The organism is Actinoplanes sp. NPDC051851 (assembly GCF_040681165.1).
GTDB lineage: Bacteria > Actinomycetota > Actinomycetes > Mycobacteriales > Micromonosporaceae > Actinoplanes.
In genome coordinates this window covers 1-57,671 of the sequence record NZ_JBFAYF010000001.1, presented here as the reverse complement: position 1 = coordinate 57,671, position 57,671 = coordinate 1, and the positions used below count along the sequence as shown (strand labels likewise).

Annotated in this window: 47 protein-coding genes and 1 pseudogene; 30 read left to right on the top strand and 18 right to left on the bottom strand. The window is 71.3% G+C overall.

Annotation, left to right across the window (positions count from 1 at the left end; all coding sequences use genetic code 11):
- Positions 1 to 234: 234 nt before the first annotated feature.
- The 3 genes from AB0M08_RS00240 to AB0M08_RS00230 all read right to left on the bottom strand — a co-directional run bounded on the left by AB0M08_RS00240 (position 235) and on the right by AB0M08_RS00230 (position 4,493).
- Entirely contained in the window at positions 235 to 2,238 is a 2,004-nt protein-coding gene (locus tag AB0M08_RS00240; RefSeq protein ID WP_364485930.1) for a biotin carboxylase N-terminal domain-containing protein, read from the bottom strand.
- Positions 2,239 to 2,249: 11 nt separating this feature from the next.
- Positions 2,250 to 3,653: a carboxyl transferase domain-containing protein gene (locus tag AB0M08_RS00235; protein WP_364485927.1), complete on the bottom strand. Its 1,404-nt coding sequence runs from the start codon at positions 3,651 to 3,653 to the stop codon at positions 2,250 to 2,252.
- Positions 3,654 to 3,815: 162 nt separating this feature from the next.
- Positions 3,816 to 4,493 (bottom strand): Crp/Fnr family transcriptional regulator, encoded by a 678-nt coding sequence (locus AB0M08_RS00230; protein WP_014447921.1) that lies wholly within the window; start codon positions 4,491 to 4,493, stop codon positions 3,816 to 3,818.
- A 205-nt stretch (positions 4,494 to 4,698) separates the two neighbouring features.
- Between AB0M08_RS00230 and AB0M08_RS00225 the strand changes: the two genes are divergently transcribed.
- The 5 genes and pseudogenes from AB0M08_RS00225 (at position 4,699) to AB0M08_RS00205 (ending at position 9,307) form a co-directional block, all read left to right on the top strand.
- Positions 4,699 to 5,868, top strand: a complete 1,170-nt coding sequence (locus tag AB0M08_RS00225; RefSeq protein ID WP_364485925.1) for a CapA family protein — start codon at positions 4,699 to 4,701, stop codon at positions 5,866 to 5,868.
- A 34-nt stretch (positions 5,869 to 5,902) separates the two neighbouring features.
- Positions 5,903 to 6,673 (top strand): annotated as a pseudogene (gene nth / locus AB0M08_RS00220) (endonuclease III); the annotation flags it as partial.
- Between the two features lie 116 nt (positions 6,674 to 6,789).
- Positions 6,790 to 7,341: a TlpA disulfide reductase family protein gene (locus AB0M08_RS00215; protein ID WP_364485922.1), complete on the top strand. Its 552-nt coding sequence runs from the start codon at positions 6,790 to 6,792 to the stop codon at positions 7,339 to 7,341.
- A 31-nt stretch (positions 7,342 to 7,372) separates the two neighbouring features.
- Positions 7,373 to 8,101, top strand: coding sequence for a CoA pyrophosphatase (locus AB0M08_RS00210; RefSeq protein WP_364485919.1), 729 nt, complete (start codon positions 7,373 to 7,375; stop codon positions 8,099 to 8,101).
- Between the two features lie 27 nt (positions 8,102 to 8,128).
- Entirely contained in the window at positions 8,129 to 9,307 is a 1,179-nt protein-coding gene (locus AB0M08_RS00205; RefSeq protein WP_364485916.1) for a MarP family serine protease, read from the top strand.
- Between the two features lie 633 nt (positions 9,308 to 9,940).
- Here AB0M08_RS00205 and mycP read toward each other — a convergent pair.
- Together mycP and eccCa are read right to left on the bottom strand one after the other, a co-directional pair.
- Positions 9,941 to 11,305, bottom strand: a complete 1,365-nt coding sequence (gene mycP, locus AB0M08_RS00200; RefSeq protein ID WP_364485913.1) for a type VII secretion-associated serine protease mycosin — start codon at positions 11,303 to 11,305, stop codon at positions 9,941 to 9,943.
- 69 nt (positions 11,306 to 11,374) lie between these two features.
- Positions 11,375 to 15,304 carry a type VII secretion protein EccCa gene (gene eccCa, locus AB0M08_RS00195; RefSeq protein ID WP_364485910.1) on the bottom strand — a complete coding sequence of 1,310 codons (3,930 nt, stop codon included), beginning with the start codon at positions 15,302 to 15,304 and terminating at the stop codon, positions 11,375 to 11,377.
- Positions 15,305 to 15,416: 112 nt separating this feature from the next.
- Here eccCa and eccD point away from each other — a divergent pair, with 112 nt between their 5' ends.
- Positions 15,417 to 17,039: a type VII secretion integral membrane protein EccD gene (gene eccD / locus AB0M08_RS00190; RefSeq protein WP_364485907.1), complete on the top strand. Its 1,623-nt coding sequence runs from the start codon at positions 15,417 to 15,419 to the stop codon at positions 17,037 to 17,039.
- Between the two features lie 105 nt (positions 17,040 to 17,144).
- On the opposite strand, the gene AB0M08_RS00185 is transcribed toward eccD, so the two are convergent.
- A complete protein-coding gene (locus AB0M08_RS00185; RefSeq protein ID WP_364485905.1) occupies positions 17,145 to 17,645 on the bottom strand; it encodes an inorganic diphosphatase in 501 nt (166 codons plus the stop codon).
- Between the two features lie 153 nt (positions 17,646 to 17,798).
- Between AB0M08_RS00185 and dacB the strand changes: the two genes are divergently transcribed.
- The 6 genes from dacB (at position 17,799) to folE (ending at position 25,902) form a co-directional block, all read left to right on the top strand.
- Positions 17,799 to 20,186, top strand: coding sequence for a D-alanyl-D-alanine carboxypeptidase/D-alanyl-D-alanine-endopeptidase (dacB, locus tag AB0M08_RS00180; RefSeq protein WP_364485902.1), 2,388 nt, complete (start codon positions 17,799 to 17,801; stop codon positions 20,184 to 20,186).
- A gap of 51 nt (positions 20,187 to 20,237) precedes the next feature.
- The gene (locus AB0M08_RS00175; protein ID WP_364485899.1) at positions 20,238 to 21,296 is read left to right on the top strand and encodes a zinc-dependent metalloprotease; all 1,059 of its coding nucleotides are present in this window, start codon (positions 20,238 to 20,240) and stop codon (positions 21,294 to 21,296) included.
- 2 nt (positions 21,297 to 21,298) lie between these two features.
- Positions 21,299 to 22,291 (top strand): tRNA lysidine(34) synthetase TilS, encoded by a 993-nt coding sequence (tilS, locus tag AB0M08_RS00170; RefSeq protein ID WP_364485897.1) that lies wholly within the window; start codon positions 21,299 to 21,301, stop codon positions 22,289 to 22,291.
- Positions 22,292 to 22,356: 65 nt separating this feature from the next.
- A complete protein-coding gene (gene hpt, locus AB0M08_RS00165) occupies positions 22,357 to 22,932 on the top strand; it encodes a hypoxanthine phosphoribosyltransferase (protein ID WP_364485894.1) in 576 nt (191 codons plus the stop codon).
- Between the two features lie 313 nt (positions 22,933 to 23,245).
- Positions 23,246 to 25,258 carry an ATP-dependent zinc metalloprotease FtsH gene (gene ftsH, locus AB0M08_RS00160; protein ID WP_364485891.1) on the top strand — a complete coding sequence of 671 codons (2,013 nt, stop codon included), beginning with the start codon at positions 23,246 to 23,248 and terminating at the stop codon, positions 25,256 to 25,258.
- Positions 25,255 to 25,902, top strand: coding sequence for a GTP cyclohydrolase I FolE (gene folE, locus AB0M08_RS00155; protein ID WP_364487082.1), 648 nt, complete (start codon positions 25,255 to 25,257; stop codon positions 25,900 to 25,902). The genes ftsH and folE overlap by 4 nt, the downstream gene beginning before the upstream one ends.
- Positions 25,903 to 25,906: 4 nt before the next feature.
- On the opposite strand, the gene AB0M08_RS00150 is transcribed toward folE, so the two are convergent.
- From AB0M08_RS00150 to AB0M08_RS00140, 3 genes are read right to left on the bottom strand one after another with little or no spacing between them, the layout of a single operon-like run.
- Positions 25,907 to 26,167, bottom strand: coding sequence for a hypothetical protein (locus AB0M08_RS00150; RefSeq protein WP_364485888.1), 261 nt, complete (start codon positions 26,165 to 26,167; stop codon positions 25,907 to 25,909).
- A gap of 11 nt (positions 26,168 to 26,178) precedes the next feature.
- A complete protein-coding gene (locus tag AB0M08_RS00145; protein ID WP_364485885.1) occupies positions 26,179 to 26,865 on the bottom strand; it encodes a hypothetical protein in 687 nt (228 codons plus the stop codon).
- The gene (locus AB0M08_RS00140) at positions 26,862 to 29,531 is read right to left on the bottom strand and encodes an FtsK/SpoIIIE domain-containing protein (RefSeq protein WP_364485882.1); all 2,670 of its coding nucleotides are present in this window, start codon (positions 29,529 to 29,531) and stop codon (positions 26,862 to 26,864) included. Before AB0M08_RS00140 ends, AB0M08_RS00145 begins: the two co-directional genes overlap by 4 nt.
- Positions 29,532 to 29,909: 378 nt before the next feature.
- Here AB0M08_RS00140 and AB0M08_RS00135 point away from each other — a divergent pair, with 378 nt between their 5' ends.
- Positions 29,910 to 30,353 (top strand): hypothetical protein, encoded by a 444-nt coding sequence (locus tag AB0M08_RS00135; protein ID WP_364485879.1) that lies wholly within the window; start codon positions 29,910 to 29,912, stop codon positions 30,351 to 30,353.
- A gap of 1 nt (position 30,354) precedes the next feature.
- Here the strand turns inward: AB0M08_RS00135 and AB0M08_RS00130 are convergent, their stop codons facing one another.
- The 7 genes from AB0M08_RS00130 to AB0M08_RS00100 all read right to left on the bottom strand — a co-directional run bounded on the left by AB0M08_RS00130 (position 30,355) and on the right by AB0M08_RS00100 (position 38,797).
- On the bottom strand, positions 30,355 to 30,957 hold the full coding sequence (locus tag AB0M08_RS00130; protein ID WP_364485877.1) for a hypothetical protein: 603 nt from the start codon (positions 30,955 to 30,957) through the stop codon (positions 30,355 to 30,357).
- Positions 30,954 to 32,069: a M23 family metallopeptidase gene (locus AB0M08_RS00125; protein ID WP_364485874.1), complete on the bottom strand. Its 1,116-nt coding sequence runs from the start codon at positions 32,067 to 32,069 to the stop codon at positions 30,954 to 30,956. Before AB0M08_RS00125 ends, AB0M08_RS00130 begins: the two co-directional genes overlap by 4 nt.
- Complete coding sequence (locus tag AB0M08_RS00120) at positions 32,066 to 32,611, bottom strand: hypothetical protein (protein WP_364485871.1); 546 nt, start codon at positions 32,609 to 32,611, stop codon at positions 32,066 to 32,068. Before AB0M08_RS00120 ends, AB0M08_RS00125 begins: the two co-directional genes overlap by 4 nt.
- A gap of 6 nt (positions 32,612 to 32,617) precedes the next feature.
- The gene (locus AB0M08_RS00115; RefSeq protein ID WP_364485868.1) at positions 32,618 to 34,576 is read right to left on the bottom strand and encodes a DMT family transporter; all 1,959 of its coding nucleotides are present in this window, start codon (positions 34,574 to 34,576) and stop codon (positions 32,618 to 32,620) included.
- A gap of 1 nt (position 34,577) precedes the next feature.
- On the bottom strand, positions 34,578 to 38,060 hold the full coding sequence (locus tag AB0M08_RS00110; protein WP_364485865.1) for an ATP-binding protein: 3,483 nt from the start codon (positions 38,058 to 38,060) through the stop codon (positions 34,578 to 34,580).
- Positions 38,061 to 38,160: 100 nt separating this feature from the next.
- Positions 38,161 to 38,523 (bottom strand): hypothetical protein, encoded by a 363-nt coding sequence (locus AB0M08_RS00105; RefSeq protein WP_364485862.1) that lies wholly within the window; start codon positions 38,521 to 38,523, stop codon positions 38,161 to 38,163.
- Position 38,524: 1 nt separating this feature from the next.
- Positions 38,525 to 38,797, bottom strand: a complete 273-nt coding sequence (locus AB0M08_RS00100) for a hypothetical protein (RefSeq protein ID WP_364485859.1) — start codon at positions 38,795 to 38,797, stop codon at positions 38,525 to 38,527.
- A 363-nt stretch (positions 38,798 to 39,160) separates the two neighbouring features.
- On the opposite strand from AB0M08_RS00100, the gene folP reads away from it, so the two are divergent.
- The 8 genes from folP to AB0M08_RS00060 all read left to right on the top strand — a co-directional run bounded on the left by folP (position 39,161) and on the right by AB0M08_RS00060 (position 45,849).
- Positions 39,161 to 39,970, top strand: coding sequence for a dihydropteroate synthase (folP, locus tag AB0M08_RS00095; protein WP_364487079.1), 810 nt, complete (start codon positions 39,161 to 39,163; stop codon positions 39,968 to 39,970).
- An 81-nt stretch (positions 39,971 to 40,051) separates the two neighbouring features.
- Entirely contained in the window at positions 40,052 to 40,426 is a 375-nt protein-coding gene (folB, locus tag AB0M08_RS00090; RefSeq protein WP_364485856.1) for a dihydroneopterin aldolase, read from the top strand.
- Entirely contained in the window at positions 40,423 to 40,950 is a 528-nt protein-coding gene (gene folK / locus AB0M08_RS00085; protein ID WP_364485853.1) for a 2-amino-4-hydroxy-6-hydroxymethyldihydropteridine diphosphokinase, read from the top strand. The genes folB and folK overlap by 4 nt, the downstream gene beginning before the upstream one ends.
- Positions 40,947 to 41,462 (top strand): DUF3180 domain-containing protein, encoded by a 516-nt coding sequence (locus tag AB0M08_RS00080; protein ID WP_364485850.1) that lies wholly within the window; start codon positions 40,947 to 40,949, stop codon positions 41,460 to 41,462. The genes folK and AB0M08_RS00080 overlap by 4 nt, the downstream gene beginning before the upstream one ends.
- Positions 41,463 to 41,618: 156 nt before the next feature.
- Positions 41,619 to 42,824 carry an ABC transporter permease gene (locus tag AB0M08_RS00075; protein WP_364485847.1) on the top strand — a complete coding sequence of 402 codons (1,206 nt, stop codon included), beginning with the start codon at positions 41,619 to 41,621 and terminating at the stop codon, positions 42,822 to 42,824.
- A gap of 4 nt (positions 42,825 to 42,828) precedes the next feature.
- Complete coding sequence (locus AB0M08_RS00070) at positions 42,829 to 43,122, top strand: hypothetical protein (protein WP_364485845.1); 294 nt, start codon at positions 42,829 to 42,831, stop codon at positions 43,120 to 43,122.
- 58 nt (positions 43,123 to 43,180) lie between these two features.
- Entirely contained in the window at positions 43,181 to 43,672 is a 492-nt protein-coding gene (locus AB0M08_RS00065; protein ID WP_364485842.1) for a hypothetical protein, read from the top strand.
- A gap of 233 nt (positions 43,673 to 43,905) precedes the next feature.
- Positions 43,906 to 45,849 (top strand): hypothetical protein, encoded by a 1,944-nt coding sequence (locus AB0M08_RS00060; RefSeq protein ID WP_364485839.1) that lies wholly within the window; start codon positions 43,906 to 43,908, stop codon positions 45,847 to 45,849.
- Between the two features lie 7 nt (positions 45,850 to 45,856).
- On the opposite strand, the gene AB0M08_RS00055 is transcribed toward AB0M08_RS00060, so the two are convergent.
- Together AB0M08_RS00055 and AB0M08_RS00050 are read right to left on the bottom strand one after the other, a co-directional pair.
- A complete protein-coding gene (locus tag AB0M08_RS00055; protein ID WP_364487076.1) occupies positions 45,857 to 46,981 on the bottom strand; it encodes an NADH-quinone oxidoreductase subunit D in 1,125 nt (374 codons plus the stop codon).
- 134 nt (positions 46,982 to 47,115) lie between these two features.
- Positions 47,116 to 48,063, bottom strand: coding sequence for an SAM-dependent methyltransferase (locus tag AB0M08_RS00050; RefSeq protein WP_364485836.1), 948 nt, complete (start codon positions 48,061 to 48,063; stop codon positions 47,116 to 47,118).
- Positions 48,064 to 48,268: 205 nt separating this feature from the next.
- On the opposite strand from AB0M08_RS00050, the gene AB0M08_RS00045 reads away from it, so the two are divergent.
- The 9 genes from AB0M08_RS00045 to AB0M08_RS00005 form a co-directional block, all read left to right on the top strand.
- Positions 48,269 to 49,186, top strand: coding sequence for a Rossmann-like and DUF2520 domain-containing protein (locus AB0M08_RS00045; protein WP_364485833.1), 918 nt, complete (start codon positions 48,269 to 48,271; stop codon positions 49,184 to 49,186).
- The gene (gene panC / locus AB0M08_RS00040) at positions 49,183 to 50,016 is read left to right on the top strand and encodes a pantoate--beta-alanine ligase (protein WP_364485830.1); all 834 of its coding nucleotides are present in this window, start codon (positions 49,183 to 49,185) and stop codon (positions 50,014 to 50,016) included. The genes AB0M08_RS00045 and panC overlap by 4 nt, the downstream gene beginning before the upstream one ends.
- A 244-nt stretch (positions 50,017 to 50,260) precedes the next feature.
- The gene (locus AB0M08_RS00035; RefSeq protein WP_364485827.1) at positions 50,261 to 51,127 is read left to right on the top strand and encodes a septum formation family protein; all 867 of its coding nucleotides are present in this window, start codon (positions 50,261 to 50,263) and stop codon (positions 51,125 to 51,127) included.
- Between the two features lie 61 nt (positions 51,128 to 51,188).
- A complete protein-coding gene (locus AB0M08_RS00030) occupies positions 51,189 to 52,835 on the top strand; it encodes an L-aspartate oxidase (RefSeq protein ID WP_364485825.1) in 1,647 nt (548 codons plus the stop codon).
- Positions 52,832 to 53,689, top strand: coding sequence for a carboxylating nicotinate-nucleotide diphosphorylase (nadC, locus tag AB0M08_RS00025; protein WP_364485822.1), 858 nt, complete (start codon positions 52,832 to 52,834; stop codon positions 53,687 to 53,689). The genes AB0M08_RS00030 and nadC overlap by 4 nt, the downstream gene beginning before the upstream one ends.
- 123 nt (positions 53,690 to 53,812) lie before the next feature.
- Entirely contained in the window at positions 53,813 to 54,571 is a 759-nt protein-coding gene (locus tag AB0M08_RS00020; RefSeq protein ID WP_364485819.1) for a type III pantothenate kinase, read from the top strand.
- Positions 54,572 to 54,629: 58 nt separating this feature from the next.
- The gene (gene lysS, locus AB0M08_RS00015; RefSeq protein WP_364485816.1) at positions 54,630 to 56,138 is read left to right on the top strand and encodes a lysine--tRNA ligase; all 1,509 of its coding nucleotides are present in this window, start codon (positions 54,630 to 54,632) and stop codon (positions 56,136 to 56,138) included.
- A 107-nt stretch (positions 56,139 to 56,245) separates the two neighbouring features.
- Positions 56,246 to 56,602 carry an Lsr2 family protein gene (locus tag AB0M08_RS00010; protein WP_364485813.1) on the top strand — a complete coding sequence of 119 codons (357 nt, stop codon included), beginning with the start codon at positions 56,246 to 56,248 and terminating at the stop codon, positions 56,600 to 56,602.
- Between the two features lie 395 nt (positions 56,603 to 56,997).
- Positions 56,998 to 57,671: Clp protease N-terminal domain-containing protein (locus AB0M08_RS00005; RefSeq protein ID WP_364485810.1), on the top strand; the 674-nt coding region annotated here is incomplete at its 3' end.

Sequence of the window (57,671 nt, the reverse complement as noted above, 5' to 3'; positions counted from 1 at the left end):
TGCGGCTACGGCCCGTTCGAGTCCGGAGCGTGTGGCTGTGGCGCCTTCGCGCGTTTGAGGTGCGGCTGGGGCGCTCGGCGGGGTTCGGCGTGTCGGGGGTGCGGCGTCCCGGAGGGCCCGCCGGGAGGGAGGCGCGCTGTGGCCGGGAGTGGGCAGGGCGGGTCGCGGCCCGGCGGTCGGAGAGCGAGGACGGTGCGGTTGTGGGAGGTGCCGGGGCGTACCCGAGGGAAGGTCTTATTCGGGGTCCAGAACGGCCAAGAGCTCTCCCGTGTCGACCTCGGCGCCGGGATGGACCGGCAGGGAGGCGACCACCCCGGCCGACGGGGCGTGGACCGGGTGCTCGAGCTTCATCGCCTCCAGGGTGAGCAGCAGCTCGCCGGCCCGGACGCGCTGACCGGGAACGACCAGGACGCGGCGGACCGCGCCCGGGAGCGGGGCGATCAGCGAGCTCTCGGTGGCCTCGGGCGTCGGCAGCGGGAAGCGGGAGATCTCGCGGAGCGTGACCGAACCCTCCGGGCTGTCCACATATGACACGTCGCCGACCCGGTGTACCAGGACCGCCAGGCGGATGCCCTGGACGTTGAGGACGACCCGGTCACCGGCCGCGGAGACGATCACGATGGGCGGGTGCTCGTCGACCGGGGCCTGGCCCAGGCCGGCGAGATCGAGTTCCTCGGGGTCGACCGAGCGGACCCACCAGCCGGCCAGTTCGCCGTGCCGGTCCATCCGGTAGCCGACCTCGACCGGGCCCGTCGGACCGTCGTAGACCGCGGTCTGCGAGCCGGACGGGACGTTGCGCCAGCCGGACGGGAGCGAGCCCAGCACCGGAGCGCCGGCGCGGCGGGCGGCGGCCCCGGCCAGGGCGGCGGCCAGGCAGGAGAGGCGTACGGCGTCGACCGAGGAGAGCAGCGGGGCGAACACCTCGGGGTGGCGGTCCAGGAAACCGGTGTCGATGTCGCCGTTGCGGAACGACTGGTGGCGCAGCACCCGGACCAGCAGGTCGCGGTTGGTGACCACGCCGTGCAGCTGGGCCCGGGCCAGCGCGGAGGCGAGCATCCGGGCGGCCTCCTGGCGGGACGGCGCCCAGGCGATCAGCTTGGCCAGCATCGGGTCGTGGTGCATGCCGGTCACCGAGCCGTCCGCGACGCCCGAGTCGAGGCGCAGGCCGGGCTGGGGGAGCGGGCGGAACGCGCCGGCCACGTCCGGTACGGCGAAGCGGTGCAGGGTGCCGGCGGCGGGTAGCCAGGCGTACGCGGGATCCTCGGCGCAGATCCGGACCTCGATGGCGTGCCCACGGATCGGCGGCGGGCCGGGCATCGGCAGGCTGCCGTCCTCGGCGATCAGCAGCTGGAGGCGGACCAGGTCGTATCCGGAGACGCACTCGGTGACCGCGTGGTCGGTCTGCAGGGTCGGGGTGAGCTCCAGGAACCAGAAGTCGCCGTCCGCGTCGAGCAGGAACTCGACGGCACCGGCGCCGACGAAGCCGAGGGCGCGGACCGCGACGATCGCGGCGCGGCACAGCTCCTCACGCAGCGCGGCGTCGACGGCCGGGGACGGGGTCTCCTCGACGATCTTCTGGTACCGGCGCTGCACCGAGCACTCCCGCTCGCCGAACGGCACCACGGCGCCCATCGCGTCGGCCAGGATCGGCACCTCGATGTGCCGGACGTTGCTGACGTACGGCTCGCAGAAGACCTCCCCGTCCACCTCGCGACGGGTGGAGGCGACCGCCTCGGCCAGCGTGGTGGCGTCCCGGACCACGCGCATCCCGACGCCGCCGAAACCGGTCGCCGGCTTGATCAGGACGGGGAAGCCGGGCACCGTGTCCGGATCGGTGAAGGTCGGCAGCACCGGGACCTTGGCCTCGGCGACCAGCTTCTTCGTCTCGGTCTTGCTGTGCAGCGTACGCAGGATCCCGGCGGGCGGCCCCACCCAGATCATCCCGGCGTCCGCGACCGCGCCGGCGAACTCCGGGTCCTCGGCGAGCACCCCGTTGCCCGGGTGCATCGCGTTGGCACCGGCCCGTTTGGCGGCCGCGATCAGCGCGTCGTGATCGAGGTACGTGGTCGCCGGCGAGCTGCCCTCCAGGTGTACCGCGTAGTCGGCCTCGTTGACGTGCGGCGCGTCGGTGTCGACGTCCGAGTAGACGGCGACGGTCTCGATGCCGACCAGGCGGCAGGTGGCGAAGACTCGGCGGGCGATCTCACCACGGTCGGCCACCAGAAGTCGTCGGATCACTGATCTACCTTTCAAGGTCGGAACACGCCGACGTGCTCGGCACCCGCCACGGCCGCGCTGTGCACTGCGGAGAGGCAGAGCCCGAGGACCGTACGGGTGTCGCGGGGATCGATGACGCCGTCGTCGTCCGCGGCGGGATCCGCCGTGGGACGCGGCCAGCTGAACTGGAAACGGGGCTCGTCGGCGCGGACCCGGGTCCTGCCCGGGTCCGGGCCGATGGTGAGGACCAGGTGCGGGACGGTGGACTTGGCCACCGCGTGCACCAGGGGGGCGTCGTGACGTACGTCGGCCGCGTCCCGTTCCTCGGCGGTGACCGGGCCGGTGTGCAGCAGGAACAGCAGCGGGGTGGCGGTCGCGTTGGCCAGCTGCAGGAAGTGCACGGCCTTCTGGGTCTCCACCTGGGACAGCCAGCCGCCGGGGCTGGCCAGCACGCCGAGCGGGTACCCGTGCAGCTCACCCCAGCCGGCCACCAGCCCGCTGCCCTGGCCGGGCTTGAACTCGTCGAAGTCGCTGTCGTCCAGCATCCGGGCGAGCACCTCGCGCGGGTCGAACCCGGCCGGGTCGGCGGCGGCGAGGCTGAGCAGGCCCTCGGCGCCGAAGCGGGGCTCGGCGGGGCGGACGGTGCGCGGGTACGGGCCGAGCTTGCGCCAGTTGAACCGGCGTACGCACTGGCGGGCCAGCCGCAGCCCGTCGCGTTCATCCTCGGCGAGCTGGTCGGCGGGCCCGGACGGTCCGGCGGCGGGGACGACCGGGGTGGCGCGTACCTCGACCCCGGATCGCCCGTTCGCGGCGCCGTGCACCGGCTGCGGGTGGATGGTGAGCACCTTGGCGTGCCCGCGCACCATGATCGTGTAGTCCGAGAGCGCCGGCAGGTACGCCGCGTCCCCGCTGGTCGCGCCGAAGACCACGCAGACCGTCGGCACCCGGTCGGCGGTGAGCCGGCTCAGCTCACGGGCGATGCTGCCGGCCGGCGCCGGTCCGCCGGCCGACTCGACCAGGTTGATCAGGGGCAGCCGGTTGACCGAGGAGATCCAGGCGGCCCGGCGGATCTTCTCCGCGGTGTACGGGTTGACCGCGCCACCCTCGACGGTCGGGTCGTTCGCGATCACCACGCACTCGACGCCCTCGACCACGCCGATCCCGGTGACCACGCTCGCGCCGACCGGGAACTCCGAGCCCCGCGCCGCGGCCGGAGAGAGCTCCAGGAACGGGCTGTCCTGATCGAGGAGCATCTCGATCCGCTCGCGGGGCATCAGTTTGCCCCGCGCGTGGTGCCGGGTGACCCACTTCTCGCCGCCACCGGCCCGCGCCTCGTCGAGCGCCTTCTCCAGGTCGCCGAGCCACTGCAGGGTGGTGCCGCGGCCCTCGAGGTACGCGGGGTCGCGCGGGTCCAGCGTGGTGCCGAGCACGGTCACGGTGACACCCCGGTGCCCGTTACACCCCTGCCTGCGTTCAAAGCCGCGCCCTTCCCTGTCACGCCGGTGCCTCTCGGCCACCTCCGTAACGAGTGGCCGTGCGGGCGCGACACGGATCCGGGCCCTGAGGCCCGGCCGGGCTGCTTCTCTTCAGTGAGGTGGTCAGACCCGCGCGCGGCGGGCCAGACGCTCCGGGTCCAGGATGATCACGCTCTTGCCGTCCAGCCGGAGCCAGGCGCGGGAGGCGAAGTCGGCCAGGGCCTTGTTCACCGTCTCGCGGGACGCGCCGACCAGCTGGGCCAGCTCCTCCTGGGTGAGGTCGTGGGTCACCCGCAGGACACCGCCGTCCCGGGTGCCGAACCGGCCGGCCATCTGCAGCAGGTTCTTCGCCACCCGGCCGGGGACGTCCGTGAAGATCAGGTCGGCGAGCGCGTCGTTGGTCCGCCGCAGCCGCCGGGCCAGGACGCGGAGCAGCTGCTCGGCGATCTCCGGACGGTTGTTCAGCCACGGGCGCAGCGACGACTTCTTCAGCCGGGCGAGCCGGCTGTCCGTCACCGCGGTGGCGGTCGCCGTCCGCGGGCCGGGGTCGAAGAGCGAGAGCTCACCGAGCATGTCGGACGGGCCCATGATGGAGACGAGGTTCTGCCGCCCGTCCGCAGCCCGGCGCCCGAGCTTGATCTTGCCGGACAGAACGATATACAGGCTGTCGCCGGCCTCGCCCTCGTTGAAGACCACGTCGCCCTTGCGGACTTCGATCGTGTCCATCTCCTTGGCGAGCGCCTCGGCGGCTTCCGGGTCAACGCCCTGGAAGATCCCGCTGCGCGCCAGTACCTCATCCATCGCCGCACCTCCGAAACGCGCAACGTCTGCGCTCGATCAGTCTAGGCGCACGCGGGCGGGAAACGGGCGGCCACCCCTTGATCCAGATACTGGACGGTAACCAGATTCGTCCTGAACGCCGGTGACAATTCGTCGGTCCAGACAAATCGGGACGGTCCATTCGTCGGAAGAGGGGGGTTGGTGGCCGAAGGTATCGTGCCTATCGATGAATTCGCCGCTCCGCTCCCATCGCAAGCCCGGTTTTCACCACCCCGTCCTCGCCGTCACGATTGTCCTGGCCGCGATCGCCGGGGCCGGACTGGGTGGGGCGGCCCTGGCGAATTGGACCGACAATTCGGCCAAATGGCAAATTCCGGATAATTCAGCTTCGGTACGCCCGGCGAGCACCGAGGAATCGATCGAGGTCCGGACGATCAGCTTTTCCGCCGTCGGCGACATCATGATGAGCAACGCGCCGAACCGCCTTCCCGCGAACGACGGCGCCGGATTCTTCGACTCGGTGACGAGCGGCCTCAAAGCGGATCTCGTGATGGGCAATCTCGAGCAGCCGCTCACCGAGGACACCGGCACCTCCAAGTGCGGCACGCCGGCCCGGGCCAACTGCTACGCCTTCCGCTCGCCGCCGTCCTACGCCGAGCACCTCAAGGAGGCCGGGTTCCAGCTGGTCAACACCGCTAACAACCATTCCAGGGACTTCGGTACGACCGGGTACGCGAACACCGTCACCGCGTTGGAGGCCGCCGGGATCCGGCACACCGGCGCGACGGACGAGATCACCGTGATGGAGGTCGAGGGCATCCGGGTCGCGGTGCTCGGCTTCTCGCCGTACGCCGGGGCCAACGACCTGAACGACCTCGCGCACGCCCGGACCATCGTGAAGAAGGCCGCGGGCGAGGCCGATCTCGTGATCGTGCAGGCGCACATGGGCGCGGAGGGGTCGGACAAGGCGCACGTGACGTCGGGCACCGAGACGTACTACGGGGAGAACCGGGGGAACCCGATCAAGTTCAGCCACGCGGTGATCGATGCCGGGGCGGACCTGGTGATCGGGCACGGTCCGCACGTGCTCCGCGGCATGGAGTTCTACAAGGGCAAGCTGATCGCGTACAGCCTGGGGAACTTCGCGGGCGGCGGCGGCACGCTCTCCCGCAGCGGCGACCTCAAGTACGGCGGGATCCTGCACGCGACGCTGAGCAGCGACGGGCAGTACATCGGGGGCAAGTTCCTCTCCACATACCTGGACTCGACCGGCGCGCCGACCCGGGACGCCGCCGACGAGCACGGCCGCGCGCTGGTGGCCTCCCTCTCGACGGCCGACTTCCCGAAGACCGGGGCGAAGATCGCGGAGAACGGCACGATCAACCCCGCCGGATAAACGACCCGTAGCGGGTGCGACGTACTCTTTACCGGTGACTCCACCCGCATCGGCGACGCGCTACGCGGGTGAGACCCTGCTCGGCCGCAAACGCCGGGCCCGGAAGATGGCCCGGGTGCTGGCCGAGACCCACCCCGACGCGCACTGTGAGCTCGACTTCACCAACCCGCTCGAACTGGCCGTCGCGACCATCCTCTCCGCGCAGACCACCGACGTCCGGGTGAACCAGGTGACCCCGGTCCTCTTCGGCCGCTACCGGACGGCGGAGGACTACGCCGCCGCGGACCGCGCCGAGATGGAGGAGATCCTGCGGCCGACCGGCTTCTTCCGGGCCAAGACCAACTCTCTGATCCGGCTCGGCCAGGTCCTGCTGGAGAAGCACGACGGTGTCCTGCCCCGGCGGCTTGACCAGCTGGTCGCCCTCCCCGGCATCGGCCGCAAAACCGCCAACGTGATCCTCGGCAACGCGTTCGACGTGCCCGGCATCACCGTCGACACCCATTTCCGGCGGCTGACCAACCGCTTCGGCTGGGTCGACGAGGAGGATCCCGTCAAGATCGAGTTCCTGGTCGCGGAGCTGATCGAGAAACGCGACTGGACCATGCTGTCGCACCAGGTGATCTTCCACGGCCGGCGGGTCTGCCACTCCCGGAAACCCGCGTGCGGCGCGTGCACGCTGGCCTCGGCCTGCCCGTCGTACGGCGCCGGCCCGACCGAGGCGGCGCCCGCCGCGAAACTCCTCAAGGGCCCGCGCGCCCGCGACCTCGCGGTGGCCGCCGGCATCGACCCCGACCTGGTTCCCGTGGCCGCCGGCATCGACCCCGACCTGGTTCCCATGGCCGCCGGCACCGATTCGGACCCGATTTCCGTGGCCGCCGGCACCGATTCCGACGCGGCCGCCGTCCTGGACCCGGAGGAACAGTGACAGTGCGGCGGAGCGTGGCGGCCCTGGCCACGGCGGCACTCCTGCTCTCCGGATGTGCCTCGTCGGACGAGACGCCCGCCCCGTTCGCCGCGTGCCCGGCCGCGACCGGCGGCTCCTCGAAACTCCCCGACCTGACGCTGCCCTGTTTCCGCGACGCGGACGACGACGCCCCGGCCATCGGACTGAGCAAGCTCACCGGGCCGGCCGTCATAAACATATGGGCTTCCTGGTGTTCCCCCTGCCGCGCCGAGCTACCGATCATGCAGGAGCTGTCCGACCGCTCCGCGGGCACGCTGACCGTACTCACCGTGGACAGCGGCGACCGGCGCGAGGCGGCAGCCTCGTTCGCGACCGACCACGGGGTGACCATGCCCACCCTCTTCGACGAGAAGGGTGCGCTGGCCGCCGCGATCGGGCAGAGCGCGCTGCCGGCCACCATCTTCGTGAGCGCGGACGGCGAGATCTATGTGCACCGGCTTCCTTTGGACGCGGCCGGCCTGACCGAACAACTGAAGGAGCACCTCGGGTTGACGGTGACCCTGCTGTGAACGAGGGTTCGACGACCGTGGGGAGCGCCGGATGAACGAGGGCAAGGTGCTGGACCGCCCGGACGACCTGCCGTCCTGGTTCGAGCCGCTGATGAGCAACGTGGCCGCCGTCCGGGCCGAGGACCTCGCCCCGCTGCGCCCGCCGACCGGCGTCGACGGCCGGTCCAGCGCGGTGCTGGTGCTGCTCGGAGAGAGCCCGCCCTCCGCGACCATGCCGGGCGGTCCCGACCTGCTCGTCCTGCAGCGCGCCGCGACCATGCGCAACCACGCCGGCCAGCCCGCCTTCCCCGGCGGTGCGACCGACCCGGAGGACGCCGACGTCGTGGCCACCGCGCTGCGCGAGGCGAACGAGGAGGTCGGCCTCGACCCGTCCAGCGCCCACGTGCTGGCCCTCTTCCCCGAGCTCTGGATCCCGGTCAGCCGCTTCCTGGTCACCCCGGTGGTGGCCTGGTGGCGGGACCCACACCCGGTCCGGCCCCGCCAGGTCACCGAGGTCGCGCACGTCGCGCGGCTGCCGATCAGTGAACTGGCCGACCCCGCGAACCGTATCCGGGTACGCCATCCGAGTGGCTGGATCGGGCCCGCCTTCCAGGTCCGTGGCCTGCTCGTCTGGGGCTTCACCGCGGGGGTGATCGCATGGCTGCTCGAGTTGGCCGGCTGGGCGCTCCCGTGGGACGAGGGCCGGGTCGTCGACCTGCCCGACGCTTCGGCTCCGGTGCCGGCCACCCGTGGCGGGGCACCGGACGAGGTGGTGCCGTGACGTGCTCCTGACTTCTACGCTGAGTGAGTGCCCGTGGTCGATGTGATTCTGGTCGTGCTGATGCTGCTCTTCGCGATCAGCGGATACCGGCAGGGCTTCGTCATCGGCGCCCTCTCGCTGGGCGGTTTCTTCAGCGGTGTCCTCATCGGCCTGCAGCTCGGCCCGCTGCTCGCCAAGCAGTTCGACGACGGCACGGTACGGCTGGTGGTCGCCCTCGCGGTGATCCTCGCCCTCGCGGTGGCCGGGCAGACGCTGGCCGGATGGCTGGGCACCAGCCTGCGGCGGGCGATCTTCAACAAGCCGCTCCAGCACCTGGACGACGCGGGCGGCGCGGTGATCTCGATCGTCGCGGTGCTGCTCGCCGCGTGGCTGGTGGCGGTGCCGTTCGGCTCCACCCCGTTCCCGGCGATCAACAAGGCGGTCCGGAGCAGCGTCATCCTCGGCGGGATCAACTCGCTCATGCCGGACCAGGCCCAGGCGCTCTCCTCGGCGCTGCGCGAGACGCTGGACACCAACGGGTTCCCGGACGTCTTCGGTGGGCTGGCCCGTACCGAAGCCAAGGAGGTCGCCGAGCCGGACCCGGCGCTGAAGAACTCGAAGGTGGTGCAGGCCTCCCGGAAGTCGGTGCTGAAGATCCTCGGCGCCGCGCCCAGCTGCTCCCGCCGGATCGAGGGCACCGGATTCGTGTACGCCAAGGAGCGCGTGATGACCAACGCGCACGTCGTCGCCGGCACCCGTGAGGTGGTCGTGGAGACCACCAGCGGCCAGCTGGAGGGGACCGTGGTGGTCTACAACCCGAAGAAGGACCTCGCGGTGATCCGGGTGCCCGGGCTGGACGCGCCGGTCATGTCGTTCGCGGCCAAGGAGGCGACCACCGGGGCGAACGCGATCGTACTGGGCTACCCGCAGGACGGGCCGTACAACGCGCAGTCCGCCCGGGTCCGCGACGTCAGCCGGATCACCGGGCCGGACATCTACGAGTCCGGCGACGTGACCCGCGAGATCTACACGATCAAGTCACTGGTCCGCAGCGGCAACTCCGGCGGTCCGCTGATCGACCCGTCCGGCAACGTGCTCGGCGTGATCTTCGCGGCCGCGGCGGACGACAAGAACGTCGGATTCGCGCTGACCGCGGACGAGGCGGCCTCGGTCGCCCAGCAGGGCCGCCAGGCCACCCAGGAGGTCCAGACCGGCGAGTGCGCCTGAGCCCTCACATTCGCGTGTTCGCGTGTTCGCGTGTGAAGCTCGCCCGCCGCCCGCCGCCCGCCGCCCGCCGCCCGCCGCCCGCCGCCCGCCGCCCGCGGTGCTGCGGAACAAACCCGTGATCCCCACACGCGGGGGTCGTCGAGGCTGTCGGGGTCGTCGGCCGCAACTCGGCGTCGTATCAGTCCGGGTCACGCACTCGGCGGCGCTGTGGTCGGTGGACCTGGGGCGGCGCGGGTACACGAACGGCGCGCAAGTGGGGCGGCGCGCACACAAACGGCGCGGAAGCGGCGGCGTGTGCACACGAACGGCGTGGGTGGGGCGGTGGGTGCACGCGAATGGCGTGGGTGGGGCGGCAGGCGCACGCGATCAAGCGTGATCAGGGGCGGTAGGCGCACACGATCCGCGACCGTGCGCGCGCACAGCCGTCATAGGGGCGCCAGAACGACTCGATCAGCGATCGTGCATTCCCGCCGCCCCGACCGGCCATGATCGCGAGCCCGAACCGCCCGTGGCGTGCCCGCAAACGATTGAAGATCACGAAGTTTGTGCGGATCCCGGCGGAACAGCGGGTGGGGAGGGGGCCCACCCCCAACCGACGTCATGCACGAAGGGGTGAGTGCTCGGGGGGTTGCTTCAGCCCGCCGTGCCGGCGAAGCGGCGGATGGTCAGGCCGGCCGCCATCGCGGAGATCAGGAAGAGCAGGACCGCTATCCACCGGGCCGGATGCGGACCCGCCGGCTCGATCGTGGCCGGTTCCGCCCAGCCGCCCGCGTTCGGCCCGGTGGCCGTGGCGGTCGCGGTCGGCGAGGTGGTCTCCTGCGGCTCGGCCTGTGCCTCACCCGGCGACGGCGCGCTGCCGAAGCGGGCCACCACATCCGGCGGGGTGGTGTCGAGCGGGTTGTTCTGCACCGCCGGAACCGAGGCGGTGAGCGCCTGGACCGGGTTGATCAGCCCGTACCCGAACTGGGCGTCCCGGCCCGGAGCGCCGAGGTCGGTGGCGGTCTTGATGATCCGGTTGACCACCTCGCCGGCCGGCATGTCCGGCCAGCGGGAGCGGATCAGCGCGGCGGTGCCGGCCACCATCGGCGAGGCGAAGCTGGTGCCCTGCACCTTCCAGTACCCGCCGGGGCGGGCGCCGACCAGGTCGGTGGCGGGCGCGGAGACCACGGTCTCCCTGCCGGTGATCGAGCCGGACCAGAGCGTGCTGTCGTCCCGCTCGGTGCCGGCCACCGCGATCACTCCGGGCTCGCGGGCCGGGTACCACACCTTGCGGTCGGTCGAGGAGGCGTTCACGTTGCCGGTGCAGGCGACCACCACGACGTCCTTGGCGAACGCGTAGTCGAGTGCGGCGGCGAGCGCGGGACTGCTGCCACCACCGCCGAGCGACAGGTTGACCACCCGGGCGCCGTTGTCCACCGCCCAGCGCAGCGCGCGGGCCACGATCATGGCGTCGTCGTAGCGGTTCTGGTCGTCCAGCACCCGGACCGGCAGGATCTTGGCCTTCGGGGCGATGCCGACCACGCCGGCGTTGTCGTCGTTGCGGCCCGCGATGATCCCGGAGACCGTGGTGCCGTGGCCGACCGGGTCGGTGTCGCCGGTGCCGGCCGGGTCCACCAGGTCGAGGCCGGGCAGCACCTGGCCGGCCAGGTCGACGTGGGTCGCGTCGACCCCGGAGTCGATCACCGCGACGATCACGCCGGAGCCGTCCGCGTAGGTCCACGCGTCGGCCAGGTCGAGGGCGCCCACCTGCCACTGGTCGGCGCGGACCGTGTCGGCGGTGGCGAGCCCGAGCTCGGCGACCGGTTGCGCGGTCACCGGGGTGCCGAGCGGACCGTTCAGGGTGGACGTCTGCGTGCCGGGCCCGACCGGGTCGGCCCACGCCGCGGTCGCCGACGGGCCGAGGGCGATCACGCCGGCCAGGGTGACGGCCCCGAGACAGCGCCGTAGCCCCGGCCGTCTTCCGAACGAACAGGCACTAATCACGAGTCGGCGTCGCATTCTGACGTTGGTCAGTCGATGCAGGGAGATTACTCCGAAACCCCGGCGTGTCGCGCCGGTCCATCGTCGCTAATCGCACTGGGAGTCTGTCGGTGGTAGATGGGCCAGCTGGATCAGGCGCGCCCCCGCACGCCGGGTGACCAGCACACCACGCCCGGGTGGCCGCCGTTCCGGGCGGACCGTACCGATCAGCGCGCCCTCCTCCGGTGGCCCGGCCATCACCAGGCCGGGGACGGAGAGCTCGCGCAGCCGCTGGATCACCGGCTCGTAGAGCGCCCGAGCGGCGCCACCGGCCCGCCGGGTCAGCATCAGGTGCAGGCCGATGTCCCGTGCCTGTGCCAGGTAGTCCAGCAGCGGGTGCAGGGGGTTGACCGGCCCGGCGGTCACCAGGTCGTAGTCGTCCACCAGCACGAACAGCTCCGGCCCGGTCCACCAGGTGCGCTCCCGCAGCTGCCGGGCCGGGACGTCCGGGCCGGGCAGGCGGCGCGCCATGTAGCCGGCCACCGACTCCATCAGCTCGAGGGTCCGCCGTGCCTGGACGCCGTAGCCGATCCGGTGCGGGGTCTCCGGCAGATCCGCCAGCCCGCGCCGGTAATCGACCAGGATGACCCGGGCCTGCTCGGGGGTGAACCGGGTGGTCACCGTGGCGGCTATCCCCCGGAGGAAACCCGTCTTGCCGCACTCCGCGTCGCCGAAGAGCAGGAAGTGCGGCTCCGCCGCCACATCGATCAAAACCGGTCTCAGGTCCGTCTCGGCCAGGCCGATCGGCAGGCTCAGCCCCGCGCCCGCTTCCCTGATCTCCGCGTACGACACCAGCCCCGGCAACAGGCGCACCCGCGGGGCGGGTTCCCCCGTCCACGCCGCCGCGACCGCCTCGACCAGCCCGTCCATCCCCGCGACCAGCCCGTCCATCCCCGCGACCAGTCTTTCTGTTCCCGCGTGACCGCCGTCGGCGAGCTCGGGCAGCAGGGTCAGCTCGGGCAGCACGGTCAGCAGGTGCAGCCCGTATTCCAGTACACCCCGCCCGGGCCGTCCCTCGGGAACGGTCAGCGCGGCCCGCCGCCCGACCATCGAGTCCGCCGGGTCCCCGAGCCGCAACTCGACCCGGGAGCCGAACAGATCGCGCAGCGCCGGGCGGAAGTCCATCCACCGGGAGGCGGCGGCCACCAGATGGATCCCGTACGACAGTCCCCGGGTGGCCAGGTCGATCAGGGCCGGCTCCAACTCCTCGTAGTCGGCGCGTACCGTGGCCCAGCCGTCCACCACGAGGAACACGTCCGCCCGGCGCGGGTCCCGCCCACCGGACTGCTCCCGCTCCGCCAGCAGCGTCACCATCTCGCCCACGGTCCGCCGTACGCCCTCCGCCTCCAGCCGCCCGAAGACCCCGCCGACGTGCGGCAGCCCGGCCAGCGCGCCGAGCGACCCGCCGCCGAAGTCGAGGGCGTAGACGCGGACCTCCGCCGGGGTGTGGGTGAGCGCCAGCCCGCAGATCAGCGAGCGCAGCGCGGTGGACTTGCCGCTGAGCGTGCCGCCGACCACCGCCACGTGCCCGCCCGCCCCGGCGAGCTGGAGCCAGTGCACGTCGCGCCGCTGCTCACGCGGCTTGTCGACCAGCGCGATCGGCACCTGCAGCGCGCCGCGCAGCGCCGGGTTCGCCACGGTCAGGCCCCGCTCCGCGTCGACGGCGAGCGGCCCGAGCAGGTCGTCCAGGGTGGCCGGGCGGTCCAGCGGGGGCAGCCACACCCGGTGCGCGGGCGGACCCTGCCCGGCGAGCCGTCCGGCGAGCACGGTGAGCAGGCTGGCCCCGTTCGGCGAGGGCCGGGCGGGCAGGGCGGGCGGACCGGGCGGGACGACGGCCAGCGCGGCGTACGGCAGCACCCGCGGGCCACCCTCGGGCGCCGCGCGTACCGGTCCCGGCGGGCGTGGCGGTCCGGAGGCGTACGCGACCCGGAACCGGGCCAGCGGTGCCGTGCCGATCCGCAGGTACCCGTGTCCCGGCGCGTTCGGCAGCTCGTGGGCGTCCGGCACCCCGAGCACCACCCGGGACTCCATCGCGTTGAAGGTCCGCAGCCCGATCCGGTACGACAGGTGCGTGTCCAGCCCGCGTAGCCGTCCCTCCTCCATCCGCTGGCTGGCCAGCAGCAGGTGCACGCCGAGCGACCGGCCGAGCCGCCCGATCTGCAGGAAGAGCTCGATCAGCTCCGGCTTGCGCTGCAGCAGCTCGGTGAACTCGTCACAGACCACCAGCAGCGAGGGCAGCGGCGGCAGCGCGGCACCGGCGGCCCTGGCCTGCTCGTAGTCGCGTAGCCCGGAGTGGTTCCCGGCCCGGCGCAGCAGCTCCTGCCGCCGGACCAGCTCGCCGTCGATGGCGTCGGCCATCCGGTCCACCATCGGCAGCGCGTCCTCCAGGTTGGTGATCAGCGCGGCGGTGTGCGGCAGCCGGTCCAGCGCGGCGAACCCGGCGCCGCCCTTGAAGTCGATCAGCACGAAGTTCAGCGTCTCCGAGGAGTGCGTGGCGGCCAGCGCCAGCACCAGCGTGCGCAGCAGCTCCGACTTGCCCGAGCCGGTCGCGCCGACCACCAGCCCGTGCGGGCCCATCCCGCCCTGCGCCGACTCCTTGAGATCCAGCTCCACCGGTACGCCCTCGGGGCCGACCCCGATCGGCACCCGCAACCGGTCCCGCTCCGCCCGGTCCCGCCAGCCGGCCGCCGCGGTGAACGTCTCCGGATCGGCGATGCCGAGCAGCTCGGCCAGCCCCGACTCGCTCGGCACCGGCGATCCCGCCTGATCGGCCGGTCCGGACAGCCGCAGCGGGGCCAGCCGTCGCGCGATCGCCTCGGCGACCGGGACCGGCAGCGCGTCCGCCCGGCCGGCCTCGGTCACCCGGTCCATCGTGGACGTGGTCAGCGCGCCGTCCGCCGCGACCGACAGCACCAGGGTGACCCGATCGGGCAGCCGCCCCGGCGCGGTGTCCAGATCAAGAACGGTCACCCCGTCCCGTGCCTCGTCGCCGAGCACCGGGCCGGCGCCGTCCCTGATCAGCGCCGGCCCGGCGCCGTCCCGGATCAGCACCAGGTGCGGGACGGCGCCGGCGTCCGGCCGGAACCGCCCCCGGTCGCCGGTGACGTCGGCGAGCAGCCGGTCCAGCTCGGCGGCCGACCCGGCGAGCAGGCGCAGTGGGCCGATCGTGTCGGCCCGGGCCGGGTGCCCGGCGTGCGGCAGCCACTTCACCCACTCCCACTCGTGCTGCCGTCCCGGCCCCGCGCAGACCGCGATCCGCAGGTCGTCCGGTGCGTGGAAGACGGCCAGCTGGACCAGCATCGCCCGGACCAGGTCCGCCGCGCCCGGCCCACGGACGTGCACCCGCGCGAAGGACCGCAGCGCCACCGCCACCGGCAGGCCGGGCACCACGGCGTACGCGTCCAGGAAGCGCCGCAGCGCGCCCGCGGTCATCGGCTCCAGCTCGTCCAGTGGCCGGGTCTCCGGCGCCCGCAGCGGCGTGGCCAGGGTCTGCGGCCCGAGCCCGATCCGAGCGACGCCGAAGTCCGGGTCCTCCGGCCGTCGCTCCCAGAGCCGGTGACTCGCCACCGTGGACCAGAGCCCGGCCGGGTCGGGGTGGCGGTAGAGCATCCCGGCGCGCTGCCGGCGCGCGTTCTCCCGGGCCCGGCGGCGCAGCGCGGCGAGGTGGCGCAGGTAGTCGCGCCGGGCGGCGCGCGCCTCGGCCCGGCGCGGCGCGGTGGAGCCGAACGAGGCGCCCAGCATGGCCAGCGACGAGATCCCGAAGAGGCCGCCGACCACATAGGAGTACGTGCCGCCGCCCCGCCCCGCCATCATCGCCATCGCCACGGTCCCGCCGAGCAGTGGCAATGCGGTCAGGATCGGTCGCCAGCGCCCGCTCGCCGGCGGTGCGAGGGCCGGCGGCGGATCCACCGTCAGCTCTCCCGTGGGGATCGCCGGCCCGGCCCGGCGCTCGGCTCGCCTGATCACCGTCGTGCCCATCCACCCCTCCGTGCCGGATTGCTGACAGGGTGTAGCCGCAGGCTTCAGGATAGGTAGACTTCCATCGATCTCACAGCCCGATCGCTCCCCTGTGGATAACCGAGGTGACCTGGTGGATACCGGTCTGGCCCGGGTGACGATCCGTGCACCGCGCCGCCGTGTCGACGTGGCGCTACCGGAGCACGTGCCCCTGGCCGAGCTGCTCCCCGAGATCCTCCGCCACGCCGCCGAGGAACACGCCGCCGATGGCCAGGGCGGGGAGAACCTGGCCGACCGGGGTGAACGGCACGGCGGCTGGGTGCTCCGGCGTGGCGACGGTGCCGCACTCGATCCGGCCCTCGACCTGCGGCACCAGGGCGTGCACGACGGCGAGGTGCTCCACCTGCGACCGGCGCACGAGGAGTGGCCGGAGCCCGAGTACGACGACGTGGCCGAGGCGGTCGCCGGGATCTCCCGGCGCCGCGACGGGGTCTGGACCGTGGCGACCACCCGGACGGCCGCCCTGGCGATTGCCGGGCTGCCCCTGCTGGCCGGCCTGATCGCCCTGGTCACCACCGACCCGCGGGGGAGCGGTGCGGGCTGGCTGGGCCTCGGTCTGGCGGCGCTGCTCACCCTCGCCGCCGCCACCGCCTCCTTCACGTACGGCGACACCCTGGCCGGAGTCGTGCTCGGCGGGTGGTCGATGCCCTACGCGTTCGCCGGCGGGGCCGCCCTGATGGCGTCGTACCGGTATGCCGGAGTGCCGCCCGGTGCCGCGCCGAGGCTCTTCCCCGAGGCCGTCCCGGCGCTGTTCCCGGGGGCCGCCGCGCTGCTTCCCGGTACCGGCTGGGTGAGCGGACCCGAGCTGCTCGCCGGGTCGGCCGCCCTGCTGCTCGCGGCGTCCCTGGCCGGCGCGGTGACCCGGTCACCGATCTTCCCGGCCGGGGTGACCGTGGGCCTGCTCGGCGCGCTGGCCGCCGGGGTGAGCACGGTGAGCGGCCCGGCGGCCGGGGCGGCGGCGCTGCTCGCGGTCCTGGTCTGCGGCGCGTCGGCGCTGCCGGTGCTGGCCCTGCGCCTGGGCCGGATCCCTCTGCCGCCGACCACCCTGCCGACCGGCGTGGCCTCCGCCGAGACCCGGTTCTTCGTCGACGACCCGGCTTTCGCGGATGACCCGGCCTTCACCGGTGATCCGTCCTACGGCGATCCGTCCTACGGCGAGGACCCCGGCGGGCGGGGCCGGGCCGGAGAGTCCTGGCTGGCGGCGGCGGTGCGGCGGCGTCCGGAACGGGCGGAGATCGCGGCGGCGGTACGGCGTACCGAGGAGTTGCTGGCCGGGATGCTGTGGGCGCACGCGCTGCTGACCGCCGTGGCCGCGCTGGTGCTGGCCCGGGCGGGTACCTGGCCGGCCCGGATCCTGCTCGCGGCGGCCGCCACCGCGCTGCTGCTGCGGGCCCGGCTCTTCATCACCCGGCGTCATCGCCTGCCGCTGCTCGCCGGTGGACTGTCCGCCGCGGCGGCGTGCGCGGGGAGCCTGATCGCCGGTACCGGCGCGGCCGTCCGCCCGGCGGTGACCGGCGCCGGTGTGCTGCTCGCCCTGCTGCTGGTGGCGGCCGGCGTCACCCGGCCGGCCCGGTCGCCCTCGCCCCACCTGGGCCGGGTCGCCGACGTCCTGGACGTGACCGCCACCCTCGCGGTCATCCCGGTCGCCTGCGCCGTCGCCGGCCTCTACGCCGTGCTGGGTGGCCTGAATTCCTGATGTGGCTGGTCTCGACTACTGGGACGAGCGGGTGCCATACGACCGCACCTGCGGGGCGAGTGCCCCGCAGGTGCGGTCGTCAGCGGTATGGGCGGGAGCGAGCGGTCAGTGCTCTCCTTCGGCTTCGGCTTCCTCGGCGCGCTTGAAGGAGGCGCGGATCTCGGCCTCGGCCTCGACCCGGCCGACCCAGGTCGCGCCCTCGACGGACTTGCCCGGCTCGAGGTCCTTGTAGACCGTGAAGAAGTGCTGGATCTCCATCCGGTCGAACTCGCCCAGGTGGTGGATGTCGCGCAGGTGCTCCTGGCGCGGGTCCTCGAACGGCACGCAGAGGACCTTGTCGTCGCGGCCCTTCTCGTCGGTCATCCGGTACATCCCGATGGCGCGGGCGCGGACCAGGCAGCCCGGGAAGGTCGGCTCCTGGATCAGGACCAGCGCGTCGAGCGGGTCGCCGTCCTGGCCGAGGGTGCCCTCGATGTAGCCGTAGTCCGCCGGGTACTGCGTCGCGGTGAAGAGCGTCCGGTCCAGGCGGATGCGGCCGGTCTTGTGGTCCACCTCGTACTTGTTGCGCTGCCCCTTGGGGATCTCAACCAGAACGTCGAAATCCATTATTCGCTCCCCTTTTGCTTGCCCGCTGGAATGAGCCGGTCCGCCGGGCGGGAAGCGGGGGAATGGAAGCAGGGCCCGCAGGATCCGCGCGCAACGGTGTGCCGGATGTCGCTAGTCTCCCCTAAGTCTGACGCCACGGGCGAGGAGGGGCGTGTGACGAGGCAAGATTCACATGACGGTCCGGACAACAACGGCGTGTCGGACACGTCGAACGTCCCGGAGTCCGGTAATCGGTCGCCGGGACGGTCCGGCGTGCCCGGGTCCCCGCAGGTTCCGGGGCGGGCCGGTGTTCCGGCGTCGCCACCCGGTTCTCCGCAGGTCCCGGGGCGGGCGGGCGTGCCGCAGCCGGGCTGGGGCGCCGTCCCGATGCCGGAGGGCCCGAGCTGGGCGGCGGCCACCGCGGCCACCGCGGCGGATCAGGGCGCGGCCACCCCGGGCCCGGGTGTTCCCCCGCAGGAGACCCCGGGCCGGGCGAGCGTGCCCCCGATCGCCCCCGTCGATGCACCCGGTCGGGCGAGCGTTCCACCCAGCCAGGCGTCGCCCGGCCGTGCGTCGATCCCCCCGGTCGACTGGCAGCGCCCACCGGCCACCCCAGCCCCGCCGGCCGCGGGGCAGCCCGGCGCCGGAACGTACGGAGCGCCCGCGCCCACCCCGGCCGGCCCGTGGAGCACACCGCCGGCCGGACTGCCGGGCACACCGCCGGGTGTTCCGGGTTCGCCGGGTGCTCAGGGCGCCCTGGGATCGCCGGGTGTTCCGGGTACGCCGGGTGTTCCGGGTACGCCGGGTGTTCCGGGCACGCCGTACGGCGGGCGGCCGGCGGCGCTGCCAGCCGTGCGGAGCTCGGGCGGCGGGAGCATGGCGATCTCCGGGACCAGCACCGATCCGTCGGCGGCGCCGAAACCGAAGGCCGCCGACGGGGTCTACGGCAAGGCGTCCGTGCCGCTCAACCTGACGCGGCCGGCAGCGGCCGGACCACCCACCGGGGGCGTGCCGGCCGGACCACCGACCTCCGCCGCAGCCGGCCGGACGGTCGTGCCCACCGACGAGGATCGCCCGGACAGCCCGGTGACCCAGGGGCCGACCCGTACCCGGAAAATCGTGGTCCTCGGCTCTTTGATCCTGGTCATCGTGGTGGCGGCGGGGACCCTGGTGGCCCGGCCCGGCCCGCTCGCCGGCCTCCTCGGCGGTACGACGGCCTCCTCGCCCACCGCGACGGCCACCTCGCCGGAGCCGACGCCCACGCCGGTGCTCGCGGCGGCGGAGTCGGGCGGTACCGCGCTGCGCGCCGCCGCGGTCAAGGAGGCGCTCGACCCGCTGGTGGACTCCTCGGCGCTCGGCTCCGAGGTGCACGTCTCGGTGCTGGACGTCGCGGCTCAGCAGGTGCTCTACGCCCGCGAGGCGGAGATCATGAACACCCCGGCCTCGACCACCAAGCTGCTCACCGCGGCGACCGTGCTGGCCGCCCGCGGACCGGCCTACCGGCTGGCGACCCGGGTGGTGGCCGGCGACGAACCCGGCGAGGTGGTGATCATCGGGGGCGGTGACGCGACCCTCTCGGTCAACGGCAAGCAGCTCTTCCCCGGCGCGGCGCGGCTGGACAAGCTCGCGGCGCAGGTGAAGAAGGCGGTCGGCACTACCAAGATCACTAAGGTCTCGGTGGACCTCTCGCTCTACTCCGGCGACGACACCGCCAAGGGCTGGAGCAGCGACGACATCGGGCTCGGGCAGGTGGCCCGGATCCAGTCGCTGATGACCAACGCCGGGCGGATCACCCCGGTGCACAACGAGAGCGGCGGCGACCCGCGCTACTCGGACCCGGCGACCGCCGCCGGGCGGGCCTTCGCGAACTTCCTCGACGTCGACTCCAGCAAGGTGGACGAGGGGAAGGCGCCGGCCGCCGCGTCCGCGGACACCGCCTCGGCCGCGCCCACCGGCTCGGCGGCCGCGGCGAGCGGCACCTGGACCCCGGGGCGGGAACTGGGCCGGGTCGAGTCGCCGCCGCTGGTGCAGATCCTGGACTGGATGCTCCAGCAGAGCGACAACGTGCTGGCCGAGACGATGGCCCGGCAGGTCGCCATCGCCGCGGGTGGGGAGGCCAGCTTCGACGGCGCCAGCGAGGCGATGGTCGCGAAGCTGGACGAGTTGGGGCTCCCCTCGGACGAGGCGGACCTCTACGACGGCAGCGGCCTCTCCCGGTTCAACGGGATCAGCCCGACTCTTCTGGTCCAGACGCTCGCGCTCGCCGCCTCCGGGCAGAACGCGAACCTCTCCGCGATGTTCAACGGGCTGCCGGTGGCCGGCTGGTCCGGGACGCTGCAGACCCGGTTCGTCACGCCCAGCGCCAACCGGGCCGCCCAGGGCGTCGTCCGGGCCAAGACCGGCACGCTGAGCGGGGTGAACACGCTGGCCGGCGTGTTGATCACCAAGGACGGCCGGTTGCTCACCTTCGCGATCATGGCGAAGGGCACCACGAACGCGTTCACCGCGAAGGCGGCGCTGGACAAGGTCGCGGCCCGGCTGGTGGCCTGCGGTTGCTCGTGATCGGGGTTTCACCGGAGTGCGCTCTGGAACCACGCGGGTACGGTGGGCTGCATGGCGCAGTTCGTTGACTGGGACCTGGCCGCCGCGACCGCGGGGGCGCTGTCCAAATCCGGCCCGGCGGTCTCCATCGACGAGGCCACCGCGGTCGTGGCCGAGCTGCGCGCGCTGACCGACGAGGCGGCCGGGCACGTGGCGGCGTACACCGGGCTGAGCTCCCGGGTGGCCGTGCCGCCGGTCCGGGTGGTCGACCGGCGGGACTGGGCGAAGGTGAACATCGCCGGTCTCCGCCAGGTGATCAACCCGCTGGTCGCCAAGCTCTCCGGAGACAAACAGCCCGGCCCGCTCGCCGACGCGATCGGTTCCCGGGTCACCGGCGTGCAGGCCGGCACGATCCTGGCCTACCTCTCCGGGCGGGTGCTGGGGCAGTATGAGGTCTTCTCCGGCGAGCCCGGCCAACTGCTGCTGAACGCGCCGAACATCGTCGAGGTGGAGCGCAAGATCGGCGCCGACCCGCGGGACTTCCGGCTCTGGGTCTGCCTGCACGAGGTGACCCACCGGACCCAGTTCACCGCGGTCCCCTGGATGCGGGGCTACTTCCTCGGCCAGGTGCAGGCGTTCGTCGACGCCTCGCAGGGCGGCGAGCACCTGCTGGAGCGGCTGCGCCGGGGCGTCGCCACCCTCTCCGAGGCGCTGCGCGACGAGGAGAGCCGGGTCTCGGTGCTCGACGTCGTGCAGACCCCCGGGCAGAAGGCGGTGCTGGACCGGCTGACCGCGCTGATGACCCTGCTGGAGGGGCACGCCGAGTTCGTGATGGACGGCGTCGGCCCCGAGGTGATCCCCTCGGTCGAGTCGATCCGGTCCACGTTCAACCGCCGCCGCGAGGGCGGCAACCCGCTGGAGAAGACGGTCCGCCGGCTGCTCGGCATCGAGGTGAAGATGCGGCAGTACGCGGAGGGCCGCAAATTCGTGCATGGCGTGGTGGACCGGGTCGGCATGGCCGGTTTCAACAAGGTCTTCGACTCGCCGCTGACCCTGCCCTGGCTCAGTGAGCTGGGCGACCCCGACGCCTGGGTGGACCGGGTGCACGGCACGCATCCGGTGCTCGACTGATCATGGCCCGGATCCCGGCTCCGGTCGCCGCGGTTCGCTCGGCGGTCCGCCGTGGTCTCGCGGACCTGCCGGCCGACGCGCTGGTGCTGGTCGCCTGTTCCGGCGGCGCCGACTCGCTCTCGCTGGCCTCGGCCGCGCACTTCGTCGTCAGCCAGCAGGGTGTGGCCGGCCGGGTCGGCCTGGTCACCGTGGATCACGGCCTCCAGGAGGGCTCGGACCGCCGGGCCCGCTCGGTCGCGGCCTGGGCCCGCGACAACGGCCTGGATCCGGTACGCATCGGCACCGTCTCGGTCACCGGCCTGCCCGGTGGCCCCGAGGCGGCCGCCCGCACGGCGCGTTATGACGCGCTGGCCGCCGTCGCCGCCGAGACCGGCGCGGCCGCGGTGCTGCTCGGGCACACCCGCGACGACCAGGCCGAGACGGTGCTGCTGGCGCTGGCCCGGGGCGCCGGCCCGCGAGGGCTGGCCGGGATGCCCGCCCGGCGTGGGCTCTACCGCCGCCCGCTGCTCGACGTGGGGCGGACCGAGACGCGCAAGGCCTGCGCCGCCCTGGGCATGGTGCCCTGGGAGGACCCGCACAACACCGACCCGGCGTACGCCCGGTCCCGGGTCCGCGGCACCGCGCTCCCGACGCTGGTCGCCGAGCTCGGCCCGGCCGTGGTGGGCAATCTGGCCCGGTCGGCGGCCCTGGTCGCGGCGGACAACGAGGCGCTGGACGAGTTGGCACGTGAGGCCTTGATCACGGTCCGGTCCGCCGAGGGGCTCTCGGTTCCGGGGCTCGCCGGGCTGCTCGGCGCGGTCCGCGGCCGGGTGCTGCACCGGTGGGCCCGGGAGCTCGGCGCGCCGGGCGGTGCGCTCGCGTATGCGCACGTCGCGGCCCTGGACGCGCTGGTGACGGCGTGGCACGGGCAGGGTCCGGTCTTCCTGCCCGGCGGGATCGCGGTGGCCCGCCGTACGGACGACCTCGTACGGGTGGTTCCGCCCCATATCAAGTGAGTGACGGTGATCGAAAAGCGGCCCCGTTCGACCGTCGGTAACCTTCATGCGGCAGGCTTAGCCCCATGGCTGATGGCACTTGGTACGACGCCGACATCGACCACGTGATCATCTCGGAGGAGCAGATCCGCGAGAAGATCGAGGAGCTGGCCAAGCAGGTCTCCGCGGATCACGCCGAGGCCGAGGACGGCATCCTGCTGGTCTGTGTGCTGAAGGGCGCGGTCATGTTCATGGCCGATTTCGCCCGTTCGCTGGGGCGGCACGGTCCGTCGACCGAGATGGAGTTCATGGCCGTCTCGTCGTACGGGCAGGGCACCACCTCCTCGGGCGTGGTCCGCATCCTGAAGGACCTGGACCGCGACATCCAGGGCCGCCACGTGCTGGTCGTCGAGGACATCGTGGACTCCGGGCTGACCCTCTCCTGGCTGATGAAGTACCTGGAGTCGCGCCAGCCGGCCAGCGTCGAGGTGGTCGCGCTCTTCCGCAAGCCGGACGCGGTCAAGGTCCAGGTCCCGGTCAAGTACGTCGGTTTCGACATCCCCAGCGAGTTCGTGGTCGGTTACGGACTGGACTTCGCCGAGCGTTACCGCGAGTTGCCGTACGTGGGCGTCCTCAAGCCGGAGGTCTACGCCCGTAGCTGAAACCGCTTTCTCAGCGTGTTCTCAGTAATGGTGGTTATGGACCGATTTACTGCATATTCACGCCGGTGTGGTGGTGCTCGGGGCGGGTTGGCGCTCCGGGCTCACGGGTTCGCAAACCGTGCCTACGGTGTACGGTCGAGTGACCGATGGCGTGGTGTCACGAACGCCGGAGGGGCCGGGTGACGATTCGCCGCGGCTGGTTGCGACGACCAGCGGCGGGGTATCGGTTCACGGCAGCCGCCGGTGGGCGGTGACGTTGAGGTGACCAGGACGCCGATCAGGAGGGTCCGGGCGCTTGGCGCCCGACAACAGTATGGAACGTACGCGTTTCTTCCGCCGCCCGGTGGTCTGGATCATTCTGGTGATCATCGGCGTTGTGGCGCTGAGCTCTTTCTTCACCAGTGGTCCCAGCTACCAGCGGGTAGACACTTCGGTCGCCCTTGAGCGTCTGAATCAGCCGGGTATCGAGAAGGTCGTCCAGAAGGACAAGGAGCAGACGCTCCAGATCGATCTCGTCACCGCCGAGCGGTTCAACGGCAAGACGACGAACAAGATCGAGACCCAGTACCCGTACGAGATCACTTCCGAAGTCTGGAATGACATCGTGCAGGCCAAGGCGGCCGGCCGGATCACCGGCACCGCCAACGCCACGGTCTCCGGCGACAACATTCTGCTGAGCCTGCTGATCAACCTGCTGCCGATCGCCATTCTGGTGGTCCTGCTGCTGCTGTTCATGTCGCAGATGCAGGGTGGCGGCTCGCGGGTGCTGAACTTCGGCAAGTCCAAGGCGAAGATGATCACCAAGGACACGCCGAAGACGACCTTCGCCGATGTGGCCGGTGCCGACGAGGCCGTCGAGGAGCTTCAGGAGATCAAGGATTTCCTGCAGAACCCGGCGAAATACCAGGCTCTCGGCGCCAAGATCCCCAAGGGCGTGCTGCTCTTCGGCCAGCCCGGTACCGGTAAGACGCTGCTGGCCCGCGCGGTCGCCGGCGAGGCCGGGGTGCCGTTCTACTCCATCTCCGGTTCGGACTTCGTCGAGATGTTCGTGGGTGTCGGCGCCAGCCGGGTCCGCGACCTCTTCGAGCAGGCCAAGTCGAACGCCCCGGCGATCGTCTTCGTCGACGAGATCGACGCGGTCGGCCGGCACCGCGGCGCCGGCATGGGCGGCGGTCACGACGAGCGCGAGCAGACGCTCAACCAGCTCCTCGTCGAGATGGACGGCTTCGACACCAAGGGCGGCGTGATCCTGATCGCGGCCACCAACCGGCCGGACATCCTCGACCCGGCGCTGCTGCGCCCGGGCCGGTTCGACCGGCAGATCCCGGTGGACAACCCGGACATGGAGGGCCGCAAGGCGATCCTGCGGGTGCACGCCAAGGGCAAGCCGTTCACGCCCGACGTCGACCTCGACTCGGTCGCCCGGCGGACCCCCGGGTTCTCCGGCGCCGACCTGGCCAACGTGATCAACGAGGCCGCGCTGCTGACCGCCCGCAACGAGAAGCGCGCGATCTCCAATCACTTCCTCGAGGAGGCGATCGACCGGGTCATCGCCGGCCCCGAGCGCCGCACCCGGGCGATGAGTGACAACGAGAAGAAGATCACCGCGTACCACGAGGGTGGGCACGCGCTGGTGGCCTACGCTCTGCCGCACTCCGCGCCGGTGCACAAGGTGACGATCCTGCCGCGTGGCCGCTCGCTCGGTCACACGCTGGTCCTGCCGACCGAGGACAAGTACACCCAGACCCGCGCCGAGATGATCGACACCCTGGCGTACGCGCTGGGTGGCCGGGCCGCCGAGGAGCTCGTCTTCCACGAGCCGACCACCGGCGCCGGCAACGACATCGAGAAGGCGTCCGGCCTGGCCCGCGCCATGGTCACCCAGTACGGCATGAGCTCCAAGCTGGGCGCCGTGAAGTACGGCACCAGCGGTGACGAGCCGTTCCTGGGCCGCAACATGGGCCACGAGCGGGACTACTCCGACTCGGTCGCCGCCGACATCGACGCCGAGGTGCGGGCGCTCATCGAGCTCGCGCACGACGAGGCCTGGGAGATCCTGGTCGAGTACCGCGACGTCCTCGACGAGATGGTCCTCGAGCTGATCGAGAAGGAGACGCTCACCCGCGAGGACATGGACCGGATCTGCGCCCGGGTGCAGAAGCGGCCCCCGATGGCGCCGTTCAACGGTTTCGGCAAGCGGCTGCCCTCCGAGGCCCCGCCGGTGCTCACCCCCGCCGAGCGGGAGAAGCTGAAGGCTCAGGCCGAGGCGGACGGCCAGATCGCGGTCGGCAACCCGAACGCGAACGGTGCGGAAGGCAGCAACTGATCATCGAGCACGACGAACTCGACTACCTCGCCGCCCGGCTGGTCGACGGCAAGCTCACCGGTACGCCGGTGGAACAGGCCGTCGACCTCGGGCGGATCGAGAAAGCGGTCCGGGAGATCCTCATCGCCATCGGCGAGGACCCGGACCGCGACGGTCTCCAGCGGACCCCCGCGCGGGTCGCCCGGGCGTACGCGGAGCTCTTCGCCGGCCTCCGGGTCGACCCGGCGAACGTGCTCACCACCACCTTCGAAGCGGACCACGAGGAACTCGTCCTGGTTCGCGACATCGAGGTGCAGAGCATGTGCGAGCACCACCTGCTGCCGTTCAAGGGTGTCGCGCACATCGGCTACATCCCCGGCACCGACGGGCGGATCACCGGCCTGTCGAAACTGGCCCGGCTGGTCGAGGTCTACGCGCGCCGCCCGCAGGTCCAAGAGCGCCTCACCTCGCAGATAGCCGACCTGCTGATGGCGAAGCTGGGTGCCCGCGGCGCGATAGTCGTCCTGGAGTGCGAGCACCTCTGCATGGAGATGCGCGGCATCCGCAAGGTCGGCGCCCGGACGGTCACCTCGGCGGTGCGCGGTGCCTTCCAGACCGACGGCAAGGTCCGCGCCGAGGCGATGGCACTGATCAACGCCCGTTAGCCGGCTAGATCATGCTCCGGAACATGTTGGCCGATTCGACGGCCGTACGGGAGAGCTGAATCGCCTCGTCGAGACGGAGCCGGGCCTGTTCCAACTGGTTGATCGCGGCGACCGCGGCGGGGTGGAAAGAGCCGACCGCGGTCACCCGGAGCAGCGCCAGCGACTGGTCCAGCTGGTCGGCCGCGGCCTGGATGCCGGCCACCGCCCGGTCCGCCCCGTCGATCGACGCGGCGATGCCGACCTTGACGTCCTCGACGTTCCCCATGGACTCTCCCCTCAGAAGATCGCCTGGACGCCGACGCCCATGCAGGTGAGCAGCACAGGGGTCAGGCAGGTGACGATGCCGAGCACCGGCGTACGGTCCACCGCGGCCCCGTCGTTGCCCCAGACGAAGCCGATGGTGGCCCAGCCCATCCCGAAGGCGAGCAGCGGCATACTGAGCCCGCAGAGCAGCGTGTAGGTGGGCAGCGAACCGCTCGGCGCGACCAGGTAGAGCACGATCTGCACGAGCAGCACCACGGCCGCGAGAGGACCGTAGACCAGTAGGTTGCGTGCCCAGGGCCGGGCCGGTCCGAGCGGGACGGGCCCGACGAAGGCGTGGTCGGCGGCGTCGGCGGTGGCGCGCGCCTCCCGGACCGCCGCCAGCACCGCGGCCGGTCCCCCGGCGACAGCGGCGGCGGCTTGCGCCCGGTCGTTCTGCTGCGGCGCCAGTTCGTGTTCGGGTACGCCGAAATCCCGGACCAGGCGTGCCCGCTGCGGGGCCAGACGTGCGCGTACCGAGGAGAGCTCCTGACGTGCCGCCGTGATCGAAGCGCTCTGCTCACCCGCCGCCGAGTTCGCGGCCCGCCGCACCACGTCCAGCTCCCGGGCCGCGGCCAGGTAATCCGCCCAGGGTTCCGGGCCCGGATCCCGCGGACCCGCCTGCCCGGGGATCACGCCGCTCTGCTCTGCCTGATCCGTCACGGGGCGTCCTCGGGGTCCGGCTGCACGAACGGAACGATCGTGGCGGTGCTGTCGTTGTGACGGTCGTGCAGCAGCGCCCGGTTCGGCCGGGGATGCCAGTCGACCGGCCGGCCCAGCATCAGCGTCACGTCCGACTGCGGCACGTTCAGGAAGAGCAGCCCGGCCACGTCCTCACGGCCCATGCTGCCGCCGGTCTCCTCGGTGAACCGGCGCACACCCCGCCACCAGGAGAGCAGGTGCGCGCCCCGGCTCGGGCCCTCACGCAGCAGCTGCCGCAGCCCGCCCAGGCTGCCCGGCGGCGCCGCATCCATGCCGAAGACCACGCGGTATCCCGGCTGGTCGGCGGTGAGCTCGGCGGCCAGCCCGGCGGCGTCCACCACGACCACCTCCTGCCGGTGACCGATCTCGGCGGCCAGCGCGGCGGCGAGATCGTCGCCCTCGGCCACCAGCGAGGCGATCACGAACCGGGTGCTGCGCGGCGCGTGACAGGCCGCCACGCTGCGCGCCGCGGCGTCCAGCACCTCGGAACCGGCCCGCTGTGAGCCGAGGATCGCCAGGTGCCGCCCGGGCGAGGAGTCCAGCGGGAAGGCCGCGGTCGTCAGGTTCACGTCGATCACCCGGCCGACCAGTGCCGCCGGCCGGCCGGCCCGCCCGGCCAGCGCGGCCCGGTAGGCGGGGTCGTCGGCGAGGTGCTGGTGCGCATAGCCCGCGAAGATCCGCGGCGGGACGGCCTCCGGGTCGCGGGCGCCCCACAGCCGGTGCCGCAGGTCGCTCAGCAACTCCTGATCGGCGTGCGGGTCGGGGAACCGGACCACCCGCTCGTGGCCCCGTGTGGCGCCCCGTGGGCCGCCGAGGCCGCCGGCGGTGTTCACCACCGCGCTGCCGAGTGGAAGGCCCGCAGCGGAGTCGTTGGTGGGCTCCAGGACGTCGCCACCGCCGGGCAGGGCGATCCGGACCGGGAACTGACCGAAGATCGAGTCGCGTTTGGCGTAGAGCGCCTCGACGCCGAGCACCGTCTGACTGGCCAGGACCAGATGGATCCCGTACGACCGTCCCTTGCGGGCCAGCGACTCCAGCAGCGCCACCGCCTCGCCCGCCGTCGGGTCGTTCCCGGCCAGCAGCACCTGGAACTCGTCGATCACACAGAGGATCCGGGGCAGCGCGCGTCCCCGCCCCTCCTCCACCGCGACAGCTCGCAGATCGGCGAAGCGTGTCACCCCGGCCCGCTTGTACGCCATCGACCGGCGGCCCATCTCGGCCTCCAGCTCACGCAGGACGGCCAGGCCGTACTCCCGGTCGGACTCGACGCCGACCGCCCGTGCGTGCGGCAGCCAGGTCCGGTCCCGCTGCGTCGGTACGAACTCGGCGAAGGAGATGCCCTCCTTGAAGTCGAGCAGGTAGAGCGCGAGCTCCTCCGGGCCGTACCGCGCGCCGAGGCCGTAGAGCACGTTGATCAGGAAGGCGGTCTTGCCGGCGCCGGAACGCCCGCCGACCATCCAGTGCGGCGTCAGGTCGTTGAAGCGGAGCACCAGCGGCACGTCGCCGTTGTGCCCCACCACGGTCTCCACACCACCGGCGGCGTCCGCGCTCCACAGCTCCTCGGTGGGCTCCGGCAGCAGGTCGGCCAGGGTCACCGCGGACGCCGCCGCGGTGTGCTCCACCAGCTCCTGACAGACCGCGTCGATCAGGTGCGGCGGCGGCTCCTCGTCCAGGAAGACCGGCGCGTTCAGCCAGGGCGCGTCCGGCGTCGACCCGAACGTCCCGCCGGGCGGGTCGCCGATCACCGCGTACGGATTGCGCAGCGAGATGGCCGTGGTCCGGGGCAGCGGTGCCTGGGTGGTCTCGGCGGTCAGCGGAGGCGGCGGCCACCCCGCCACGATCATGTGCAGCCCCGCGTCCGGCCCCTGCTGGGCCAGCGCCGCGATCCGGCGCAGCTCCTCGCCCTCGGTCATCTCCGGCAGACTGGCGATGACGAGCAGCATCATCCGGTCCCGCTGCTTCTTCGGCCGCGCCGCCCCGGACTTGTGTCCACCCGCCCGACCCGGGCTGTTCCCACCGCGCGCCGGGCGCAGCCACTTCTCCGCCTCGGCCAGCACATCCCGAAGCCCCTGCCGATCGGTGGCCGGCGGCGACATCAGCCCGGCATCGGCCAACTCCTCGAACGGCGCGAAGACCGACCCGCCTCCGACCCCGTCCACCGCGCGCACCAGCAGCGACCCGGCCGGCGCCGCCGCGAGCAGACGCAACAACAAGGCCCGGAGCAGCCCGAACACCCGCGGATCGGTCGCACTCCCGTCAACGGTCAGATGCCCGCCCCCGAGCAACGGCACAATCGCCGGAAACCGCACGTCATCGAGGGGTTGCGCCACCCCGACCCGCACGAACTGCGGCGCCGGCCCATCCCCGGCCGCCGCAGCCGCCGGCAGCCCATCCCCGAGCGGCGCGGCCGGCGACAACGCGTCCAGCGGCGCTCCCAGCCACCCCGGCGCCAACTGCGCCGCAGCCACCCGCAACTGCTCCGCCAGCCGATGCTGCTCCCTCGGATCGGCCACGCTGGGCGCGAACGCCTCCAACGCCGCGGCGGCCGCATCCACCGTCGCCACCGCCTGCCGGTGCAGAGCAGCGGCCTGCCGGACCCGCAGAGCCGAATCCGCCACTGCCCTCACCTCCTGTCGCGCGCATAAAACCTATCCCAGACCGACCCTGCTCCACGCAATGCGCCCCCCGGGTGCTTTCGCGCCCCCGCTCAGCCCCCACCACCTCGTCCTTTGCGGATGCCACCTACCGGCCACCACCCTCCCGCCCAGGGACGCGGGTTGATGCGCACCCACCCCGACACCACCCTCGCCACCTCAAATGTCGCCGGGAGGGGTGACCCCTTCCCGGTCGTGATGAGACGGTCCAAACCAATTACTGTCATAGACATGCAGCCACACGACCCCGAGAGCGCTGTCACCCCACCCCCGGATGCCACGGTCACGGGCACCCGGCCGTCGACCGCGAGGTTGAAGGGTGGACGACTGCGGAGCCGACGGGCGAGGCTATTGCTGGCGCTGGGCGCGGGCATCATGGCACTGCTCTGCTTGGGCGGAGTCGGGGTTTTTGTCGCCCTTTACGACGATGCTACCGAAATCAAGCGCACAGCTCCTGACGCTGTAGCTGATAGCTTTATTCGTGCCTACTTGGTGAATCGAGACGATAACGAAGCTCAGCTCTATGCCTGCAGCGACGGGTTTGACTACGGGCCGATCTCTTCATTGAGAACGGAAATTCTCAACCGTGAAAAGAAGTTTGATGTTACGGTTTCGGTAACCTGGAGTACGTTGACCCTTTCTTCTAAAGGTCAATCCGAGACTCGAGTAAGTACCGATCTTACAATCGCCGGATTTTCCGATGGGGTTTCTGTAAGCAGGCGCACCGAGAATTGGTCCTTCGATCTCGTTGATCATGGCGGCTGGCGGGTTTGTGGCGCTGTGAAGTCTGCGTAAACTACTCAATCCATATTCGGTTAATCGGAATTTCAAGTGTACTTGGAATCTTGCCGCTCCATCCCCATCTGTACCAGTCGAGTTCATTTGTTACGCGAACGCATACCTCGCCGTCGTCGCTGAAGTGAGACTCCGTCACTACGCGTAGATCTCGGCGCTCTCGGCCGCTTTCGAGTACCCGGATTGCGCGATGTCCAGTGATTGATGCAGTATCACTCGCCTTGGTGGGCGGACGTCGAGGGGGCTCGTCGAGCGAAACGGGATTATTTCCGTGGATGCCTAGAGGGGTTGTTCCGGAAAGGCCGTACTCTTCAACCCAGACTCGTTCAACGGGAACTAGAACGGCAAATACTTCAGTCTTTTCCGATTCGGCTCTATACCATTCAGACTCGGCCATCACGGGGATATATGTCCGACTTCCTTGGACCACCCTGTCGTCGGCTCGGAGATCTCCACGCCAACCGTGCCCTGGTAATCCGATGAGAACTCGGCGACCACGTAACTCGCTAGCCATAACTGCATTGGTTGGAACGATCGGACGTGGTGGCTCCAAGGCGTCCTCGTCGCGCATCGAAAATGGATCCGGTATCGACCTGTCGGTCATCCTTCGCCGCCCAGAGGGGAACCCTGCTCGCGCATGAACTGGACGGGGTCGACTGCGCCTGCGCTCGACCTGTCGTAGTTCAAATGTACTTCGAAGTGGAGGTGAGGGCCGGATGAGTTGCCGCTGGTGCCGACGCGGCCGATGACCTCGCCGGCGGTCACCGTCTGATTTTCACGAACGAATGGGCGTTGCACCATGTGACAGTATCGGGTCATCACATTACCGGCGTGTTGGATCTCCACCATCCATCCGCAGCCGCCCTTGCCCGGGTACCCGTCGACGTTGCAGCTCTTCCGCCCGCTGAAGTCCTCATCGCACTTCACCACCGAGACCACGCCGCTGGCGGCCGCGACGATCGGCGTGTAGCGGCTGGCAATCAGGTCGACGCCCTGGTGGGTGGGGCGCTCCGGGCTACGGAAGCCCGATCCGACCTCGGCCTTGACCGGGATGGTCCAGCCGGATGCCGCGATCTGGCCCGCGGCTGCGCACACCATCGTGACCGAATCGCCCACGGCGTTCGCCGCGCCGTCGGCCAGTAGGTTGACGATTTGGGTGGCTACCGGCTCGTGCTTGGCGTACGCATCCGGATAAGCGCTGATCTGTACGGCCTGGGCCGCCCGGGTCAGCGACATGGCCTCCCAGCCGTCGATCGTCTTGAGTTTCTCGTAGAACTTGGTGCTGGCGTACACCGGATCCTGGATCTGCTCCGGTGTTCCCCATCCCGAACTGGGCCGCTGCTGGAACAGCCCCAGGGAGTCATGGTCGTTGTCGGAGCCCAGGTACCCGAGGTTGACCAGCCGCGACTCCTGCATGGCGGTCGCAACGGCGATCACCCACGCGCGTGGCGGCATCTGCAGGTCCGAGCCGACGTTGATGATGATCGCCGCGTTCCGCATCTGGTCCGCGCCGTAGTTGCGAATCCGTGGCAGCTTCGAGTCGGGATCCACCGCGCCGCCCTTGCCGCAGCCCAGTGACGCGTTCAGGCTGCTCTGCTGGTCGTCACCGAGCAGATTGAGGAGCATGACGGTGGTGGCTCCGCCGCAGCAGAGGAGGGCCAGGGTGACTACCAGGGAGACCAGTAGGAGGGCCTTCCGCGGCCGCCGGAGGCTCACGCGGCCTCCCAGTCGATGCCGTCGACCAGCCAGTGTCCGTCCGGTGCCACCAGGCGGAGGCTGAGTTTCCCGGTGTCCATGGTGACCACCGCATTGGCCATCGAGTCGTTGACCGGTTCCAGGCTCGGCCGGCCTACCACCTGATTCGCCGGTACGCCCGCCGGGTCGACGCCGCGTAGCTGGCCCGCGAGGTCGGTGGTGGCGTTCGGCTGGAGCCGGTTGAGCCACTTCTTCGCGGTCACGTCCTTGTGGTCCACCCACGCCGAGGCGAACGCGTAGGCGACGGCCTCCGGCTGAGCCCGTCCCGGACTGGTCTTCAGCGTCGGCGCCGTCTCCGGCGAGACGACGCTGTCATCGTCCGACGGATCGATGCTGATCGCCGGGGCGGGGGAGCCGAGACCCAGCGAGGGCGTCGTGGACTCCCCGTCGGAGAAGACCCGGCCGATGCCGACGATCGCCAGCACGATGACGGCTAGTACCAGGGCTACACCCCAGCGAGTGCGGAAGATCCCGGCGAGTCCTCGTGCGATCAGTCCGGCCATGCCCGATCACCTGGCCTCGGAACGCACCCGGGGAGTGGCCGGCTCCTGGGTGGTGGCACCCGTCTCCGGCCGGTAGATGGCGTAGGACGTTGGGCGCTCTGCCACTTCGGGTTCGGTCCATTCCGGGGTACGCCGTGCACGAGCCGGGGCGTTCTGCCGAACCTCCGGCTCGCTGGTGGGCGTGTCCTCACGAACCAGTTCCCGGCCGTCCGGCCGGGTGGGCGTTTGACCGCTACCCGGCGCGTTGCTGTCCGCCTTCTCGCCGCGAGAGGCCGCCGAGTGGGCCGGATCCTCGAGCCGCGCCTCAGGCCGAAGACTGCGTTGTTCGACGAAGATGATCCGTCCGTCCTTGCCCATGGTCGGCTCACGCGTGCCGCCGCCCTCGGCGATCTCCAGCTTGGCGGCTTCGCGGACGTCCCGGAAGAACCGCCGATGCCACGACCCGCCGGACGCGATCGCCGCGGCACCGTCCTTGCCCCCGAGCTGGGTGATTCGCCGATACGGCCGCAGCAGTAGCCACCCGACAACCCCACAGAGCCAGACCAGCACCACCTGCAGCCACCCGGGAAGGGTGGCCGTATTCATAATGAGATCTACTGCAAAAAGGTAGATTGCTGCGCCTGTGCCAAAAATTGCGATGTTGAATACGGCTGCGACGACAGCGTTCCCAAGTCGCCTAATTCCTGCGCTGGCCGGGCGTAAGAGTCCAACTGTGCCGAGGATCGGCGCGGCGATTACTGCCCATCGAAAGACTAGGAATCCAAGTAGTACAAGGATTGAAGCCGTCAGGTCGAACATGGCAAACATGAGCGCAGCGAGCACGGCGATGAAACCCGACCCGATGCGGTCCATTCCGTTGACCCCCTGGAGGTATTCATAAGCCTCTGGGTCATCTTTCTTGATTTGTTCTGCTACCTTTTCCCACTGAGTATTCTTGGCGTTCAGTGTAGCCTGGCGGGTTTCTGGGTTATCGCGAATTTTTTGAACTTCGTCCCAAGTTAGGGAGCGTGCGTCGTAGAGTGCGCGGCCGTATTTATTGGCGGTTTCGCTATCTGCTGACCCGAGAATTCCGCGAAGCCAGTTGCGATATAGCATGGTGTCTGTTGCGGTGTCGCTTGCTCGCACTGCAGGTGGGCGATTGTCATCACAAGCGCCTGGAGTCGGATCATCGCATTTATCGGCCGGTGTTTCCTGCGCTTGCGGTCCGACTGCTTCATGAATTGTGCTGAGTGAAGTTATCAAGCTTTGGTCTGCGATGGTAGCTGAACGTACCGGCCAGGCTGCAATTGCGGTAACAATAACCATTACAAGGATTGCCCACCCGGCGGTGGTTGTTGCTGCCCCCATGTCTGCCTGCCGCGAACGCCAGAGGAGGTATATTCCGACGACTGCTAGGGTGATTACGCCGAATACGCTGAACACCTTCTCGTATACGGCCTTTGTTGCCTGATCTACAAGAGGATCCGCCCATCCCCACATTGTTTGAGGATCCCATGCGCGTTCGCGGAGTGCATTGGAGGCGCCGATGATGGCAGTTGCGATCATGAATTCGCCATTGGCGACTGTTGTTTCAAATTTGTAATCTGGGTCAATTAGAGTAGAGGCGCATCCGCTATCTAGATCGTAAGTCGTATAGCTGTATCCGGCATACCCGTATTGACTGTAAATTCCTTGAGGTCCGGGCTGTGTGGATGATGCCGGGCGTTCGGCGAACCAGCCGGCTAGGCCGGAGTCTGGGGTGCTTGGGGTTGGGGGGAGTAGGCACTGGGCCCGTGCGCTCGTTACGTCGGCCAATCGGGAGACGCAGGACTTGAAGTCCTGCTGCCACTCCTCCGTGCTGCAGGCGCCTCCTGGTGCTCTGGTCGGCGCGGCGTACGCACCCGCTGGCGTCGCCACCGCCCAGGCGATCGACGCTACTACCACGACCACCATCGTCGAAAAAAGCGCCAACCCCCGTCGCACCATCTCAAACCTCCAGGTCGGACGGGAGCGGTACCACAGCGGGGGCTGCTGCCGCTCCGGGCGTAGTGTCCAGGTGTTCCAAGAGTCCATCGACGTACGAGACATCGACGCGGACTTTCTGGACCCGCCCGTCCACGTCCCGCATCACGAACTCACGGAAGCCGAGCCGGTGCTGTGAGGAGGTGTCCACCTGGGACAGTGAGGCCAGTGTGGCCTCATAGCCGTCGTGGACCGGGACCCGTAGCAGCCGGAGTGCTTCGGAGGCGATCTCCTGGTCCTCGGCGATCCGGCCGACGAAGACGGTGGAGACCAGGTTCTGCACGTCCAAGCCGAGGATGTCCCTCGGGTTCTGGGACGCGACCAGCGCGGCCAGGTTCCACTTCCGGGAGTCGCGGGCGAGCCGGACCAGGAACGAGCGCCCGGACCGCCAGCCTTCCATGAAGTGTGCCTCGTCGAGGCCGACCATTTTGCGCGAGGACATCGAGCCGCCGTAGCAGCGGCGTACCGCGAGCCGGTGTGCGGTGTGCAGCATCGGCAGGGCGAGGGATTCCTCGGCCGACCAGTACTCCCGCTCGATCTTGAGGTCGGGGAGGCGGAGGCCGGCCATGGTGATCACGGTGAGGGCCGAGTCGGCGCCGAGCAGGTGCTGTGGCGAGCGGCCGAAGAAGAGCATGGCCAGCGGCATCTCGGCGGTGTCGAGGAGCAGGTTGGCCAGCTCCCGGCCCTCGTCGTCGTCCAGGCCCTGCAGGGTGGTGACCACGTCGTCCAGTGTGGACGTCTCCTCGGCCGGGACCTGGCGTACGGCGTGCCGCAGCAGGGTGGCCGTGGACGCCTCCTTGGCGACCTGGGGTGGCACCAGCATCGAGCAGATGTCCTGGACCAGCATGCGGCGCTCGGCCCGGGCGTTGGAGATCGCGATCTCGTACTCCCGGTCGCCTGCCGGGCCGTTCGGGAACTCGGACCGCACCGGGGTCGGGATCAGCGAGTACGGCGCCAGCGTCCCCTGTTCCGAACCGGTCAGGTTCAGCACCCGGGAGTACGGCCGCAGCTCCGGCATCTCGCAGAGCCGGGCGAGCGGCCCGGACGGGTCGAGCAGGGTCACCTGGACGCCGCGGCGGGCGTTGAGGTACCCGAGCGCACCCATCAGCGTCGACTTGCCGCCGCCGGGCTCGGCCACGAAGACGCCGAGTCCGGAACGCTCCCGCACCTCCATCGGGAAGTGCAGGTCGAGGAAGACCGGCCGCCGGCAGGTTCCCGCCGTACGCCCGATCAGGTCACCGCGCCGGTCGCCGACGGTCGACGCGGCCTGCGGCACGGCGGCCGCGAGCAGCTTGACCGGCATCCGCCGGACGTACCCGGTGTTGGCGATCGGCTCGCCGGGGATGAACTCGCGGGCCAGTTGGTCCTGGTTCTTCGGGTGCTGCAGCGAGATGCGCAGTTCGCGGGAGTAGAGCTGGATCAGCCGGCGGGCGCGTTCCAGGCACTCCTCGCGGGTGGCGCCGCTGACCGCGATCCGGTGCCAGCCGTGTGCCCGGGCCGAGTCGGTGGGCAGGCCGGTGGTCATCTCGTCACCGATCACCAGGGCGCGCTTGGCGAGGCGCTCCAGTTCGGGCGGCGCGTCGATGCCGTGCTCGGCGTAGTCCAGCTGCTGCGAGCGGATCATCCGGAGCCGGTGCTCGAGGTTCCGGAACGAGCTGGTCGAGCCGAGGATGTCGATCCGGGAGGAGAGCTCCATCGGCCACGGCAGCCGCTCGTGGAAGTGCATCCACGGCTCGTGCTTCTCCGGGATCTCCAGCGGCTCCATCCGGCCGACGGAGAGGACCGCCACGTGCCGCTCCTCGCCGCTCATCCGGTTCACCAGCTTGACGGTGGAGCCGTACGGCGTCCGGTACCGCTCGACCTGCTCGGTGAGCGCGAGCAGGTCGCCGGTCTCCCAGTGGCCGTTGGTGACCGGGGAGAGGAGTCCGGGCGGGGCCATGCCGAGCGCCACCGAGCGGAACAGCAGCCACTCCAGCTCCTGCGGGGTGACCCGCCGTCCGCGCATGCCGAACGCGTTCAGCACCTCGTCGAACTGCTCGACGGTCCGGCCCAGCTTGCGCCGTTCGCCGTCGGAGGTGCCCTTGCCGAACGCGCGCAGGATCCGCTCGGAGAAGGTGTCGCCGAGCGAGCGCCGGGCGAAGGTGACCCCGAGGTACGTCTGCCCCTCCGCGTGGTTCACCGAGAGCAGGTGCCGCTGCGCCGCGACGAGGTGGTCGGACCAGGAGGTGCCCTGCTGCACGTCGGGGAGCGGTTTGGTGGTGAACGAGTCGACCGTGCGGGCCCACTCGTCCGCCGGGAACGGCCGCGTCGTGCGCCGCAGGTGCAGCCGGAAACCGGCCAGGCCCGCGTACTGCTCGGAGATCGCGCTGAGCAGCGCCTCGCGCTCCGCGTCCGGCCGGAACGCCCAGCGCACCTCGGGTAGGTAGTACCAGGCCGTCACGGTGCTCTGGGTGAAGGTGAGGTGCCCGGCGATCTCGGTGATCGCGAGCTCGATCGCCGGATCGCGGTCCCCGAATTTGATCTTGTGAGGCCGCAGTGGCGCGACCTTGGCCGGCTGCGGTGGCTGGGCCGCCGCACGCCGGGCCGGCGACTTCTCCCGCCTTTTTGCAGGAGCCTTCTCCGGTACGGGCACGGGAAGTGGTGCCGGGGCCGGCCGCTCGACGACCTGCCGATCCCGCCCCCGGTCGGTCTGCGGTTGCTGCCAGAGCGCCGGCCAGTCGTCGTACTGCGACTCCAGCTCCAGTTCGGACTCCGTGACGGCGGCCCGCTCGGCCCGTGGCGCGGGCGGTGCGGGCGGCGCCGGGGGAGCGTAGGCGGCCGGTGAGATCGGACGGCCCGAGGGGACGGGAGCCTCCGGAGCGGCGGGCGGCTCCGGCTCGGCGTAGAAGTCAGGCTCCGGCCCGACCGGAGCCCGCGTGATGGGCGCGCCCTTCCAGCCTCCGGTGTTCGGCGGCGGCTCCACCGCCTCCCGCCGCCTCGGCGGCTCCGGAAGGATCGTCGGCTCCCGCAGGTAGTCCCGCGGGTCCGCGGCAGGCGCCGCGGCGGCGGAGGGGGAGGGAGACGCGGAGGAGGAGGGGGGCGCGACGGAACCCGGCATAGCGGAACGCGGCGTAGCGGTGGGCGACGCGGCGGCGGGCGGCGCCGATACGGGCCGCGACCTCCCGCCGGCCCCGTTCCGCGGAAGATCACCCGGAAGAGGTGCCGGCTGGGTCGTGGGCCGGGGTGCCGCCGGGGCGGGCGGCAGCGGCGCCGGCGTGCTCGTACCCCCGAAGAGGTCCAGGAACGGCGAGTCGATGTCGAGATCGTCGACCGGTGCGGGGCCCGGGGCCGCCGAGCGTGACGGCGACTGTGGAGCCTGGAAGACCCCGACCCCGCCGTGGCCCGGCGCGACCACCATCTCGTCCGAATTGTCTAGTGATTCAGGCGAAGAGTAGTCGTTCGGGCGCATTCCGTTACTCTGCCTGCCCGCCGAAGACGCGTCCGCGCGGGGATGCCCGTGCGGATGGGTTCCACTCATTGCTGAACACCACCGACCATGACCCAGCTGGTCATACCAACTCCTCCCGGACCCGGATGCGAGTTGCGACAAGTCGCGGATCGCGTCGCTCCACGGCGGGCTCGCGCGTGCGTCGCCAGTCGGTGAGCGCGGTACGGATGACGACTCGGGCCGGCCGGTCCGGGTCGACATGCCGGAACACATACGACGTACTGACCATGGCCAGGGATATCTCCCAGGCGGGGAACGGGTCGAAGTCGAGCGTGATCAGGTAGTGGATGACCATGAAGAGCGGCACCAGTACGACGAACATGCCGTACTGCGCGTACGGCAGGTGCACGGGCAGCGTGTACCCGGGCGGGCCCAGATAGACAAGGCGTGCCCGGTAGATGTCGTCGTCGGTCCGGAGCCGCATCTCAGTTGAAGATCAGCTTGATCAGGTAGTCGCCGACGAAGAAGAGCGTGGCGGCGCCGGCGATGAAGGCCAGGCCCACGATCGCGATCGCCGAGCTGGTCAGCACCTTGGAGATCTCGCCCCGGCTGGCGCGGCCGATGAAGATCACGCCGAGCACCGCGAGCAGGATCGGAGCGATGTTGCTCGCGAAGAAAGTGACGATGCCTTCGGTGTTGATGCCCTTGGGATCGGCCGCCAACGTGGCGACGTGGCCGGCGAGCTCAGTGGCAGTCATCGGTAAACCTCCCCGTGTCCGGTATGGGGGGTACGGACACGCTGCAGTTGTGAAGCCGTGCGGCAACGCCCATATCGTGCTGCCTCAAGCTCACCACGTCGAGTGAGCCGTTCGGGCACTGCCATGCTCATCTGCTCTCTTCGGTCACTTCATGATGCCCAGTTCCGAAGAGTACGGCCCGTACTTGCGAGCAACAAGCGCCCGTTTCGTTACCCAAGGTGAAGGAGTGGATGAATCAGTGTCACCGGGCATCGTACATGTGTTCGAGAACAAACCGGGCCGTAGGCTCGACCCGTGCCGAAATCGTCGACAGATGCCCAGCTCACCGGTGCTGAACTACTCCGGTTGGACCGCCCGGTAGTGATGGGCGTCCTGAACGTCACGCCGGACTCCTTCTCCGACGGAGGCCGTTACTCCGACCTGGCTTCCGCCGTTGAACATGGCATTTCCCTGTACGGGGAGGGTGCGGACATCGTCGATGTCGGGGGCGAGTCGACCCGTCCCGGCGCCGAGCGGATCGACGCCGCGACCGAGGCCGCCCGGGTGGTCCCGGTGATCGAGAGCCTCGCCGCGGCCGGCGTCCCGATGAGCATCGACACCACTCGAGCCGCGGTTGCCGAGGCAGCGCTCGCGGCGGGAGCGATCGCCGTCAATGACGTCTCCGGTGGGCTCGCCGATCCGTCGATGGCTTCGGTCGCCGCCGCGGCCGGTTGCCCGTGGATCCTGATGCACTGGCGCGGCCACTCCCGCGACATGCAGAAACTGGCCACATATCGGGACGTGGTTTCCGAAGTCCGGGACGAACTCAGTGCCCGCGCCGACGCCGCGATCGCCGCCGGTGTGGACGCCGGCCGGATCGTCCTCGACCCGGGTCTCGGCTTCGCCAAACAGGCCGAGCACAACTGGGCCCTCAGCGCGCACCTGGAGGCCCTGACCGGCCTCGGTTTCCCGGTCCTCTTCGCGGCCAGCCGCAAGACCTACCTCGGCCGTGTGCTCGCCGGTCCGGACGGCACGCCGCGCCCGCCCGACGGCCGCGGGGCCGCTACGCTCGCCACCTCGATCCTGGCCGTCGCGTCGGGGGCGTGGGGGGTCCGGGTGCACGAGGTCCGCGACACCGTCGACGGTCTCGCCGTGTGGCGCGCGACCGGCTCACCGCGTTTCACCAAGATTTAGGGGTACGCCCCGAGCCCGGGCAGACTCGGGCCCCGGTCGTACGCGAAGGAAGTCGTAGGCGAAGGAAGCAGGGGGAGAAGAGTGACCGGACGGATCACGCTGACCGGACTCCGCGCACACGGCCGGCACGGCGTCTACGACTTCGAGCGCGAGCAGGGGCAGGACTTCGTCGTGGACGTGGCCTTGGACCTCGACCTGTCCCGGGCCGTGGCGACCGACGACGTCGCGGAGACCGTCCACTACGGCGAGCTGGCCGGGAGACTCGTCGAGGTGCTCACCGGCGAGCCGGTCAACCTGCTGGAGCGCCTCGCCGACCGGCTGCTCGACGTCTGCCTGGCCGACGTCCGGGTGGCCGCCGCCGAGGTCACCGTGCACAAACCGCAGGCGCCGATCCCGCACGAGTTCGGCGACGTCTCGGTCACCCTGCGCCGCGAGCGGGCGGGAGCGGGCACGTGAGCCGGGCGGTCCTCTCCATCGGCAGCAACCTCGGCGACCGCGCCGAGCATCTGCGCGCCGTCGTGGCCCTGCTCGGGGGCAGTCTCGTCCGGGTGTCCGGCGTCTACGAGACCCCGCCGTGGGGCGACACCGAGCAGCCGCCGTACCTCAATGCGGTGATCATCGCGGAGGACGCGGCAGCCACCCCGCACGACTGGCTGGATCGCGCCCGGGCCTGCGAGGCGGCCGAGGGGCGCGTGCGCGACCCGGAGCGCCGCTTCGGACCGCGCACCCTGGACGTCGACGTGATCACGGTCTGGGACGCCGACGGCAGGCCGGTGCGCAGCGGCGATCCGGAGCTGATCCTGCCGCACCCCCGCGCCCACCTGCGGGCCTTCGTGCTGCGGCCGTGGCTGGACGTGGCGCCCGACGCGGCGCTGCCCGGATTCGGCCCGGTCGCCGCGCTGCTGGCCGCGCCCGAACTCGCCGCCGACGTCGCCGGAATGACGCCCCGCCCGGATCTGTCGCTAGAGTCGGGTGTGTGAGCGCCAACCCCGAAGGCCGTCCGTCCGACCCGTCACTGCGGCCGACGAGCATCTCGGCGCTGGTGGTGGCCGCCCTGGCCGGCGCGGCCGTGGGCTGGCTCCTGATCAGCTACTCCTTCTACAGCCTGACTCCGCTGCCCTGGACGGCCGCGGTGGTCCTGGCCGCGCTCGCCATCGCCGAGGGCTACCTCGCGCAGAACACCACCGCCCGGATCCAGCGCAGGCCCGGCCATCCGCGGGTCAACCCGCTCGCGGTGGCCCGGTACGCCGCGCTGGCCAAGGCCTCCTCACTGGTCGGCGCGCTCACCGCGGGCTTCTCCGCCGGGCTGCTCGCCTGGCTCGTGGTGGAGCCGACCGACGCCGCGAAGTCGGACATCCCGACCGTGGGCACCACGCTCGTCACGGCGGCCGCCCTGATCGGCGCCGCGCTCTGGTTGGAGCGCTCCTGCCGCGTGCCGGACGACCCGGACCGGCAGGACGGCGACCTGAACCGCCCCTCCGGACAGCGCTGACCTCGACGGAGACCGATGCGTGGGAGCGGGCCGCCGCAGCTCACCGTTCGCGTGGTGAACTGAGACCGTCTCGTGTCCGTATGCTGTGCGGCGGGCGAATCCCATCGGAGTAGCGTGCGCCTCGACCGCTGGTGGAGGCGTTAGGAGGCGCGGACCATGGCGTACGACGAGACGACCTTCCGCAGTCAGGGCGAGACCGATCCGGCCGCCTACCGGCGCCGCGTGCAGTACGACGAGGGCACCACCGGCAACCTGGCCCCGGCCACCACCGGCAGCCTCCCCGGGGGCCCGGACGACGGCCGCGACCGCCTCGGCATCCACCTCGGATGGGAGGTGGTGCTCCTGCTCGCCGCCGCCGCGATCGGCTTCCTGCTCTACCGGGAGGACTCGGCCGCGCTCCAGCGCCCGGCGCTCGACGCGCTGCTCGTCACCGGCGCCGCGGTCGGCCTGATCACGCTCGCCGGCGGCCTGTCGCTACGGGCCGGCGTGCCCAACCTGGCGATCGGCCCGATCGTGCTCGCCGCCGAGTTCCAGTTCGCCGAGAACGGCGACAAGGGCATGCTCCAGGCGCTCGTCCCGGCCCTGATCATCGCGGCCGCCGGCGGCCTGATCGTGGCCGCGATCGTGCTGGTGCTGCACGTGCCCGGCTGGGCCGCCACGCTCGCCGCCGGTCTCGGCGTGGTCGTCTTCGACCAGTTGCGGGTGGCCGCGGTCGCGGTGCAGGGCGACTGGGACCCGACCGACAAGGCGTTCCTGCTCTTCGGTGGCTTCGCGGTGCTCGCCATCCTCGGCGGCGGCCTCGGCGCGATCGGCCCGGTCCGCCGGTTCGTCGGCCGGATGCGCCCGACCGGCGACCCGTCCCGGCGCCGTGGCGGCATGGTCGCCGTCCCGGTGATCCTCGCGCTGGTCGGCTCCTCGGTCTTCGCGGCCGGCGCCGGCGTCATCATCGCCGGCCAGTCCACCGCCCCGATCCGCCCCGGCACCGGCCTGGAGTGGACCGGCATCGGCATCGGCCTCGCGATGCTCGCCGGCACCAGCGCGTACGGCCGTCGCGGCGGCATCTTCGGCACGCTCTTCGCCGTGGTCGCGCTGACCCTCTTCCTCGACTACCAGACCCGCCGGGACCTGGACATCGCACTCTTCGCCATCGCGGGCGCCGTCTTCGGCGCCGGCCTGATCGTCACCCGCCTGGTCGAGACGTACGGCCGCCCGCTCCCCGCCGGTGTCGGCGAGGACTGGAACGCCGCGGCCTCGAACGGCACCGCCTGGTCCCCGACGCTCCCCGAGACCTGGAGCACCCCGGCCGCCCCACCGGCGCGCAGTGATCGTTGGGACGACGGCCCGTGGGGCACCGCGCGCTGAACGTATGCTTTCCGGCATGACCTCGCCCACCTTCGCCGAACTGGACGCCCTGAGCACCGACGAGCTGCGGGAACGCGCTTTCGCCAAGGCCCGTGAGCACCACGACGTCAAGTTCTTCTGGTCGGTACTGCGGCACCTGCCGGACGCGGACGAGGCCGCCGGCCTGGACGGCGCGCCCCACTCGATCGGCCCGACCGTCGACGAGGCGGTGGCGCTCTGGCGCGAGCTCGCCGGTCGTGATCTCGGCGAGCAGGAGCCGTTGTTGCGCGCCGCCTTCATCGACTACCTGAGCAGGTAGCGGCAGGTAGTGACGCCCGTCGTTTGAGAGCGTGGCCCCGCAGGGAATATGCGGGGCCATGGCTCTCGGGAATCGCTACAAGACCGCACCCGGTGCGGGCACTCTCGCCGCATTCATACTCGTCCTCGTCTTCGGTAGCCCCTGGTACGGCGACTGGGTCGCCGATAACACCGACGCCGGTACGGCCGGCGGCTGGTGGCTCCGGCTGCTGCACTGGCCGAGCTGGACCTTCGACACCTCGGACTCGCTGCGCGACGTGATCGTCGGCGACCTCAAGGCGATCCTGCTCGTCGTGCTCACCGCCCTCTTCCTCTACCTGCTGCCCGGCTCGCAACTGGCCCGGGCCCGCGGCACCATCAGCCAGTTCTTCGCCGGCTGGGCGTCGTACGTCTTCGCGGGCGGTTTCGCCGCGCTGCTCGCCACCCTCTTCCTGACCAACCCGTCGCTGCTCGGCGCGTTCAACGCGGCCGGCAACGGCGCCGCGTACGGCCTCTTCGTCGGCTGGATCATCGGTCTGGCCTCGCTCGGCGGCTGGCGCGGCACCCGCTGACCGGTGTGGCCGTTCGCACAGGCCCCGCCCGGGGGCCGGCGGCACCGGCGGCCGGTGTGGCTGTTCGCACAGCCGAACCGGCGTTCTCACAGCCCTTCCCGGTCCGGCACCGGGCCGGTTCACAGGCCTGGCTGACTCTCAGGGGTGTATCCCTGGTATTGATACACCCCTGAGGGCCGGCCGGGCCCTTCGTCGGTTTCGTCGCAGACGCACTCTCGGTAACATCTGCCCCCATGCCGGAACGGGACTCACAAGCGGGACACAGTGCACGCCTGCTCCGCGGCCTCGTCTGGGCGGGGGTGGTTCTCGCCCCGCTCGCGGCCGCCGTCGTACTGCTGGGCGGCAACTCGGGCTCGGTGCGCTTCGCGGTGTTGCTGATCGCGGTCAGCGTGGTGCTGATCGGCGCATCGGTGCTGATCCGCAGCGATCCGGTGCTGCTCCGGATGGACGTCGAGGACCGTGTCGCCGAGGAGGTGGAGACGCTCCGCCGCAAGCTGATGGCGGAGATCTCCGAGCGCGTCGCCGCCGCTCCGGTCGTGCCCGCGCCGCTCGGCCCGGATGCGTCCCGCCCGCCGCACCCGCAGCGCCAGCCCGGCGGTCGCGCTCAGGTCGGCCCGCCGCCGGCGAGCCCCGATGGCTACGCTCCGCAGTTCGACAACGACGTACAGCAAGGTTACTTCGGTCCCGACCAGAGCCAGGGCTTCGCGCAGGCCGAGCAGAGCCAGTCCTTCGGAGCCGGTGCGGGCTTCGCCTCGGTCCCGGGCCCGCAGCCGGTCTCCGGCGGCCAGGCCCCCGGCCGCGCCTCGGTTCCGCAGCCGGCCGTCTACGGCGGTGGTGGCGGTGGCGCCGAGCCCGGCTACGACGGCGAGGGCTACGAGGAGCCGGGCTACCCGGACCAGGCATACCAGGAGCCGGGCTTCACCGAACCGGGCTTCAACGAGCCGGGCTACCAGGATCAGGGTTACCCGGACCGGCAGTACCACGAGCAGGGCTACGACGAGCCGGGCTACGAGGACCAGGGTTACCAGCCCGATCAGGGGTACGCCCCGGCCGACCAGTACGACGAGTTCGCCCAGCCGGCCCCCGCCCCCGCCCCCGCTCAGAACGGTCGCGCCGCCGTCGCCGGCAGCGCCCGCCCGGTCTCCGCGGGCCGCGCCCAGCAGCCCGTCCCGCCGCCCGGCGCGGGTAGTGCCCGCCCGGTCTCGGCCGGTCGTGCGCAGGCCGCCGCCTCGATCCCCGGCCCGGGTGGTCCGGCCGGTCCGCCGATGGGCCCGCCGAACGGTCCGCCGATGGGGCCGATGAACGGTCCGCCGATGGCCCGGCCCGGCGCTCCGATGGGCCCACAGGGCGCTCCGCCCGGTCCGCCGATGGGTGGGCCCCAGGGTGCTCCGATGGGTGGGCCCCAGGGCGGTCCGATGGGTGGACCGGGTGGGTCCCAGGGCGCTCCGATGGGCGGTCCGATGGGTGGACCGCCGCCGATGATCGCTCCGCCCGGCTCGCACCCGATGGGTGGCCCGGCCGGTCCGCCGCCGATGGCGATGCCGCCCAACGGTCAGGTTCCGCGTCAGCGCGGTGGTGCGGCGGTGCCGCTGCCGCCCGCGCCCGGCACCCCGCCGCAGGCCCGTGCCACGGTGGCCCCACCGCCCCCGCAGGGCCCCGCCCGCGCCGTGGTCAACCCGACCCCACCCCCGGGGCCCGGTCGCGCCTCAGCGGCCCCGTCCGGCCCGCCGCGTGCGGCCGCCCAGGTGCGGCCCGGTCCGGCGGTCTACGGCGGCGGTGCTCCGGACGGCGGCTACGAGGCCGGTCCGGGGTACGACCAGAACAACGGCTACGACGCCGGCGGCTACGACTACGACCAGAACGCCGACTACGACCAGAACCCCGGGTACGAGCAGAACCCCGGGTACGAGCAGAACACCGGGTACGAGCAGAACACCGGGTACGAGCAGAACACCGGGTACGAGCAGAACGGCGGGTACGACCAGAACGGGTACGACACCGGCGAGGAGTACGGCTACGAGCAGGACAGCGGTGGGTTCGATCCGGCCGGACGCACCGGCGGGGACTCGGGGCAGTACAAGGCCCGCCGGCACCGCCCGTCCGCCAACGACACCAACGTCGGCAGCCTGGAGGACTTCGCCAACCTGCCCGGTTACCCCGGCAACGGGAACTGGTGACCGGCCGCTACTTGTCGATGTCCCCGACCACGAAGAACATCGAGCCGAGGATGGCGATCAGGTCGGGGACCAGGCAACCGGGGATCAGCGTCGCCAGGGCCTGCACGTTCGCATACGACGCCGTCCGCAGCTTCAGCCGCCACGGTGTCTTCTCGCCCCGGGAGACCAGGTAGTACCCGTTCACGCCGAGCGGGTTCTCGGTCCACGCGTACGTGTGCCCCTCCGGCGCCTTGACCACCTTCGGCAGCCGCACGTTGACCGGGCCGCCGATCCGCTCCACCCGGTCCAGGCACTCGTCGACCAGGTCGAGGGAGACCCGGACCTGCTCCAGCAGCACCTCGAACCGGGCGTGGCAGTCGCCCGCCTCCCGGGTCACGACCGGCACGTCGATCTGGTCGTAGAAGAGGTAGGGCTCGTCGCGGCGTACGTCGAAATCCAGGCCACTCGCCCGCGCGACCGGCCCCGAGGCGCCGAAGGCGGCGGCGTCGGCCGCCGAGAGCACCCCCACGCCCACCGTGCGCGCCAGGAAGATCTCGTTGCGCCGGATCACGTGGTCCAGGTCGGGCATCCGCCGCCGGACCGCCGCGACCGCCTGCCGGGCCCGCCGGGTCCACCCGGCCGGGACCTCCTCCTTCAGCCCGCCGACCCGGTTGAACATGTAGTGGATCCGGCCGCCGGAGACCTCCTCCATCACGGTCTGCAGCGTCTCCCGCTCGCGGAAGGCGTAGAACATCGGGGTGATCGCGCCGATCTCCAGCGGGTACGACCCGAGGAACATCAGGTGGTTCAGCACCCGGTTCAGCTCGGCGAGCGCCATCCGCAGCCAGACGGCCCGCTCCGGCACCTCGATGCCCATCAGCCGCTCGACGGCGAGCACCACGCCGAGCTCGTTGGAGAACGCCGACAGCCAGTCGTGCCGGTTCGCCAGCATGATGATCTGCCGGTAGTCGCGTACCTCGAAGAGCTTCTCGGCGCCGCGGTGCATGTAGCCCACGATCGGATCGCAGGCGATCACCCGCTCGCCGTCCAGCGTCAGCTTGAGCCGCAGCACGCCGTGCGTCGACGGATGCTGCGGCCCGATGTTGAGGACCATGTCCGCGGTCTCCAGCCCGGCCCCGGTCCCGACCACCATCTCGCGCGCGCCATCCGTCACTCACGCATCGTCGCACGGCACCTTTCCGGTACGCGTGATCCGGCGCCTCGGCTCGTGCTCCGGACGCCGGTCGCCGGGCCACGTCGCGGCCCCGGACGACCTCCGTACCCGGGCTAGAACGGCGGGAGGTCCACCCCGATCGGGTGCCAGAGCCACCAGTGGTCGCCCAGCCCGCCCGTGGCGATCAGTTCGGCGGCCGCACCCGCCGTCGACAGTGCGCGCAGGTACCCTGCCGGATCCGTGCTCGCCAGGGCCAGCGGCGGCCGTGCCCCGTCGACGCCGAGTGCCCGCAGCGCCTCCCGCTGCCGGACCAGCCGGTACGGCCCCCCGGCCGCCGCCGCCACCGAGTCCATCGCGACGTGTGCCGTGACGTCGCAGCTTCCGTCCGGGACCGGCGGGACCTGACGTCCGTCCCGGTACCCGGTCAGCGTCCCGAACGGCGGCCGCTCGGCACTGCGGTGTCCGTAGTCGACACAGAGCGCGGCACCGCGGCGCACCCGGTCCACCGCGCCCGCCCAGGCCGCGTCCCGGGTCGCGCCGATCTCGATCCGCCCCGGGCCCGGCCACCACCGGCCGGCCCAGAACACCTCGGCCGGATCCGCCGCCCCGCCGAGCGTCTCCACTCCGGTCTCCCGGTCCACCAGGACCTTGCGCGGCCGCCCGTCGCCGTCCGTCTCGATCACGTCCAGCGGCACGTTGTCCAGCCATTCGGTGGCGACCAGCAGCCCGGTGATCCCGTCCGGTACCTCACCGCGCCACTCGATCCGGCTCGCCGGCCCGTCCGGCCGTCCGGCCCGCTCCACCGCGACCGCCCGGACCCGCCCGGCCAGGTCGTCCGGCAGCAGGGCGAGGAGTGCCGTCAGCAGTTCGCCACGCCCGGCGCCGACATCGACGACGTCGAGGCGCTCCGGCCTCCCGAGGGCCGCGTCGACGCGTTCGACGATCCTCGCGATCGCCACCGCGAACAGTCCGGACGCGTGGACGCTCGTCCGGAAATGATCGCCCGGGCCGCTCTCCCGGCGTACAAAGAATCCTTTCTCTCCATAAAGCGCGTCTTCCATCGCATCTCGCCACCCACCCCCACCCATCCGGTCACCCTATGCACTCCGGTCCCCGCGGAGCCGCCCGCGCGGACTCAGGGGTGGGCGAGACCGGACGAAAGGGAACGGGGAGCGGGCGGTGCGGTTGTTCACACGCGGTTGCTACACGCGTGTTACGGCGGCGCATACTGGCGCTCGACCGGTACCCCGAACGAGGACTGGATCCATGAATGCGTTGACTGTCGGCGTCGTGGGCGCCGGGCGGGTCGGTGCGGTGCTGGGCGCGGCGCTGAACGCCGCCGGGCACCGGGTGGTGGCCGCGGCCGCGGTGTCGGGCGCCTCGCGCGAACGCGCCGCCCGGTTGCTGCCGGAGGCCGCGATCCTGCCCGCCGACGAGGTGGCCCGGGCGGCCACCGATCTGCTGCTGATCTCGGTGCCGGACGACGCGATCGCCGGCGTGGTCGCGGGACTGGCCCGGACCGGGGCGCTGCGGCCCGGGCAGGTGGTGGCGCACACCTCCGGCGCGCACGGGCTCGAGGTCTTCGGCGCGGTGGACGGCATGGCCCTGCACCCCGCGATGACCTTCACCGGCGCGGACGCCGATCTGGACCGTCTGCCCGGCATCGCCTGGGGGGTGACCGCGCCGGACCGGGTCTTCGCCACCCGGCTCGTCGCCGACCTCGGCGGTGTGCCGGAGTGGATCGCCGGCGGGCAGCGCCCGGTCTACCACGCGGCGCTCGCCCACGGTGCGAACCACCTGGTCACGCTCGTGAACGAGGCCGCCGACGTGCTCCGTGCGGCCGGGGTCGAGCAGCCGTCGCGGGTGCTGGAGCCGCTGCTGACCGCGGCGCTCGACAACGCCCTGCGGATGGGCGACGCGGCACTGACCGGACCGGTCTCCCGCGGGGACGCCGGCACCGTCGCCAAGCATCTGGCCCGGATGCCCGCGGACGCGGTGCCCACCTATCTCGCGATGGCCCGCCGTACCGCGGACCGGGCCATCGCCTCCGGACGCCTGCGCTCCCAGGACGCCACCGCCCTGCTCGACGTCCTCGCCCACGCGACGCCGACCGCGCCCACGACGACCGCGCCCACGACGACCGCGCCCACGACGACCGCGCCGACCACCGGGAGTGCCGCATGACCGTTCTGGTTCACACCCGGGACGAGCTCTCCACCGCCCTGGACAAGGCCTCCGGTGAGATCGCGGTCGTGATGACCATGGGCGCCCTGCACGAGGGGCACCGCCACCTGATGCGGGTCGCCCGGGAGCGCGCCGCGTTCGTCGTGGTCACCATCTTCGTGAACCCGCTCCAGTTCGGGCCGCACGAGGACTTCGAGAAGTACCCGCGCACCCTCGACGAGGATCTCGCCGCCTGCCGGGACGAGGACGTCACCGTGGTCTGGGCGCCGAGCCGGGACGACGTCTACCCGGGCGGACCGCCGTCGATCACGATGAATCCGGGCCCGCTCGGCGAGATCCTGGAGGGCGCCAGCCGCCCCGGGCACTTCTCCGGGATGCTCACGGTGGTCGAGAAGCTGCTCCGGCTCACCCGCGCCGGCGTGGCCTACTTCGGCGAGAAGGACTTCCAGCAGCTCGCGCTGGTCCGGCGGATGGCCCGCGATCTGGAGCTGGGCGTGGAGATCGCGGGAGTGCCCACCGTACGGGAGAAGGACGGTCTCGCCCTCTCCAGTCGCAACCGCTACCTCTCGGCCGATCAGCGCCGGTCGGCGCTGGTGCTGTCGCGTGCCCTGCACGAGGGCGCCGCACACCACGACCCCGCGTCGGTCCTGGCCGTCGCTCACCAGACCCTGGCGCAGTTCCCCGACGTACGCGTGGACTACCTGGAGTTGACGGGCCCCGATCTCGGCGCGGTGCCGGACGAGGGCCCGGCCCGTCTGCTGGTGGCCGCCAGGGTCGGCGCCACCCGCCTCATCGACAACGTCCCGGTGCTGCTCCGCCCGCCCGCCTGACGCTCCACCCGCCGTCTCGCCCGCCACCGACGCGTGGCGAGAGGCTGCGCGGGAACCCGGGCGGGATGGTCCGCGGGCCGGCCGGTGGGAAGTTTCGGGAACGTGGCCGGGGAGTGCCGAGATCACCTTATGATCGATAAATCGGACATCGGCGGCGTGCGGGAGGCACCGGCTCATGCGACACCGGCTGCGTTCCCGATGGCTGTCCACGCGTCGACTCGGGGTCGTCACGCTCGTCACGCTGATGTTGGTCAGCGCGGGCTGCGGCAACGGTGGGGACATCGACGGCGACCTCACCAACGACTGGAACGCGATGGCGCCCGCGACCGGGTTCGAGCCGATGGCCGAGACCTGTCACCTGGCGAACTTCGCGGTCGCCGGCCCGCGGGCCACCTATGAGGAGGTCGACTGCGGGGTCCGGCACCGGACCGAGACGGTCTACGTGGGCACCTACACCGGGGCGGCCTCCGACGGTGAGCAGCCGCCCGCGGAGACGTCGGCGGCGGCCCGGGTGGCGTACCGGAGCTGTGACGCCAAGACGACCGAGTACGTGGCCGGGCCGTGGCGTGCCGCGCGGCTCTGGATCGGGGTGACCCACCCGTCGCCGGCGGCCTGGAGCGGGGGCTCCCGGTGGTTCCGGTGCGAGGTGGTCGAGCTCGACTCGATCGAGGACAACGGTGCCCTGGCCGAGCGGGAGGGCAGCCTGCGCGGGGCCCTGGCGACCGCGTCCGACCTGTCGCTCACCTGCTACGCGATCAAGCTGGACGCGAGCGGGGCGATCGACACGATGCCGCCCGCGGCCTGTACCGACCAGCACAACGCCGAGTTCACCGGGGTGTGGGACGCGCCCGAGGGCGCCTCGTACCCGAAGGGGGACGCGGCCTGGGAGGAGTTCCACGCCGGCTGCCGGGGCGTGGTGGCCGACTTCGCCGCGGTGCCGGACGACAAGAACCTGCAGTACCGGACCGGAGTGGTGTCGCTGCCCGGCAACTCCGACGTCTGGGCGCAGGGCGACCGGGGCGTGCGCTGCTACCTCTGGCTGGACGGCGCGAAGCTGACCTCGTCGCTCAAGGGCAAGGGCGTGAAGTCCCTCCCCGTCCAGTACAAGTAACGATTGCCACTGATGGTGCCCCCGCCGTGACGCAATCGCGAGGGCGGAGTGTACTGACCTGATGTCACCTCTCGCGGACCTTCCGGCGCTGCCCCGCCGGCTCGCCGCCGCCGAGCCCGGCTGGACCGAGACCACCGACGTCGTCGTGGTCGGCTCCGGCGTCGCCGGCCTCACCGCCGCGCTCTACCTGCGCGAGCAGGGCCTGCACGTCACCGTGGTCACCAAGGTCAATATCGACGACGGCTCCACCCGCTGGGCGCAGGGCGGGATCGCCGGGGTCCTCGACCCGCTGGACACCCCGCAGGCGCACGCGTACGACACCGAGATCGCCGGAGTCGGGCTCTGCGACCCGGATGCGGTGCGGGTGCTGGTCGAGGAGGGCCCGGCCCGGATCCGTGAGCTGATCCGCCGGGGCGCCGAGTTCGACCGGAACCCGGACGGCTCGCTGATGCTGACCCGGGAGGGCGGTCACCGCGCCGACCGGATCGTGCACGCGGGCGGCGACGCGACCGGCGCCGAGGTGCAGCGCGCCCTGCACGCCGCGGTCCGCCGCGACCCGTGGATCCGGCTGGTCGAGCACGCCCTGGTGCTGGACCTGCTGCGCGCAGCCGACGGCCGGGCCTGCGGGATCACCCTGCACGTGCTCGGCGAGGGCTCGGAGGACGGCGTCGGCGCGATCCTGGCCCGCGCGGTGGTGCTGGCCACCGGCGGGATGGGCCAGATCTACGCGTCCACCACGAACCCGTCGGTCTCCACCGGGGACGGCGTCGCGCTCGCGCTGCGCGCCGGGGCCGAGGTGACCGACGTGGAGTTCGTCCAGTTCCACCCGACCTCCTTCGTGACCAGCGAGACGGACGCCGTCCAGCGGCCGCTGATCTCCGAGGCGCTGCGCGGCGAGGGCGCCCACCTGGTCGACGAGAACGGCGAGCGGTTCATGGTCGGGCAGCACGAGCTGGCCGAGCTGGCGCCGCGCGACGTGGTGGCCAAGGGCGTCTACCGGGTGCTGCGGGCGACCGGGGCGGACCACGTCTACCTGGACGCCCGGCACCTCGGCAAGGAGTTCCTGGAGGGCCGGTTCCCGACGATCGTGGCGTCCACCCGGAGCGCCGGGATCGACCCGGTCACCGACCTGATCCCGGTCGCGCCGGCCGCGCACTACGCCTCCGGCGGGGTCCGTACCGACCTGCGCGGCCGGACCAGCATCGCCGGGCTCTACGCCTGCGGCGAGGTGGCCTGCACCGGCGTGCACGGCGCGAACCGGCTGGCCAGCAACTCGCTGCTGGAGGGGCTGGTCTTCGCGAAGCGGATCGCCGACCACATCGGCGAGGAGCTGCCCGAGCGGGCCGAACCGGTCCGGATGAACATGACCCCGGCCTGGGTCGCCGACGCGGCGATCCGGAGCGAGGTGCAGCGCACGATGACCCGCGGGGCCGGTGTGCTCCGCACCGCCGACTCGCTGGAGACCGCGGCCAAGGAGCTGGGCCGCCTCGCCGAGCAGCGGGGTAAGCCGAACACCGCGGCCTGGGAGGCGACCAACCTGCTCACCGTCGCGACCGCGCTGGTGGCGTCGGCGACCAGCCGCCGGGAGACCCGGGGCTGCCACTGGCGTGAGGACCACCCGACCGCCGCCGACGAGTGGCGCGGGCACCTGTTGAACGCGATCGTCGCGAACGGCACCATGACCCAGACCTTCGAGGAGATGGCGTGACCGACCACGTGCTGGACCTCGCCGAGGTGGAGCGGGTCGTGTTCACCGCGCTCGCCGAGGACCTCGGCGACCCGCCGCGCGACGTGACCAGCGAGGCGACCATCCCGGAGGAGCAGGTGGACACCGCCGAGCTGGTGGCCCGTGCGGACGGTGTGGTGGCCGGCCTGCCGGTGGCCGCCGAGGTGTTCGCGGTGACCTCCCGGGGCCGGGCCGAGTTCCGGCAGGTGGCCGCGGAGGGCGACCGGGTGGTCCGGGGCGACGTGCTGGCCGTGGTGACCGGTCCGACCCGGGCGCTGCTCACCGGCGAGCGCACCGCGCTGAACCTGATGAGCCGGATGTCCGGGGTGGCCACCCACACCCGGAAGTGGGCCGACCGGCTGGCGGGCACCACGGCGACCGTGCTGGACACCCGGAAGACCACGCCGGGGCTGCGCTCGCTGGAGAAGTACGCGGTCCGGGTCGGCGGCGGCACCAACAAGCGCATGGGCCTCTACGACGTCGCGATGATCAAGGACAACCACAAGCTGGCGGCGGGCAGCATCACGGCCGCGTACCGGCTGGTCCGCGAGCGCTTCCCGGACGTGGCGGTGCAGGTCGAGGTGACCACCCTCGCCGAGGCCGAGGAGGCGGTGGCGGCCGGCGCCACGTTCCTGCTCTGCGACAACATGACCCCGGAGCTGCTCGCCGGAGTGGTCGCCGCGGTGGGCGGGAAGGCGGAGCTCGAGGCCACCGGGAACCTCACTCTCGAGACCGCTTCGGCGTACGCCGCGACCGGAGTGGACTACCTCTCCGTGGGCGGGCTGACGCACTCCTCGCCGATCCTCGACATCGCGATGGACCTGCGCACCGGGTGACACCGCCGGGGTACCGGGGCCGCGAACTCCTCGCTCGCGAGGGCGGGGCGGTCCCGGTGCTTCTGTGTGAGGTGTGGCGCGTACAGAATAAGGGTCTTGATAGTGATTCTTAGGGGCTGAACCGTGCTGCTTTGTATCGATATCGGTAACACCAACACGGTGCTGGCCACCTTCGACGGCGACAAACTGGTGCACAACTGGCGGATCAAGACGGATGCCGCCTCGACCGCGGACGAGCTCGGGCTGAAGATCCGTGGGCTGCTCGCCGGGGACGCCGTGGAGGTCACCGGCGTGGCCGCCTGCTCGACGGTGCCGGCCGCGCTGCGCAACCTGCGGACGATGCTGAAGCGGTACTACGGCGACCTGCCCAATGTGATCGTCGAGCCGGGCGTGAAGACCGGGGTGCAGCTCGCCATCGACAACCCCAAGGAGGTCGGCTCCGACCGGGTGGTCAACACGCTGGCCGCGCACACCCTCTACGGTGGGCCGTCGATCGTCGTCGACTTCGGCACCACCACGAACTTCGACCTGATCAGCGCGAAGGGCGAGTTCCTCGGCGGCGCCTTCGCACCCGGCATCGAGATCTCCTTCGACGCGCTCGCGGCCCGCGCCGCGCAGCTGCGCAAGGTGGAGCCGACCAAGCCGCGGTCGGTGATCGGCAAGAACACCGTCGAGTGTCTGCAGGCCGGGCTCTACTACGGCTTCGGCGGGCAGGTGGACCGGATCGTGGAGCGGATGATCGAGGAGATCGGCCCGGTCCGCGCGGTGATCGCCACAGGCGGGCTGGCGTGGCTGGTGAAGGACGAGTGCCACACGCTGACCGCGCACGAGCCGATGATCACGCTGATCGGCCTGCGGATGGTATATGAGCGGAACGTCTGAACACGGCTGAGTAGGCTTTCCTGGTCTCTTTACACCCCGCAGACCAGGAAGACGAGCCGTGACCGAGCAGAACACGCCAGCGACCGACCCCGCCGAGGATCTTCCCGAGCAGATGAAGGTCCGCCGGGCGAAGCGGGACCGGATGATCGCCGAGGGCGTGCCGCCCTACCCGGTCACCGTCGCCCGGACCACCTCCCTGGCCCAGATCCGCACGCAGTACGCGGAGCTGGCGACCGACACCGCGACCGGCGACCAGGTCGCGATCACCGGCCGGGTGATCTTCGTGCGGAACGGGGGGAAGCTCTGCTTCGCGACGCTGCGCGAGGGGGACGGCACCGAGCTGCAGGCGATGCTCTCGCTGGACCGGGTCGGCGCGGAGGGTCTGGAGGACTGGAAGCGCCTGGTCGACCTCGGTGACCTGGTCGCCATCGTCGGCGAGGTGATCACCAGCCGGCGCGGTGAGCTCTCGGTGCTCGCCGATTCCTGGGCGATGAGCGCCAAGGCGCTGCGCCCGCTTCCGGTTGCGCACAAGCCGCTTTCCGAGGAAACCCGGGTGCGGCAGCGTTATGTGGATCTCATCGTGCGGCCGCAGGCGCGGGATACTGTGCGTACTCGCGCGACGGTGGTGCGTAGTCTCCGTGAGTCGCTGTTCCACCGCAATTATCTCGAGGTGGAAACGCCGATGTTGCAGTTGCTGCACGGTGGCGCGGCGGCCCGCCCGTTTGTGACGCACAGCAACGCGCTCGATACCGATCTTTATCTGCGGATCGCGCCGGAACTGTTTTTGAAGCGGGCCGTGGTCGGTGGCATCGAGCGGGTCTTCGAGATCAACAGGAACTTCCGTAATGAGGGCATGGACTCCACGCACTCTCCGGAGTTCGCCATGCTCGAGGCGTATCAGGCGTATGCCGACTACGACGTCATGCAGGCGCAGGTCCAGCAGTGGATTCAGGAGGCCGCGCAGGCGGTGTCCGGTTCCCACGTGGTCACCCACTACGACGGCACCGAGGTCGACCTGGGCGGTGAGTGGGCCCAGATCACCCTCTTCGGCGCGATCTCCGAGGCGCTCGGCGAAGAGGTGACGATCGACACTGATCTGGAGCAGCTCCGGCGCTACGCGGAGAAGGTGCAGCTCGGTGTGGACCCCAAGTGGAGCGCCGGAAAGCTGGCCGAGGAGCTCTTCGAGCACCTGGTGCAGCACACCCTGCAGGCGCCCACCTTCGTCCGGGACTACCCGGAGGAGACCGCCCCGCTGACCGCGCCGCACCGGGAGACCCCGGGGCTGACCGAGAAGTGGGACCTGTACGTCGGCGGATTCGAGCTGGCCACCGCGTATTCCGAGCTCGTCGACCCGGTCATCCAGCGGGAACGTCTGCAGGCGCAGTCGCTGCTGGCGGCCGGCGGCGACGCCGAGGCGATGCAGCTGGACGAGGATTTCCTTCGGGCCATGGAGTACGGAATGCCGCCGAGCGGTGGCATGGGAATGGGAATCGACCGGCTCTTGATGGCGCTCACCGGCCTGGGCATTCGGGAAACGATCCTGTTCCCGTTGGTCCGCGCAGAGTAAGGTCTCCATCAATTATCGCCCCCGCCATTGACGGGTGATGTGCCCCTGGCGTTATTGTTCTTCCATTGCGTGGGAGAGAACACCTGTGTTCGGGAGGATAACGACGCGTGGCCAAGCAGATCATTCACAAGCTGGTCGATGACATCGATGGCGGCGACGCCGACGAGACCGTGAAGTTTGCGCTCGACGGCATTCAGTACGAGATCGACCTCTCGGAGAAGAACGCCGCGAAATTGCGGGAGGTCTTCGAGCCCTACCTCGGTGCCGGCACCAAGGTGGCGCGCGGTGGCGTCGTCGTCGGTGGCCGGGCTGCTCGTGGCCGGGGCGGCGCGACCGCCGACCGGGAGCAGAACAAGGCGATCCGGGAATGGGCCAAGAAGTCCGGCAAGGACATCTCCGACCGGGGCCGGATCCCGCAGGAGATCGTGGACGAGTTCCACTCCAAGGGCCCGGGCCGCGCCTGAGCCTCGGTGCCTGACGGCTGCGGTTCGCTCGTACGGCGGGCGAGCGGCGGCGCCCGCGGGAGAGTTGATGTCACAGGGTCCACGGCGTACAGCCGTGGGCCCTGTGCTCGTTGAGGCGTTCCCACGCTCACGAAACCGGGTTATCCACAGGGATGGGGGCGGTTGTCCACAGGCTGTGGATCGTGTGGATTTCGCTGTGCGCGTACTCGTTCGTGTAGGGGAAGAGCCGTTGAGCGTGCGAAGTTGGCTAAATCAACGTTGCGGATCGTTTCGAGGGGCTGCGAGGGCCCGGCGGAGCCCGTCAGCGGCGATAGAGTTACAGCACGGGCATCACCGATGCCCGTGCGCTGGCCCCGCCAGTTCATGGGCGCACGGCACGTGAGGAGCACGAGGGCATGTTCGAGCGGTTCACCGACCGAGCGCGACGGGTTGTCGTCCTGGCCCAAGAAGAGGCCCGGATGCTCAACCACAACTACATCGGCACAGAACACATCCTGCTGGGCCTGATCCACGAGGGCGAGGGCGTCGCCGCCAAGGCTCTGGAGAGCCTGGGCATCTCCCTCGAGGGCGTCCGGCAGCAGGTCGAGGAGATCATCGGCCAGGGGCAGCAGGCGCCGAGCGGGCACATCCCGTTCACGCCGCGGGCGAAGAAGGTGCTGGAGCTCTCCCTGCGGGAGGCGCTGCAGCTCGGGCACAACTACATCGGCACCGAGCACATCCTGCTCGGCCTGATCCGCGAGGGCGAGGGCGTCGCCGCCCAGGTCCTGGTGAAGCTCGGCGCCGACCTGAACCGGGTGCGGCAGCAGGTCATCCAGCTGCTCTCCGGCTACCAGGGCAAGGAGCCGGCCGCCGCGGGCGCCGCCACCGGCGAGGCCGCACCGTCCACGTCGCTGGTCCTCGACCAGTTCGGGCGCAACCTGACGCAGGCCGCCCGCGAGGGCAAGCTCGACCCGGTCATCGGCCGGGAGAAGGAAATCGAGCGGGTCATGCAGGTGCTGTCCCGGCGTACGAAGAACAACCCGGTGCTGATCGGCGAGCCGGGTGTCGGCAAGACCGCCGTCGTCGAGGG

Excerpts from the sequence above, each read along its gene's own strand:
- AB0M08_RS00230 (WP_014447921.1), bottom strand. The coding sequence starts at position 4,493 with ATGGATGAGGTACTGGCGCGCAGCGGGATCTTCCAGGGCGTTGACCCG.
- AB0M08_RS00225 (WP_364485925.1), top strand. The coding sequence starts at position 4,699 with ATGAATTCGCCGCTCCGCTCCCATCGCAAGCCCGGTTTTCACCACCCC.
- AB0M08_RS00210 (WP_364485919.1), top strand. The coding sequence starts at position 7,373 with ATGAACGAGGGCAAGGTGCTGGACCGCCCGGACGACCTGCCGTCCTGG.
- mycP (WP_364485913.1), bottom strand. The coding sequence starts at position 11,305 with ATGCGACGCCGACTCGTGATTAGTGCCTGTTCGTTCGGAAGACGGCCG.
- eccCa (WP_364485910.1), bottom strand. The coding sequence starts at position 15,304 with ATGGGCACGACGGTGATCAGGCGAGCCGAGCGCCGGGCCGGGCCGGCG.
- AB0M08_RS00185 (WP_364485905.1), bottom strand. The coding sequence starts at position 17,645 with ATGGATTTCGACGTTCTGGTTGAGATCCCCAAGGGGCAGCGCAACAAG.
- AB0M08_RS00175 (WP_364485899.1), top strand. The coding sequence starts at position 20,238 with ATGGCGCAGTTCGTTGACTGGGACCTGGCCGCCGCGACCGCGGGGGCG.
- tilS (WP_364485897.1), top strand. The coding sequence starts at position 21,299 with ATGGCCCGGATCCCGGCTCCGGTCGCCGCGGTTCGCTCGGCGGTCCGC.
- hpt (WP_364485894.1), top strand. The coding sequence starts at position 22,357 with ATGGCTGATGGCACTTGGTACGACGCCGACATCGACCACGTGATCATC.
- ftsH (WP_364485891.1), top strand. The coding sequence starts at position 23,246 with ATGGAACGTACGCGTTTCTTCCGCCGCCCGGTGGTCTGGATCATTCTG.
- AB0M08_RS00150 (WP_364485888.1), bottom strand. The coding sequence starts at position 26,167 with ATGGGGAACGTCGAGGACGTCAAGGTCGGCATCGCCGCGTCGATCGAC.
- AB0M08_RS00130 (WP_364485877.1), bottom strand. The coding sequence starts at position 30,957 with ATGACCGACAGGTCGATACCGGATCCATTTTCGATGCGCGACGAGGAC.
- AB0M08_RS00120 (WP_364485871.1), bottom strand. The coding sequence starts at position 32,611 with ATGGCCGGACTGATCGCACGAGGACTCGCCGGGATCTTCCGCACTCGC.
- AB0M08_RS00115 (WP_364485868.1), bottom strand. The coding sequence starts at position 34,576 with ATGGTGCGACGGGGGTTGGCGCTTTTTTCGACGATGGTGGTCGTGGTA.
- AB0M08_RS00110 (WP_364485865.1), bottom strand. The coding sequence starts at position 38,060 with ATGCGCCCGAACGACTACTCTTCGCCTGAATCACTAGACAATTCGGAC.
- AB0M08_RS00105 (WP_364485862.1), bottom strand. The coding sequence starts at position 38,523 with ATGCGGCTCCGGACCGACGACGACATCTACCGGGCACGCCTTGTCTAT.
- AB0M08_RS00100 (WP_364485859.1), bottom strand. The coding sequence starts at position 38,797 with ATGACTGCCACTGAGCTCGCCGGCCACGTCGCCACGTTGGCGGCCGAT.
- folP (WP_364487079.1), top strand. The coding sequence starts at position 39,161 with ATGGGCGTCCTGAACGTCACGCCGGACTCCTTCTCCGACGGAGGCCGT.
- AB0M08_RS00075 (WP_364485847.1), top strand. The coding sequence starts at position 41,619 with ATGGCGTACGACGAGACGACCTTCCGCAGTCAGGGCGAGACCGATCCG.
- AB0M08_RS00070 (WP_364485845.1), top strand. The coding sequence starts at position 42,829 with ATGCTTTCCGGCATGACCTCGCCCACCTTCGCCGAACTGGACGCCCTG.
- AB0M08_RS00065 (WP_364485842.1), top strand. The coding sequence starts at position 43,181 with ATGGCTCTCGGGAATCGCTACAAGACCGCACCCGGTGCGGGCACTCTC.
- AB0M08_RS00060 (WP_364485839.1), top strand. The coding sequence starts at position 43,906 with ATGCCGGAACGGGACTCACAAGCGGGACACAGTGCACGCCTGCTCCGC.
- AB0M08_RS00055 (WP_364487076.1), bottom strand. The coding sequence starts at position 46,981 with ATGGTGGTCGGGACCGGGGCCGGGCTGGAGACCGCGGACATGGTCCTC.
- AB0M08_RS00050 (WP_364485836.1), bottom strand. The coding sequence starts at position 48,063 with ATGGAAGACGCGCTTTATGGAGAGAAAGGATTCTTTGTACGCCGGGAG.
- AB0M08_RS00045 (WP_364485833.1), top strand. The coding sequence starts at position 48,269 with ATGAATGCGTTGACTGTCGGCGTCGTGGGCGCCGGGCGGGTCGGTGCG.
- panC (WP_364485830.1), top strand. The coding sequence starts at position 49,183 with ATGACCGTTCTGGTTCACACCCGGGACGAGCTCTCCACCGCCCTGGAC.
- AB0M08_RS00035 (WP_364485827.1), top strand. The coding sequence starts at position 50,261 with ATGTTGGTCAGCGCGGGCTGCGGCAACGGTGGGGACATCGACGGCGAC.
- AB0M08_RS00030 (WP_364485825.1), top strand. The coding sequence starts at position 51,189 with ATGTCACCTCTCGCGGACCTTCCGGCGCTGCCCCGCCGGCTCGCCGCC.